Below are 57671 nucleotides of genomic sequence, written 5' to 3'. Positions count from 1 at the left end.
GCGTAACCAGAAAATCGCTGACGAGTTGTGTATCGCGATGAGAACGGTAGAAGTACACCGAGCGAGTTTAATGAAGAAATTTTCTGCAAAAACGGTTGCTGAGTTGGCATATATTTATGGGCAGTTAACTTAATCATATAGCCACCACGATACGAAATGACAGTGATAGGTGCCATATCGTGGTCGCTTTTAAGGTGACTTTGCTGGAAGGTTATCTTCATAAGCAAACTAATATTGAAGTAAGATCACACCATTTATGGAGTGCATACTGAGATGTATCAGGAATCTGTTTAACGCTATGTATTCCTGAGATACTAAGTTCATTTTAGGGTGAAACGTTTTAACTACTGCGCTTTTCCCTGTAATTTAGAAACATTCACTATGGTTAGGTACTCCTCTGGATTGGGTCTTGTATCAACCGAGTTAGGTTAAAAAACTTTATGAGTACAATGGGAATCGGAATTGGTGCGACGGCTCTTTCGTTAATACTTGTGGCCGTTTGGCTGATCTCTCTATCGCTAAGAAAACAGCGCTTGGAACAGGAACGTAAAGCGCGTGCAGTCGCTTACCGAAAAGCGATTGAAAAAGCGCGTATACAAGAGCAAAAAGAGCGCCACTTCAAAGCTGAAACCGGGCATGTTCCGTCGATTCTGTATTTGGCGAAAGAGGCCGAACGTAACAATATCAAGGAAGCTCTGTATTGGTACGATAAAGCGGCGCATTTAGATAATGTCAACGGTATGTACGGTATTGTACGCCTTAGTATGAAGCGTAAAGAAGACCTAATTTTAAAAGAAAAAGCCAATTTTTGGCAACTTGCTATATCTGCATTAGACAATGATCTGGCTGCGAAATTTGAGATGGGTAAAGCGCTCGTCTTTGGCCGTGGAACGGATAAAAACATCCCCAAGGGCTACACCTGTATCGAAGAGTCAGCAGCTGGTGGCAATAGCGAAGCAATGCTGTTTATGGGGGACTGGTGTCTAGACAAAGAAAATCCGGACTATTCAGCCGAGAATGCAGTCGAGTGGTATCACAAAGCGGCGGACAAGAATAGTTTAGAAGGTAAGATTAAGCTTGGTTCGTGTTATTTGAATGGTATTGGCGTTGAATCCAATCATGGTGAGGCCATATATTGGTTTGAGACTGCGGCGGAAAAAAACAGTGCCGAAGCGATGTTTAGAGCCGGTGAGGCTTGGATCGATCATGGTGAAAACGGTAACGCTATTGCTTATATTTGGCTCTTCTTATCGGCTCATTTCGGATATTCCGATGCGAAACATTTGAGAGACAAAGTGGGTGGTGAGCTTGGTGTGGATGCAGTGGTGGGCTTACAAGCTCTGACTAAGCCAATAATGACTAAGTTAACTCAAGAAGCGATAACCAAGCACTCAATCATCAAAGCGCTCAATAAGCTCTACAAACGTAATATACCTATCCCAAAGAAAGTGAAAGAAGTGCTTGATGAAGAAGATACCGATTTAAGTGTCGATGGTAGTCATATAAAGACTAAAGAGCTTAGTGAATCAATTTCTAACGTTGATTACAGCCAACAGCAGATGAATACAGGTCAAGTATTAACAGATAAACAAGCTAATCAGAATAGCGACCCTCTGGACTTCAGTCAGCCAGTTGTTGAGTCTAACTGGAACAGAAATCAATAGTCGTGTTCAGTAGCTTTATACGGTGCTTCTGTGAAGCAGTTTTCTTTGGTTATCAGTTAACTGTAGTTCTCACCCTAATCAAGAAAACTAGGCAACAAAAAAGGGAAGCCGATGCTTCCCTTTTTATTTGTGTGTGATTTGCTTTTAGAGCTTAGAGCTTAGAGCTTAGAGCTTAGAGCTTAGAGCTTAGAGCTTAGAGCTTAGAGCTTATTGAGCTTTGTTTTGCTCAGCTTTACATACAGCAGCAGTGAACACTACGTCAGTTGAGCTGTTAAGCGCCGTTTCAGCAGAATCTTGAATCACACCGATAATGAAACCTACTGCAACAACCTGCATCGCTACATCGTTAGAAATACCGAATAGGCCACATGCTAGTGGGATAAGCAGTAGTGAACCGCCAGCAACACCAGAAGCGCCACATGCAGATACCGCAGCCACAAGGCTTAGTAGAATCGCAGTGAAGATATCAATTTCAATACCCATTGTGTGTACCGCTGCAAGCGTTAACACAGTGATGGTAATTGCAGCACCCGCCATGTTGATTGTTGCGCCTAGAGGGATAGATACAGAGTAAGTATCTTCGTCTAGGTTTAGCTTCTTACAAAGGTTCATGTTTACTGGGATGTTTGCAGCACTTGAACGAGTGAAGAATGCTGTTACGCCAGATTCACGAATACATTGCAGTACGAGTGGGTATGGGTTCTGTTTTGTTTTCACAAATACAAGCAGTGGGTTAACCACAAGTGCGATGATCAGCATTGAGCTTAGTAGAACCGCTAGTAGTTGACCGTAGCTTGCCAGTGCATCGAAGCCCGTTGTTGCGAACGTAGTCGAAACAAGACCGAAGATACCGAAGGGTGCAAGACGAATAATGAAGCGAACAATGTGTGAAACACTGTGGCTTAAATCTTCGAAAACCGCTTTAGTTGTTGCAGATGCGTGGTGCAGTGCAAGGCCAAGGCCGATTGCCCAAGCAAGAATACCGATGTAGTTCGCGTTCATTAGCGCACTAACTGGGTTATCTACAAGTTTGAATAGAAGCGTATGAAGAACTTCAGCAATACCTTGAGGAGGGTTGGCACCTTCAGCGCCCGCAACCAGTGTCAAAGTGGTTGGGAACATGAAGCTCAACACTACAGCTGTAAGTGCAGCAGAGAACGTACCAATCAGGTATAGAACAATGATTGGACGCATATGGGTATGCTGACCTTTCTTTTGGTTTGCGATAGAAGCTGCGACAAGAATGAAAACTAAAATGGGGGCAACTGCTTTCAAAGCACCAACAAACAGACTACCGAGTAGACCTGCATCTTGAGCTGCTGAAGGAGAAACCATGGCGAGAACGACACCGAAAACAATACCTGCAAGGATCTGTAGGACAAGGTTCCCACGAGCGATGCGGGCGAGTATGTTGCTATTTTGCATAAAATACCTGCAATTGTTAAATTATTATAGTGATGTATCTTTTTATAAAGTTGTACCAATTCCAACTATACACTAGTGGAATGGGCGCTAATATTAGCGAGATCTAAGAGGGTGTCTAGGAATAGTTTACTTTTAGGGTGATTGTTTGCGCTACGTGGTGTTTTTGGGTTGAAATGTTAAATAAATGTACATATGTTGAGTTATAAGCCTGCATGCTGATGTTTATCAAGCCCAATATTCTGTGAGTATAAGAATGTAAACAGCTTTTGATAAGATCATCGCTTGCAGCAATAGCAATATAGATAGCAAATTGAAATAAATAAGCCCTATGTGATGAACACAAAGGGCTTGTCTTCTCAATTATTTTTGATAGTTTGTAAGCCTTCTTCCAGGCTGCTTACCACTTTCAATCGCTTTGCGTAGTCGCACGCCGGTTCTGATTCATGGTTACAATGAGAAAAACGATAGTACGTGGCTAAACTTTCCACATCGGAAAATGTTTCACGCACGCCTAGTGCGCAACCGACGAATATTCTGCATCCTATGCTGAGCAATTAGTGATGATCGTGGTTCATCTTTTTCATGCCGCTCATTACTTTCTTAACCGGCGCATCGAAGGTCTGCGTTTCACCGTTGGCGAAGGTCAGTGTCATCTCGATTTGCTCACCTTCTTTTAGGCTGCTTGCTAGGTCGAACAACATGATGTGTAGGCTACCTGGTTTAAGTACGGCTTCACCGTTCGCAGGGATGATGATCTCTTGAACTTGGCGCATTTTCATAACATCGCCATCCATGATTACATCATGAAGTTCTACTTTACCTGCTGCCGGTGTTGTTGCAGAAACAATAGCGCGTTCTTTATCGCTGTGGTTCATCAGAGTCGTGAACACCGCGCTGTTCACTGCTGAAGGCGGGGTTGCACGAGCGTACGCATCATGAACCATAATATCGCTACTAGCCTGAGCAAAAGGGGTGAGCAATAAGCCTGCTAGAGCAAGTGCTTTTAACTTCATGTTGTTGTCCTTAATTTTTATGTTTTTGGTCTGGGACCTGACTTTTTGTTCGAACTTTATTAGTTAAGTTCTCTATTTTTTACACGTCGTTCCTAGTCGTTGATGACTTGATACGCTAGCGTGTTAACGTGTTGATGGCCTCAACAATTGGCGCTGGCGTCAACGTGTGCGGTACTTTGGTAATCAAAGTACCGTCGGGCTTTAAAAAATAAAAATATGAGCTGTGGTCTAGGGTGTATTCCAACTCTGACCCTTCAAGTTTGGTCTTTCTGAAAATAACACCGTAGTTATGCGCAAGCGTCGTTGTCACATCTAATGGGCCACTTAATCCTTCCATCATTGGGTGGAAGTATTGTGCGTACTCATAAGAAGCTTCTGCAGCATCGCGCTCTGGGTCAAGAGAGACAAACATCGGGCGAATCTTCGCTTTTGCTCCATCTGACACTTGGTTAAGCGCTCCAGCTAACATCGCCAGAGAAGTAGGGCAGACATCTGGGCAACGTGTGAAACCAAAGTAGACGATACGAATTCTGTCATCGGTTTGGTCAAAGATTTCCGTTGGTTGGTTATCTTTACCGAAAAGAGTCGTTGCGGAAAACTTTTGCTTTGCTGCATGTTGTTCTTGAGATTTATTTTGTCCGTCAAGATAGCTTTTGACACCAAAGCCAAGTACAAAAGCAACAACCAATGCTAACGACCAATTTCTACTCATCTTGTCATCCTTATTGCAGGGTTTACAGTCTCGACACCATCAGTGAGCTCACCGATCCATGTCATCTTATCTAAAGTACATACAGGTAAAATCACATCACCTTCATAAGTATTATTGCCAATGCTCTTTAGTTGAAAACGCGCTGAGCCCATTTCCATTTCTAAGCCGGTGAGTGACAACATTAGTGTCTCAGATGCGGCACCTTCCCAAACAACCTTTATTTTCGTGGGTAGAAGAGGTTGTGCGGTTTCACGGTCAAGCGACATTGAAATCGATTCTTGCTCACACGATGTTGTTGAAAGCATACAGTAGTCATCTAAGTTGACTTCGGCCGTTGAATGTTCAATGACCGACTTGAGTTTTTGAAATACGGGTGGCCCATAAAAGCCTGCCACGAGAGCGATTCCAAGAGCAGCCACTTTTAATGCTGGGTGCATGTCGTGTTCTCATCTAATTTTATAAGAGCGGCGATGTTATCATACCCCTCAATACGTGCTTGTATCAAAAAGCAATTTTGTGCGTATGGTAGAACTAAAAAAGCGAAGCCATTGGCTTCGCTTTTGTCTGCTTAATAGAGAGGTGAGCTTAGTATTTCTAAGTTCTATCCGTTCTGAACATGTTCCAGAAGTACGCTGAATGATTAGTCAACGTTACGCTCTGCAAATTTCTCTAGCCCTAGAACTAAGGCAATAGCTACAAGCATCATCACAATTGCCAACACGAGCTGAGAAGGTTGCGAGGTCACAGCTTCAAAGTCGAACGGTGATAGGTTCTCTTGAACCAGAGGAACTTGCTCACCTTTCGAGTTGATGCGCCAACTGATGGTTTCTTTCCACGGCCATATCTTAGGTAGCGTACCGATCATCAAACCGGTTAAGCATACCAATGTAAAATCGCGGAATGAGCGTAATAGCCAAGAGAGCACGTGTGAGAAAGTCAGTAGACCGATCACACAACCACCTAAAAATAGGGCAAGCACATCGATTTGAAACTCTTTAACGGCACCAAGAATCGGGCCATACATGCCAATCAGTAGCAGAATAAAGCTGCCTGAGATACCCGGTAAAATCATCGCACAGATCGCAATCGCACCCGCAATCAAGATGTTGATGCTGGTTGGTTCCATTTGTAGTGGTTTAAGAACCGTAATGCTATAAGCGAAGGCTACACCAAGTAATAGAAAGACGAATCGAATCATATCGCGCTTTTCTACTTGCTTAAGAATATGGAATACCGACACCAAGATCAGCCCAAAGAAGAAAGACCACAGTGGAACAGGGTGCGTGACCAATAACCAAGAAATCAGCTTTGCGAATGTCGCAATACTCGTGAACACGCCTGCGAACAGTGAAATCAGGAAGAAACCATTGATGTGGTTAAACGCGGCTTTGAAGCCTTCGCGCTTCCATAAGCCAAGTACGCTAGGGTTAATTCTACGAATGCTTTCTAGCAGCGTATCGTAAATACCAGTGATGAATGCGATGGTTCCGCCTGAAACGCCAGGGACAACGTCGGCTGCGCCCATTGCCATGCCTTTAAAAAAAGTACTTAAATAGTTCATTGATTCATAGAGTTGAGAGTGATTTTGTGCAGTATACAAACTTTAAGGTAAAAAAAGTATGAATATGCCTTTGGCGAGGTGTTTTAACTATCTTCTTAATTGCAACGCAATAAGTTGAAGTGAACATCTGCATAATATTTAAAATACAAGCACTTAGTGATCTATCATTAGTGCTCTATGATGAAACTGATCTCTTATCAATATTGCATTTTTATCGCATTATGCAAATGCACTTTGCAACTAGTATGTTGAATTAGAGGCTTTTATGAGATTTAGAGCTTATAAAACGCTGAATTAAAGTTGGCACGCTAACTGCATTAATAAATTTGACCCTTCTTAAGCCGAGGGTCACCTAGCCAACTGACGTTGTTAGTGAACTTTTGATTTGTTCACAAATATATAGAGCCAATCGCGATTATTGCGGTTGGCTATTTTTTTGTCTGTCGTTTGGCTATCTCTAGTTTTTTATCGGTTATCCCTCATTCTCCAAGCGAAAAAAAAGCCAGCCACCTGGGTGACCAGCTTATGCTTTTTTCGAATTTCGAATCCGTTTTAATATCCCATCAACTGCAACAAATTTTCTGCTGTGCTAATGGCTTCTTTACGGTTGGCAATGTTTAGTTTTTGGTAAAGGTTACGGATGTGAGTTTTGATAGTCGTGCCTGCAACGTCAAGTTCTTGAGCGATCTGTTCATTACTGAACCCCGAGTAGATAAGACCAAGTACCTGCCATTCACGTTGTGTAAGTGGGCTGGTGCGTACCAGTTCTGGAATATTCGGGTGATTAACCAGATTCTCCACAAAGTCTTCGTCAAAGTGAACCGAACGGCTGCGTTGAGTCGTCGAGATATCTTTCATGATCTGTTGGGCTCGGTGACGTTCTAAATCACCCAAGCCAGGTTTGTTACTCAGCTTGTCCAAGATATGCCCGATAGTGCCACCATCGACTAAGAAGTTACCGACCATACCGGTTTGGTTGGTCATGTGTAGGGCTTCTTCTAGTAGCACACGAGCACTGTCTTCATCGTTGATCTGTGTGCGTAACACGGCTTCGACGATCAAATTTCTGTTGGTGTCCGTAATCAGGTGTGAACGTTGGGCTTCGCTTTTCAAGAAGGTTAGCGCTTGTTCCGCTTCTTCATACTGCTCAAGGATGATATGAGCACGCACGATGTTTCGCCATTGAAGTTGACAAAAGTGGTTGCTTGCTGATTCAGGGCGAACAGCAACGCTCAACCAGTCACGGATGGCGTCTTTATTGCCTTTTACTTGCCAGAACAAGATCAGAGACAGTGAAGCGTTCGCTGTCCAATCTACGTGGTAAGTTGATTGGCGCAACAAGTGCTGAATCTGGTCAATAAACTTAGACGCTTTATCAATTTCTCCCCGACTCAATGAGATTCGAGCCAGCATTGAGTAGCTATGTAAGTGCTTACTTGGTGCATGATGGCCAAGAATATCTAAGCCCTTATAACAACATTCTTCTGCTTCATCTAATCGATTCCAACACCAAAAAATCTGAGCTCTAACTCGCAGTAAAAATTCATGCAGTGGCACGTATTGCAGTTGGTGTTCTTCAATCAATTTAAATGCACTGTCTTGCAGCTCAAATGCAGCCTGAACATAACCTTGAGCAATTAATATTTCACTCTGTTGCAGAATTGCCCACAGCGCCTGATGGTAAACTTGATACTGACGTGCGAGTTTTTCTGTTTGCTGCATCATCGGTAGCGCTCGGCTAAGGTTGCCCATAACATGGTTCACTTCACCAACAACAGAGGTCGCTACTATACGGCTACGGTATACCGTTGTATTTAGTTGACTTAATGAAAGTTCGGCTAATTCTAGCGCTTTTTCAGGTTCATTACTGTTGATGGCTACTTGTGCACGCAGGGAGTTGTACTGCCCTTGTTGTTGAGTATCAAGCTCAATATTTCGAGCTTGATATTGCGCTTCGGCTTCTTCCAGCAAGGTTCCTACTTGATCATATCGATGCTGACTTTGTGCCAGCCATGCGCGCAACATTGACAGTTTAGGTTCACTGTAAAGTTGATCAGGTGTCAGTTGCTTGATCGCCATCTCTAATGAAGAGAGCTCACCTTGGTTGAACATCTGCCATCCGTGATCACTCAAGATCTGAACAATCAATTGTGGATCGTCAGCACGCTGTGCATGTCGAAGAGCTTGATGAGGCGTTTTCTGTTTGATCCAAGCTTTAGCCGCACTTCGATGCAATTCAGCTTCTTGTTGCGGAATTCGAGCTTGGCGTTCGTGCGCGAGAAATTCACCAAATAGGTTATGGAAGCGGTACCAGTTTTTCTCACCTTCAAGAGGATAGATGAACAGGCCAAATCGATTGAGTGACTCGATCATACCGAGCGCGTCTTCACGTTGAGTGAGTGCACATACTAGCTCGTCGTTGAAGTGATCAAGCACAGAGCACTGCATTAAGAATTGTCGAGTTTCTTTGTCTAACAGGTCGAACACTTCTTCCACCAAATAGTCCCAAAGATGAGCATGGTTAAAGTGCGAGAACGACTCCGCTGATTGCGCTAGAGTACGTTTTTGATGTTGGGCTTGCAGCGCAATAAGTTGCAAGGCAGAAGGCCAGCCCTCTACATAAGTACAAATGCTGTCTGCTGTGATGTCATCAATGCCATCGGCTACGCGTTGGTTGAAAAAGCGCGTGGTCTCTTCAGTATCAAAAGCCAATGAATCGTTACCTAGCTCTATCATTAAGTCACGTACGCGAAGGTTAGCGGTACCGAGTGGTGGTGTTCCTCGGCTGGTTACAACGAGTGTCAGGTTGTCGGGCATATGTTTGAGGAAAAAGCGCATTGCTTCATGAATGTCATCATTGTTGACCAAGTGGTAGTCGTCCAACACAAGGAAACATTCATGATGGAACTCAGACATTTCTGCGAAAACTTCACTTAATAATGAATGCAGGGATGAAAACTGTCTTTTCTCTGCCAGCTTTTGAGCATTAGGACAGATATTTTGAGTCGCTTTATTGAGTGATTGCAGTAGATAGTTAATAAAGCGAAATGGATCGTTGTCACTATCATCAATGCTGTACCAACCCACATTAGGCTTATCTACTAGCCATTGCGCGGCCATTGTGGTTTTGCCATACCCTGCTGGGGAGCGAAATAGCACCAGCTTGTAACAATCTGCGTTCTGAAGCAGATCGAGAACCCTAGGTCGTAGAATCGCATTGTGTAAGCGGCCGGGACGGGTCAGTTTTGAAGGGATCCACATATCGAAGTTTTTCACCTATTTCGTGGCTTATGTTCTGGATTATCCCAATCTATTGTTGAGTGCTTGTCCAATGACATTAGCCTAATTACTTAAGTCTTCGTTTATGGTACGTGAAGCGAAACGATACCGACTATGATCCTCCACAGAAACCTTGCACTCCTGCATGTTTTTGATGTTCTACGCCCTTTATTTGTGATTTAAGTCACCTTAGGTGCGGTTTGTGAATGTGACTTCTCCTTCTCTTACACCGGTTTCTGTGTGATGAGAGGCTAAAAAAATTTTCGTGATCTGAATATCAGATTTAACAATGACTTTAAGAGACGTAAATAAAAGTTACATCAATTGAAGTTAAGTTATCCAACGGGAGCTTGTGATCTTGGTCACTCCAAGATTTTGTTCTAACTCAGAACATGAGAGTCAGATCACTAACCAAATCTCGGTACGCCCCCTACGCCCTCTAATCTACTCCTAGTTAGTTGTAAGGACGGGAGGATGTTTAGTTTATGGTGACCATGCACGATATGTCATAGATGAATTAGAACTATTAAAAGCGAGATTTCTGAAATGAAACCAACTCAGCAAAAAACTTTCGATAAAGTGTCGTTCCAAGAGAGCGTTAAGAAGCATTTGTCTGCGACCTACGCAACTACAATTGAAAACGCAGATAGCCGTGCATGGTACCTAGCAATGGGCCGCGCGTTAGCAGAATTAACAACCTTTGACCTGCTAGCAACTGAAAATGACGAAAAAATTAAGAACGCAAAGAGCGTTAACTACCTTTCATTAGAGTTTTTGATTGGTCGTCTGACAGGCAACAATTTAATCAGCATGGGTTTATATGAACAGATTACTCATGCGATGGAAGAGCTAGGTCAAAACTTAACTGACCTTCTAGAAGAAGAACGCGACCCATCACTAGGTAATGGTGGTCTTGGTCGACTAGCTGCTTGTTTCATGGATTCTTGTGCCGCTCAAGAATACCCAACAGTAGGCTACGGTCTTCACTATGAATACGGTCTATTCAAACAGTCTTTCCAAAATGGTCGCCAACAAGAAACACCAGACGCGTGGCGTGGTGTTGAAGGTTACCCTTGGGAAGTGGCTCGTCCAGAACTAGCCCAACACATTGGTTTTTACGGTCATGTAGAAGTTGAATACATCGACGGCAAAGAAGTACGTACTTGGGTTCCAGGTATGGAAGTAAAAGCAATGCCTTGGGATCTACCAATCGTAGGTTACGAGTCAAACACGGTTTACCCGCTGCGTCTTTGGGAATGTCAGGCAATCGCACCATTCTCACTAGCAAGCTTTAACAACGGTGATTACTTCGAAGCGCAACACTCGCTAATCGATGCAGGTAACATCACTAAGGTTCTTTACCCTAACGACAACCACGAGAAAGGTAAGACTCTGCGTCTAATGCAGCAGTACTTCCACTCAGCAGCATCGGTTCGCGACATTTTACGCCGTCACGAAGCAGCAGGTTTCTCTCTAGAAGATCTTCCTAAGCAAGAAACGATTCAGCTTAACGATACGCACCCAACGATTGCTATCCCTGAATTGATGCGCATCCTGATTGATGAGAAAGGTTTAACTTGGGATCAAGCATGGGAAATCAGTGCTCATACGTTCGCTTACACGAACCACACACTACTTCCAGAAGCGTTAGAGACTTGGTCTGAATCTTTGATCAATCGTCTTCTCCCTCGTCACATGGAAATCATCTTTGAAATCAACCATCGCTTCATGCAAGAAGTTCGCAAGATGTGGCCTGGTGACGGTGAGAAGCAAGCGAAGCTTTCTATCATCCAAGAAGGTTTCCACCGCATGGTTCGCATGGCAAATCTATGTGTAATTGGTTCTTACAAAGTAAACGGTGTAGCAGCACTTCATTCACAATTGGTTAAGAAAGACTTGTTCCCAGAGTTCAACGAAATCTTCCCAGGCAAACTGACTAACGTAACGAACGGCATCACGCCACGTCGTTGGCTGAAGTTCTGTAACCCAGGCTTATCTAAGCTAATTACTGGCAAGATCGGTACTGAATGGCCAGCAAAACTTGAGCAGCTAGAAGGCATCGCTAAGTTTGCAACAGACGCGAAATTCCAGAAAGAATTCATGGCGATTAAGAAAGAAAACAAACAGCGTCTTGCTGATTGGGTTCAAGAGAACATGGGTATCGAGCTAGATACTAACGCTATCTTTGACGTTCAAATTAAACGTCTGCACGAATACAAGCGCCAGCACCTAGATTTACTACACATTCTATCTCTGTACCACCGTATTCTTAACGAACCTGGTTTCGAGTGTGAGCCACGCGTATGTTTCTTTGCCGCGAAAGCAGCACCGGGTTACCACCTAGCGAAAGAGATCATCTTCGCGGTTAACAAGATTGCAGAGAAGATCAACAACGACCCTCGCATTGGCAACAAGCTGAAAGTGGTATTCATCCCTGATTACCGTGTAAGCATGGCTGAAATCATCATCCCTGCAGCAGACGTTTCTCAGCAAATCTCACTGGCTGGTAAAGAAGCATCGGGTACGGGCAACATGAAGATGGCTCTAAACGGCGCGCTAACTATCGGTACGATGGATGGTGCAAACGTTGAGATTCGTGAAGAAGTGGGTGATGAAAACATCTACATCTTCGGCCTAGACGTTGACGGTGTTGTGGCATTGAAAGCTCAGGGTTACAACCCATACGACTACTACAATGCAGATCCACTACTGAAAGCATCTCTAGACTTATTGACTGGCGATGAGTTCACTCCGGGCCAGCCAGGCCTTCTATGTGCAACGTTTGATAGCCTGCTAGACGGTGGTGACCCTTACCTATGTCTTGCTGACTTCGCATCTTATGTGAAAGCGCACGAAGACATGAGCACGCAATATAAAGACCAAGCAGGTTGGGCTAAGAAAGCGATTCTTAACACAGCATTGGTTGGTAAGTTCACATCAGACCGCTCTATCCGCGACTACGTGAACAACATCTGGAAACTTGAAGCGGTTAACCGTTAATACTTCTAAAGTAGCCAAGGCAGTTTCTGCCGTGGCTTAATTAGCTTGTGGGCAAATAGGTGGTTGAGGCATTTTTTGGTTTATAAACTGGTCGCTTACAAACTGATTGTCACAAGCTAATTGATCAGTAACAAATTAAATAAACAACCCTACAAAAATTGAAAGCGTTAAGGCGTTTTCGGAGAGAGCGATGAAAGAACAAAACGTATTAAAACAAATCGCAGAAATGGCAAATATTGCCGATAGTTACGTTAGTGCGTGGGGCGATGAAGCACAAGTATCAGACGATACTATTACGTCTCTATTGGCTTCATTGGGCTACGATACAAGCAGCGATGATGCACTATTAAAGTCAGCAGAAAGAAAACACAAAAAAGATGTACTAGACCCAGTTCTTGTATTGCGTGACGGTGAGCCAGTAGAAGTGGCGCTGAATTTAGGTGTTAGTGCTCGCGAGAGCGAGTTCAACTGGCGTCTAGAAACCGAGCAAGGAGAGGTACTCGAAGGCTATCTTCAATCTCAAGTCGTTCGTGATGAGCGTGCAGAAGGTGGCCCTTTAGTGTTTGAATTGCCAAGTGATTTGGCATGGGGGTACCACAAGTTAATTGTAAGCCGTAAGCGCCGTAAGAAGCCTTATGAGATGACACTGATTATTACGCCAAAAGCGTGTTTCAAGCAGTCACCAATCGAGCAAGGCAAAAAGCTGTGGGGCCCAAGCGTTCAACTTTACACACTCAGAACTCAGCACAACTGGGGTATTGGTGATTTCGGTGACCTAAAACAGCTTGTTGCGGATATCGCTTCTCGCGGTGGTGATTTCGTTGGTCTAAACCCAATTCACTCATTGTTCCCTGCAAACCCTGAAGGTGCGAGCCCATATAGCCCGTCTTCTCGTCGCTGGTTGAACATCCTATACATTGATGTGAGTTCAGTACCTGAATTCGCACTAAGTGCAGAAGCACAACAGACTGTAGGCAGCGCAGAGTTCCAACAATGCCTACAAAAAGTGCGTGAAGCGCATTGGGTGAATTACACCGAGGTGTCTGAACTGAAGATGAGCATCTTGCCTCTGTTATTCGCAGAATTTAAGACTCGTCATCTAGACAAGAACAGTGACCGTGCTCAAGCCTTCCTAGCTTTTGTGGAAGAGGGCGGCGATAGCTTAATGCATCAGGCGGCGTTTGATGCTCTGCATGGGGAATTGCATGCTGAAGACTCTGGCATGTGGGGATGGCCGGTATTTCCTGAGAAGTACCGTACATTCGACAGCCCAGCGACACAGAAGTACATCAAAGATAACTTAGATCAGGTACATCTTTACATGTACCTGCAATGGTTAGCAGATTGTCAAATCAACGATGTTCAATCGCTTGCTGAAGAGAAAGGCATGGCCGTTGGCTTATACCGAGATCTTGCGGTAGGCGTTGCGGATTCAGGCAGCGAGACTTGGGCTGATCAAGGCAATCTAGTGATGGATGCAAGCATTGGTGCTCCACCAGATATTCTTGGTCCTTTAGGCCAAAACTGGGGATTACCACCACTGAACCCTGAAGTGCTTCAAGAGACAAGCTACGATGCATACATTAAGTTGCTTCGTGCAAACATGAAACACTGTGGTGCGCTGCGTATTGACCACGTGTTAGGTTTATTGCGTTTGTGGTGGATTCCAAAAGGTGAAAACGCAACGAAAGGTGCGTACATCTACTACCCAGTGCAAGATATGCTGTCGATTCTGGCGCTTGAATCCCACCGTTATCAATGTAGCGTTATCGGTGAAGATTTAGGTACAGTGCCGGATGAGATCGTCGACATCCTAGCAGATGCTGGTGTGCACTCTTACAAAGTATTTTTCTTCGAAACATCAGAAGAAGATGGTGGTTTCATTTCACCAAAACATTACGCATCACAATCAATGGCGGCACTGTGTACGCACGATATGCCAACACTACGTGGCTTCTGGCACTGTGATGACTTGAAGATGGGTCAAGATATTGGTCTATACCCAGATGCAGCACAGCTAGAAACTCTGTTCGATGACCGTCTAGAGTGCAAACAAGGGATCTTAGATTCGGTGGCATGGCATGGTTTTTTACCTGAAGGTGTTGGCCGTGATGCAAGCCTAGTACCTATGGACTCGTACCTTGCTGAAGCACTTCAACTGCACGTTGCTGCTGGTGGTTCAACATTGCTAAGTGTTCAACTAGAAGACTGGTTAGAGATGGACAAGCCAGTCAACATTCCTGGCACTGTAGATGAGTACCCTAACTGGCGTCGTAAATTATCAATGAACTTGGACGAAATCTTTGCTCACGAAGGGGTAAATCGTATTGCTTCTAAGCTGACAGATGTTCGAGAGAAAGCAGCGAAGTAATGATATTGAGTGACTTGAATATACGTGGTTTTTTGCTTACGCCGTACGAAACTATAACCTCGGTCACTCAATGATCAATGCTCATCTGGTAGAATAAATAGTCGTTATATTTCCCGCACTAATAGCGGGCATTTTTGTATTATATTTTTTTGGATGTTTGGTTAGGGAGAAGCGTTTTGGAACTAAGTTCTATTTCAAAGCAAAAACAAATATATGCCCAACTATCACAGGCTTGCTTCACAGACCCATTTGCATTTTTAGGGCCATACTTACCTTCTAATCAAGGAGCATTACGTGTATGGATTCCTGGGGCAGATAAAGTCGAGTTGATTGTTGGAAAGGAACCTCGTATAGAGTTAGCGCGAGAGGGTGAAAGTGGTTTCATTCTTAAGCAGAAAAGAGACTTACGCTTTACTCACTATAAGCTTGCAGTTGATTGGGCTGGAGTCGAGCAGATCATCGATGATCCGTACCAGTACCATGATCTGTACGCAAGTTATGAAGATCTTCATACACCGAAAGATATGTATCATCACATGGGGGCTCAGTTTATTACGCTAGAGCGTGATGGACAGACGATTTCAGGTACGCGTTTCTTGGTGTACGCTCCGCATGCTACAGCAGCAAGCTTGGTGGGAAACTTCAACGCTTGGGATGGTCGTCGTCACCCAATGCAACGTCTGGACTACGGTATGTGGGGCCTATTCATTCCTGAACTGGAAGAGGGCGCTCAATACAAATTTGAATTAAAAGGACCAAATGGCGAAGGCTTACCACACAAAGCTGACCCATGGGGTTTCTACTCCGAACAATACCCATCGTTCTCATCTGTGACTTATGATCACGCTCGTTACGAGTGGCAAGATACTCAATGGCAGAATCGCCCAGTCACGCAAAAGCGTAAAGAAGCGCTTTCATTCTATGAATTACATGCTGGTTCTTGGAAGCGGAACGCTGACGGTGAATTCTTAAATTACCGTGAGCTAGCTGCAGAGCTGATTCCATACCTAACGGATCTTGGTTACACGCACGTTGAATTGATGCCAGTTTCAGAGCACCCATTTTATGGCTCTTGGGGCTATCAGCCAGTAGGTCTATTTGCACCAACGAGCCGTTTTGGCTCACCAGATGACTTTAAATACTTCGTAGACCAATGTCACCAAGCAGGTCTTGGTGTGGTACTTGATTGGGTTCCAGCTCACTTCCCAAGTGATGATCATGGCTTAGCAAACTTCGATGGTACGCCGTTGTTCCATGACCCGGATCCTCGCCGCGGCTGGCACCAAGATTGGAACTCGTACATCTATGATTTAGGTCGTGAACATGTACGTCGCTTCTTAGTTTCTAATGCTCTCTACTGGTTCGAGCAATTCCACATTGATGGCATTCGTGTTGATGCCGTCGCTTCAATGCTGTACCTCGATTACTCGCGCAGCCATGATCAATGGATTCCGAACGCAGACGGCGGCAACGAAAACTATGACGCCATCGCAACCCTTAAGTGGATGAACGAAGAAGTTTACAAACACTTCCCAAATGCGATGACGATAGCTGAGGAATCAACAGCTTTCCCTGGTGTTTCAGCCCCAACTTTTATGGGCGGCTTAGGCTTCGGCTTTAAGTGGAATATGGGTTGGATGCACGATAGTTTGTCTTACATCCAAGAAGATCCAATCAACCGTAAATACCACCACAATACAATTACGTTCCCATTGGTTTACGCACATAGTGAGAACTACGTATTGCCTCTGTCTCACGATGAGGTGGTTTACGGTAAAGGCTCTATCCATAACAAGATGCCTGGTGATGAATGGCAGCAAACGGCTAACTTACGCGCTTACATGGGCTACATGTACGCACAGCCGGGTAAGAAATTGAATTTCATGGGAACTGAATTTGGCCAGACGGCGGAATGGAACCATGATGACCAGCTGCAATGGTTTTTGCTAGATTATGATCGCCATCAAGGTGTTCAGCGCTTGACCAAAGATTTGAACAACTTATACCGCTCTGAAGCCGCTATGCACGACCTTGATTTTGACCCGAAAGGATTTGAGTGGCGTCTTCAAGACTCTGCCGAAGCAAGTGTCTTAGCTCATGAACGTATTAGTGAGTCTGGTGAGCGTGTCTTGGTGGTATCTAACTTTACCCCTGTTCCTCATGAGCACTTCCGTTTAGGTGTTCCAGCACAAGGCAAGTACTCACTATTGTTGAATACGGACTCGACTGATTACGCTGGTAGTGGTTTTGAAGTGAAGCAGACTGCTGAAATTGAATCCGTAGAAAGCGAAGGCTTAGACACATCGATCGAGCTACGCCTACCACCGTTATCGACGATTTTCTACAAGCTCAATTAGCCTATAAGTGAAATTAACCAGCGGTTAAAATAAAGAATGGGAGCACTAGTCTCCCATTTTTATTGCTTAAAAACTCTTTCTTACGGTGCTCTAAGGTTCGTTAGTTGTAGAAGGGATCTACCTAAAACGATCTCAATGATTTGTTGAGTATCTTCACCAAAACTTTCCATCATTTTGTGACGAAATACGCCATTAACCTGTAGGTTAAGCTCTTCAGAAGCTGGGTTCTGTGAGGCATGGAAAAACATAAGCTTGATAGCGTTTTTGAATGGCTTGTCATTCAACGCTGCTTTCCAAGAGTCATAGAATGCAGACTTCGTAGAGAAATCTAAAGGTGCCATCATAATAGACAAAACATGTTCGTGTAGAACAGCTCTTATTGCACGTGTTGAAGGGAAATATCCCTGTAAAGTTGTGAGGCTAACGCCCGTTTCTTGAGCAATCCTTGCATAGGTGAGCGCTTCGTGTCCTTCAGATAGAAACAGCTGTAATACAATATTGTTGTATTTCTTTTGGTTTTCTATTTTCTGTAGTTGAGTTATTCGAGCCATTACAAACCTATATTAGGTGTGACATTCTGTATAGAAATTACGGAAAATGGATGTTAACAAAATCTCGAACCATAGACCTTAAAAAAACAAAAAATCGCGTATAAAAAAATATAATTAATACATGTTTTAGACTAATTTATTGTTTATTTAAAAAAGACCGCTTTATCAAACGGCCTTTAGGGAGGCATTAATATTTTATATTGTTGTACGAGCCTAGAAAGGGTACCAAAACAGTTGCTCTTCGAGCACTCGCTTTGTGATAGCGACTACCACTACTAATGTAATGACAGCGAGACAAATGAAGTCAACACGCTGCAAAGGTGCGTAGCTATACCAAGTTCGATCTTTGTGTCTGCCAAAGCCTCGTAACGTCATCGCATTTGAAATTTCGTCTGCGCGGTCCAAGCTAGAGAAAATAAGCGGGCCTAGAACCTTAGCAACATTTTTGATTCGAGTAATTAGGGGAGCCTTCTTTGAAAGCTCTACACCACGAGCCTGTTGAGCATGCATGATATTGATGAAGTCTTTTTTAACTTCTGGCAAGTAACGCAGTGTTAAGCTCACCGCGTAGGCGATCTTGCAGGGAACACCGATACGGTTGAGGCTAGCTGCAAACTCAGTCGGATGCGTTGTGAAGACAAAAATCAACGCTATCGGGAACATGCTCATGTATTTGAGCGTTACCGTGACTAAGTAAAACAGGGTCTCTTGGCTCAATGAGTAATTGCCAGGAAGCGTCAGTAATAGCGTTTCACTGCCGATAAGTTCAGTACCCTGCTGCGGCGCAAGCAGGTACATGAACAAAGCATTTAGGCTTAATACACTCGCCGTACCCACTAACAAAGGCTTATATACGCGCATTGGCACATTGGTGAGCTTTAATAGATATAAGCCCGTCAGGATCAAAACAACGATGAGTCTGAGATCGAACGTTGTAAGTACAACGGTTACCCAAGCTAAAAACAACGCAAACTTGGTGATGCCATTTAGATCGTGTAGCGGAGATTTGGTATCAATGTAATTGATGCCGAATTTTACTTTTGATGCATTCATTGAGCGCTTCTCTCGTAGTCGATGAAGTACTGCATAAATGCATTAGTGTCGTCGATTTTCATCATAGTCGCGAGTTCATAAATGCTAGTGGTACATAGGTTTGCGCGTTCTAACAGTGATGGCTGACTGAATACTTCCGTCATCGCGGCATTGGCAATCAGCTTGCTGTCGGCAATCACGATTGAGCGTGTGGTGTACTCTAGAACGAGATGCATATCGTGTGAAATGATCACAACGGTGATTCCTAAGTCGCGGTTGAGTTTTTGAATAAACGCCAGCATCGATGTGTAGTTACGGTAGTCTTGACCTGCTGTCGGTTCATCCAAGATAAGAAGCTCAGGTTCCAGCACTAAAATAGAAGCGATGGTTACACGTTTTTTCTGGCCGTAGCTCAGTGCTTCGATCGGCCAGTGGCGGAACTTGCTCAGCCCACACAACTCAAGAACATGTTCTACTTTTTCTGTGATCAGCTCTTCTGCAATGTTGCGGTTACGAAGACCAAAAGCAATCTCGTCGAAAATCATATGATGCGAGATCATATGATTTGGGTTCTGCATCACGACACCGACTTTCTGGCTTCTTTCAAAGATAGAAAGTTCAGATAATTCTTCGCCGTTCAGATACGAAGAGCCAGAATCCGCGTCAATCACACCCATGATAATCTTGGTAATGGTCGATTTACCGGAGCCGTTTTTACCCAGTATTGAAACAAACTCACCCTTGCCAATCTTAAAGCTGACATCTTCGAGTGCGTTTTTATCACCGTCATAAGAGTAAGTTAGTCCATGAACTTCGAGTAAGGGAGTGTATTGCTTCTCTGCTATCGGGGCAGGGCGCTTTGCAAACCAAGCTTGAACCGCAGGACGGAACCTTTTGTAATCCAAAGCTTTTAGGTTGGACAGCTTGTCTTCGCTTGTTAAAGGTGCTTTGGCTGCTTTAAGTGCTGATAGGTAAAGCGGCTCACGAATACCGTGTGTCTCAAGCAGTTCAGAAGCCAAGATTTCATCGGGTGTCATGTCGGCAACGATTTCGCCGCGTTCCATTAAGATCACACGATCAATATCGCGATGCAGAACATCCTCAAGGCGGTGTTCGATAATCACAATAGTCTTGTTGGTTTCTTTATGAAGTTGGTCGATGATCTCAATCGTTGCCTTGCCTGTTTTAGGGTCAAGGCTTGCTAAAGGCTCATCAAACAGTAAGATATCGACATCATCAACTAAGATACCCGCTAACGATACTCGTTGTTTTTGACCACCAGAAAGGTCATGTGGAGAACGATCAAGCATATCCGCCAAGTCGACCATTTTTGCTGTCGACTTAACCAACGGATACATATCTATATTCGACATCAGCTGGTTTTCCAATGCGAATGCGATGTCTTCGCCGATACTTAAACCCACAAATTGGCTGTCCGTATCTTGCAATACCGTGCCGATTTGCTCGGTATAGTCGTGCATTGAAAATTCAGAGATGTTCTTGCCGTTAATCTCTAAAGAACCGGTGACCTCACCTTTAATAGCATGAGGTATCAAACCATTCAGACACTGGCCTAGGGTAGATTTACCACTACCACTTGGTCCAATAATGACGATTTTCTCTCCTTTCTCTATCCTTAGATTGATATTTTTTAGCGTCGGTTTATCCAGCGACTCATATCTAAAAGAGAAGTTCGAAAATGCTATAGTCATTATCGCCTATGCCTCAGTCAGGTTACGGCTTTGTTTGTTACGCTTAGCGACTGATTTTAGGATCAGGAAGCCAACAACTGCGATCAGAACGGTATTACCCGCTGCGATGATAGACAGTTGAGTAAAGACTTTGGTAAACGGTTCTGCGTATAGAATGGTATCTAGGAATGCGGAACAGCCGTAGCCGACAACGTTACCTGCGAGAGCAAGCACGACAAATAGCGCGAAATCTTTCATTGGTAGTTCGCCTTTTTGAAGACGGTTTTTAGTCATCATAGGGAATAGACCAATAACCAACCCTACGATACCTGAACCTAATACCCACGTTAGCCATACGCCCCAACCTGCGAATAAGTCTGTTACCCAGTGACCGATAAAACCAACCAGGAAGCCAACAATCGGGCCGAACAAAACAGAAAACAGTGCTAGGACTGCCATTGCTGGTTTCAATGTCGTGTTAGCAAACACTGGGACACCAAACATAGGTAGACCACCAATGCCGTACAGTGCCGCGCCAATGGCGATAACGACGACTGTTTTCGCTGAAAAGTTCATAGATAACCTCGAATACTGAAAGATAAAGCATGATAAAGAACGAATATTCGCCATTATTAATATGCGTCTCAATGAGAACGTTTTTTAGGCAAATATGAAAAATAAGGCGCGCATTATACAGTAGAATCCTTCCATAAGGGAAGGTAAGTGTCTAGATGTCTAAAATTCCATCTGAACGCCCAAATATCATAAAAAATGCGTGATTTTACGGTTAATTGAGCAACAAAAAAGCCAGAACAGGTCCGGCTTTTTTACTTAGATTAACAATATGTTAGGTCCACTTGAGGGCTAAGTGCCGTTAATTTAGTGACCTAGAGAGCAGTGACTTAGTGATCTAGGTATAAGTAATTCTGCCAGCTCTTCATGCGAATAAGGACCTTACGCATGATAGATACGTGAGTGAAGCTGTCTGAATAAACAGCAACCTCAACCGCGGTACCCATAGGCAAGTGGTATTCCGACAGATCGTCCGTTATGGATAACTTAACAAATACACGGCCGTTAGTGCGTAGGGCGTCAGTACCTAATAGTGCGCCTCTGGCTTGGAATTGACTCTCTCCAATTGCTGGAATTACTTCGTCAATACGTCCTTTAAAGACTTTCCCTGGTAGCGCTCTGAATAAAAATTCAGCTTCGTAGCCAGGCTTTAGACGTTGTAATGAATTTTGTCTGAATGCTGCGGTATAGAATTTATCTTCGGTATGAACAAAAGTCATAACTGGAGCGAGAGGCAGCGGGACTGACATTACGCCAGGGCGGAGAGCTAATTGAGTCACGTAACCATCGGTTGGTGCTCTAACTACGGTTTGCTCAAGGTCGAACTTAGCTTTGCGCAATTCAGCTAACAAGCTTAAAACGGCTGTGTTCTCGCCACCTATTTCAGAATCTAAGGCTATTTTTGTTTGTTCTAGGCTAGCGTTGGCCACTTTTACCGCAGCTTCTGATGCTTTGTACGCTTGCCTGCGAGTGTCGAGTTGTTGCTCGGTAAAGGCCCCGCTGTCATAACCACGCTTATAACGAGAGAATTCACGCTGGGCTTTATCTCTATCTGCTATCGCTTTGATTCTTGCGGCCTCTGCTTCGGCTACTTCTGATTCCATCCCAAGAGCACCTTGGCTTGCTTCTTTTACTTTAGCCTCTAATCTTGCGACTTCAGCTTCGAATGGAACAGGATCGATTTTGAAAAGGATATCCCCTTGTTTAAGAGGCTTGTTTGCCTTTACAGGCACTTCGATAACTTTGCCCCTAACGCCTGAAACGACTGGCGTTGTTGAGTAAACTTGGTTACCTATTTGCGTGAAAGGGTGGTTGTAGTTCATCAGCAGGATCAAAGTTCCTATGATGATAACACCACCAAGAACAGCCGTTGGTACAGTCCACTTGTTTAGCGGGATCTTAAATACTTTGAATATGGTGATGCAAAGTGCCGCATAGGTCATTATCAGCAGTAAATCCATTATTTAGCCTCCTGATCTTGAACGTTATTTGTCTCTTTCTCTGGACTGCTTTGCTCAGTACTCGCTTGCTTGAGTTGTACGATTTCTTCCTGAAGGGTACTCACTTGATCGATGAGAATATCGACGCGATGATGAATGTCGTGTTGCTCTTCTTCTAATTTAGCGAAGCCCCAACCGCGATCTTTGCGCCATAACGTGGCCCAAATCCAGAGAAACGGCCATATTGCGTGTAAGGTGAATAGGCTAACCCAGCCTGAGACGTGAATAGCATCTTGATGAGGGTGGTTACGTTCTTTTGCTATTTCATAGGGAATATCGTGAATAACGATGATGCCGTAAAAGATTACTAATGCTACGAATACAAGTAAACCTAGTGCAAAGTAGTCTAAAAACATAACAAATCCTTCCAATGATAGATATTCGTTATAAATATATTACGCTATGATCCAAGTAATTGTTATAGAAATGATTTACCAAGTTGAAAATAAATGTGTTTGCTTTTAACACGAGTACTACCCTTGTTAAATCTTATAAAACCCTATTCACGTTTAGCTAGGAAGCTTCTGTTATCTTGGTTGGAGTTGTCAGAGCGGAATTTTGTCGTAAGCCTATTCACTCGTAATTGTTAACAACCAAAAATTGAAGTGATGAAGATTACTATTTTTAGTGAAACGCATAACTACTGAGGATAAACACGGATGTATATAGGGGAATTAGCGGCCATAGGTGCTGCGATTGTGTGGGCCTGCGCGACATGGATTTATGGGCAATTCGGACATCGCTTTTCAGCTATGCAGCTTAATATTGTTAAGGGTATTGTGGCTTCAGGCATGATGCTGCTTGTGATGCCTTTTATCCCAATGCCTGAATTTGAACTCAGTGCCAACCATTTTTGGATATTGGCTATTTCGGGGGTTATTGGCATCGCTATTGGCGATAGTGCTTATTTCTCGGCATTGAAAAGAATCGGTGCCAATAAGACCTTGTTACTTGAGTCTTTAGCTCCTCCTCTTTCTGGCGTACTGGCGTTAATGTTCCTTGGTGCCGCGTTGACGTTACAAAGCTGGTTTGCTGTCGTAATAACGACGGTAGCGGTGACGTTTGTCGTCTTTCAACCGTCTGGGCTAGCGGGTGGTGACTCTCTTTATAATGACAAAGTACAATGGAAAGGTATTGGATTTGGGCTTGTGGCGAGTGTGTGTCAGGCTTCAGGCGTAGTCATTTCTCATTACGCTCTTGTGGCGGGCGATCTTCCCCCATTGCTAGGGGCATTGATTCGCCTGACAGTCGGTGTACTTGCTGTGATGTTCATTATTCCTTTTGTTGAGAGTAAGCCTTACTCATCTATAAAAAGAGATTTATGGGAAATGACGAAGCTCGACAAACTTTGGCTATCAGGGGCGATATTTGTTGGAACGTTTTTGGCGTTGTGGCTTCAACAAGTTGCGTTGAAAAATGCTAACCCTGCTGTCGCACAAACGTTGATAGCGACTAGCCCAGTCTTTATTTTGGTGATTTATGCCTTACAAGGGGAAAGAGTCTCAAAACAGAGTGTTATTGGGACAATTGCTGCTTTAGGTGGAATCTCTCTTTTTTTCTATCAATAGTTCTTTTTCTATTCTATCAATGGTTCTATTTTTCTATAAGTAGCGGCATGCCGGTCCATTGTGACCTTAGAGGGAGTGAAGGTACAGACCGTTATTTACATAGTAAAAATACTACTCTGTACATACTTGATTTCGGCCATTAGCTTTGGCTCGGTACAGAGCTTTGTCTGCTCGGTAGAAGGTGCGCTGAGTATTTTCTCCCTCGCGATGCATAGTGATACCAATACTGACGGTTAAGCCTCGCTCTCCCAATATCTCATGCCAGCCGAATTGGAAAATGCGTTCTCGATAATTTTCAGAGTGCATTTCTGCTTTTTCAAGATTGGTGTTCTCAAGAATGACCAAAAACTCTTCACCACCAAACCTGACGCATGACGCGCCTTTAAACTTAAAGTAAGAGTGTAATTCTTGAGAAACACTGACAATCGCTTTATCACCGACTAAATGGCTAAGCTCGTCGTTAATCGATTTGAAGTGATCAATATCGACAACCATCAACGCGAAAGGTGTTTCGTGCAACAGCATATCTTTAAGCTTTACATCTAACCATCGTCTGTTATGTAGGCCTGTTAGTGGATCGGTGAATACATCTTGTTGTAGTTGAGCAACTGCATTTTTATGTTGTTCAGTGGTTTCTTTCAACTCACGATTTTCTTGCTCAGACAGAATTAGCTTTAGTTGTAGCTCAAAACGCGAAAGACGGCGCAGTTGGCTCGATCCGAGTTCGCTGATCGGGATCTGTTTCATGAGATCCGTTTCAATCCGGTAGCCCTTTTTCTCATAGTTCAGTGCTTCTTGAAAGCGACCTTGATTCATACACACATCGCTCAAGGAGTCGTAGAAACGCTTTGCAAGAACGGGGGATGAGTATTCATTCACACGTTTGCCTGTATTCGAAAGAATCATGCTGGCGTATTCTTGTTTGCCATTCGCGCTGAAGCAATGCGCGAGTTCTAGACGCGTCATGATAGAAAGCCAACTCGCTTGGGTGTTGTTAGCAGAATAGTGAACTTTAGATAGGCAGCGTAGTGCATCGTGATATTTTTTCTTGGCGCGGAGCACTTTTGCTTGATAAAGCAGTATCTGAGCGGTGAGTAGCTTGTCACTTACCAAAATACTCAGTTCTTCACATTCGTTCAGTAAATCATTGGCCGCTGTAATACGGTTGAGCAACAAGAGGCTAGCCACCATATGCAGTTTGAATTTGAGTCGCAGTGAACGACTACTTATCGCATGGTCAATGCTATTTATTTTTTGGTAATAACGTAAAGCTCGGTTGTGATCACCATAGGCATCACACAGGTTGCCCATACCTAAAATGGCCATCACGTACTCATCGATGTAGCCGTATTCAACAGCGATGGACGAAGAACTTACGAATTCATTCAGTGCAGAGGTGTAATTACCTATTTCAACTAAGCGATCACTTAGGCTAGTCTTGACCGTAAGAATGTCTTCTATATCAGTGGGTAAATGCAGTAAGTCGAGAGCAAGTTTCAATTCTTCTATACTGGTTTGATTTTGTTGCAACTCAGCTCGATATTCAGAGCTGATAATATAACAGTGTGCTTGTTCTGTTTTTGTTGTTGAAACGTGCTGACGAATATGATTCCAGAATATGATCGCCTCTTCACCAGAAACTGATGATGGGTCTAAACCAGCATCCGTGATCTTGCTTAATAGGATTTCCATCATAATCTTACCTTTGCATCGTCTTCTTCAAGTTGTTCAAGAGTAAACGGGAACGTCAATATGTCGTTGAGACTAACGGTAGGTTTCGAACCTTTTAGCCCTTTTCTGTGCCATGGGTATATATCAAGCATGGTGGTAAGGGTTTGAAAAGTTTCCTCTGCGGCCTCTCCTTTTTCGGAAAGCATAAGAGCAACACGTTCTGAACTTAACCTGGAAATGAAATCGTTTTGGTTACATAAAGTGTGAGCAATTTCGGTGCAGACATCTAAGTAATCGGTATCGATGTGCTGAAACATAATAATGCTGTGGTTTGAACGTTTGAGCTCTGTTTTAAAGAGAACCAGTTGCTCCCACCAAAAGGTTTCAGAAACGACATGAGAAAGGTGTTTTTCGGGGTCATACTCATGTTGACCACGAATACGATTAATCAGCTTTCGAGCTCTCTGCTCTAATTGACGCTTTGAACTGCGTGCTTTATCTAAACCGACTCGGGTAGTTTGCTCTCGAAGCATATCGATAGAATACTGGCGATACTTTTTAAAAGCGATTAACGCCACTTTAAACTCTTGGTTTTCTTCTGCAACTAGGGACTGTTGGTAACAAATTTGACTAAGTAACTCACCGTTATCGAATTCGTTCGCAGATTGTTCGGCGAGCCTGAGTAGTTCTGCCGCTTGCTCTGGCCTTTTTCTTAGGAGCTCTAATCGAGCTCGGCTGATGTAGGAGTGTGCCTTCATCCATACTAGATTGTGTTTTACTGCCAAATTATGTGCTTTGGCTGTCGCGCGTTCTGCGTCATCTATACGTTCAAGGCCAAGTAGTGCTAGACCTCTGAAATCCCATACCTCTGCATGCCAAGTATTGTCTTTATGATCTTTTAATGCTTCTTCTGCACCGTCGAGTACTGACAGCATTTCAACATAGTTGTTGAGCAGATAGTAATCCCAAGCGAGCAGTATCCTGGCTTTGCCCTCTAACCAACCAATACGTCTGTTGTTAGCGACTTTCACGGCGAGCTGGTGGGTAGAGCGTGCTAGTTTATACTCGTGGGTAATTCGCCAAATGTTACCTAGGCCAATGAGACATTCAATTTGTATCTCCACTTCATCAACTAGCGCTGATTGTTCTAATGCATTGATCCAGAATTGTTGGGCGGAGTAGTACTTGGCTTGCCCCCAAAATTGGAGAGCGTGTAAATGGAGTATTTCAGGGAGAAAAAGATCAGTATCTAATCGGCTTTGTCGTTTGAGGGCTTCTTTGATGTACTTTAAACCTTTTTGGTAGTCCATTAGGTTCCAGGAGCATCTGGCCATTAACATCAGTGACTGGATCGCGCCCTCTTCAAACAGAACTTGCTCTGACCTAACGAGGCATTGCTGTGCAATCTCTAAGATCACCAATGGTTCAGAGTCGACGCGATTTTTGAGTTGTTCTAGTTCTGTTTCAAGAAGGTACTGATTTTTGTCCAAGAGTTAGATCCATAATTATCGAACATATTGATAACACAATCATTATAAGAGTGTGATTTGAGATAAGCACCAATTATCTTTCTTAGGGCCTTAAAGGAACATGTATCTTTTCCAATTATGGGTGTTACCTCATGTTGTTGCTTTAAAATCAATGAGTTCCCGAATAATTATCTAGAGGTCTGTTTCTATGAAAGTAGTTGCTTTAGGGTCAATGGCTGCTCTGCTACACCTAAGCGCTGCGCTGCCGTGAGCCCTTGCTTATCTTGGTAGCACAGATTGTGCCAAGCTCTAAATATGTCGAGCAATGGAAGAATGCCCCCAGGACGAAGCTTACGTCTGGGCTCATTAATGAAGCTATCAAATAACAGCTGGAAGCGTTGTTGATAGAACTTGGTTTGCTGAATTGAGGCAGTGTTAAACCACTGTTTTGGTTCTGGATTGTTACCCGTTAGGTAGCAAATGCCTTTCTGATTATCACCTTGATTTGCGATAGCCCAACGATCGCGCCACCAACTCATGTGAACGATGTCGATCTTTTCAAAACTTTGATCGTCTTGCCAGCCAGGATCTTCCTCCACATACATAAGGTCAATATTTTGACTCTGGATGCGCGGCAAACATACGCTTAGGGCGGCAGACCTTAGTAATGGGTCTTGTGGCATATAGATAGCGACATGTTTATTCTCATCACACATATCAAGTACATGTAGAAAGTGAGCATAGGAGGTGTAGGGTGGTCGAACTAATGCCCCTTTCGAAGGGTAGCTAAACGTGGTGAGGTTGCCCATAGGATCTTCAACGTTTCCTCTGGCAAGAATGACTTGGTATTGCTGTTCAATACGCTCTTTCAGTTTGTCTGAGGACTGAGGTATTTCTAGGTTAGCTTCTGAAGAGTGTTCTTTGGATACAAAGCGCGCAACATCATCATAAGGGTTATGATCAACATTCCCTGACGGTTCTTCATTTTGAGAGTAATTAACGTGTTGGCAAAGGATATAGCCGGAATGGGCCTCGCCAGTCGCGATCCAAACGACGCCATTATTACTTTGTGGCTGCAAGCGCTGATAATGGGAAGCGAATTGATAGTCTTGAGCATGGTTAACCCATCGTGCATCTATCATCGCTAACTTGCGACGACAACGGCTCGCGATATGGTCAACATGATCGTAGAAAGTCTTGGGGTTGATATCAAGCTTTCTACAGATTTCACGTACGGAATAGCCCATGAACAATAAGCCCATAAGGTTTTCTTGAAACTGAAGTTTTTTATTGGAACCAGACCACTTGTCAACGAAGGTGGATTGACAGTCTTTGCATCGATATCTTTGTTTGTCGCCACTATAGCCAAAGGCATGATAAAGGTGCTTGTGGGTATGGACCGATAAGCCGAAATTATCGCAATCATCATTGCGACAAGCAGGAAGGCCATCGCTGTGAAGTTGTCGTAGGCGATGAAGTTCGCTTAACACTTCACGATTGTTAAGTAAGGGGGGGAAAGCTCCACACTCACGACAAACCATCGCTGGACGCTTAGGATTCGCATGTTGCAAAACATATCGTTTTGCATCGCTCAAGCCAAAGTTGTCACACGCCAATGTTTTACAAAAGTTGAGTTGTAATCCATCTGCATCTTTTGGCAGTTTGTCGTTGGACACAATCGCCCCCTCGGGGTTATTTAGGCAGCCAAGCGAACTTGGCTGCGTGGTATTGCGTTTCAAACTATCTATTAGCAAAAATACAGTTAGTGTTAGAAATGCATCTATTGTCTAATGATTAGATGTTGATTGCAGTCTCTAGAGCGACTTTCATCATGTCGTTGAACGACTTTTGACGCTCTTCTGAGCTTAGTTTCTCGCCACGAATAATATGGTCAGAAACTGTCAGAATAGTCAGTGCTTTAGCACCTAAATCCGCAGCAACACCGTAAATACCAGCCGCTTCCATATCAACACCAAGAATGCCTAGTTTTTCCATTTTTTCGAAAAGGTCAGCTTCTGGAGTGTAGAAAAGGTCTGCAGAAAATACGTTACCTACTTTTACTGGAACTTCCTGTGCTCGTGCTTGATTTACCGCTTCTTCTAGAAGATCGAAATCAGCGATAGCTGCGAAGTCGTGGTTGTTGAAACGAATTCGGTTAACTTTTGAATCGGTAGATGCACCCATGCCAATAACAACGTCCATTAGTTTAACGTCGTCACGTACTGCGCCACAGCTACCAACACGAATAACATTTTTGACGCCGTACTCAGCAATAAGCTCGTGTACGTAGATGCAACATGATGGAATACCCATACCGTGACCCATTACAGAAACTTTTTTACCTTTGTAAGTGCCTGTGTAACCAAACATGTTACGAACGTCACAAACTTGCTTCACATCATCAAGGAATGTTTCAGCAATGTATTTTGCGCGAAGCGGATCGCCCGGCATAAGTACTGTTTCTGCGAAATCACCAGCTTGCGCGTTAATATGAGGTGTAGCCATGGTCGTTCTCCAAAGTTTAAACGGTAATGATAGGAACTAGATTTAGTAAATTACCGATTCTGTTGAATTGAATTCATTTTGTTGAGGCAATATTAGCGAGTTAAAACGAGGATCCATGAGATGTTTGTCACAAAATAGTTCTGCACTTACAGTTTTATTGTTATAGATAACTAAATATGTTGAAATCGTAAAGGCAATCGATTTTGTGTGGTTAAATCGCTTGGGATTAGAAGAAAAGCACGCATATTAAGAACAAGATGGGTATGCATTTACGTCAACTAACCATTGTAGAGACGTTTTATCAGCGATAATCTAAACTTTGATAAAAGACAAACCAAGGAATTGTATGTCCTATTGCGCTAACTTGACGCCATTGCTCTCTATGAATACACAACTATGTAAGATCGCGCATTTTGCCGTGAAAACGACTTTGCTTGCTGTGAGAGCTATTTTTCTTCCTCTGGTAACAACTTTGATTGTAGGAGTGACGACGGCTTCGTCGTGGGTGTCAGCGGCGACTTTTGAGTTACCTTCTGCTGAAAGTCGCATAGTAGGCAGAATACAGCAACATGAAGTCGTTGAGGGTGAAACGTTAGCGATTATTGCCAAGCAGTACGATATTGGCTTTCTTTCGTTGATGGCAGCAAACAAAGGTGTGGACCCTTTTCTCCCAAAGGTAGGTTATGTATTAAGTATTCCTAGCCGTTTTATTTTACCGGACACTCCAAGGGAAGGGATTGTCATTAACCTTGCAGAGCTAAGGTTGTATTACTTTGAGCCTACTAAAAATCTGGTCCATGTCTTCCCAGTCGGAATCGGGCGGGTGGGGCGTGATACTCCAGAAATGATCACCAAGATAAGCCAGAAAAGACCAAACCCGACTTGGACCCCTCCCAACTCAATTCGTAAAGAGTATCTAGAGAAGGGAATTGAGTTACCACGAGTGGTTCCCGCAGGGCCGGAGAATCCGCTTGGTGAATATGCATTGAGACTTGCATATGGTATCGGGGATTATTTGATACACGGCACCAACAAAGATTTTGGAATAGGCTTGCGAGTCAGTTCTGGGTGTATCCGTATGGAACCTAAAGATATTGAGTGGCTCTTTGAGCAGGTTAGCCGTGGTGAGCAAGTCACAATAATTGATGAGCCGATTAAAGTATCACTCGAACCTGACAGAAGTGTGTTCGTTGAAGCACACGAACCATTGACTAGAAGTGACGGTTCTAAGAAATCTCTACAAATCCCGGTCGAATTGAAATGGTGGCTTGAAGATGCAGAGCTGCCTAACTCAAAAGCGAAAGCTGTTATCTTTGCTCAAAACGGTGTGCCTGTTGAGATAGCACCACCTGTGATTGAGTTTTAATTCGATGACTCCTGTGGAAAGCGAAACGGCTTCTCTCTCTCCTTGACCTTCATTTTTCTTATTTCAAATAAAAGCACCACTTCCGTCAAGAGGTGGTGCTATCTAATTACTGCTTTTTATTTTTACGACTTATTTGATTTAAAGCGCAATAGCGCTTGTATCTCAATTACTTCGTGTAAGACTCTGCAATGTTGTCGATACGGTCGTTAGCACGATCCGCTTCTTCTTTTGCTGCCATAGCGGCTGCAGATGCTTCTTGAGCCTTCATTTCAGCGGCAGCTTTGTCACTCTTAAGCGCTTCAACTTCGTTGCTTAGTTCAGCAACTTGGTTAGTCAATTGATCCATTTCTGACATTGCAGCCTCTTCTGGCTCAGAAGAACAACCAGCTAGAATGAACACTGAGGCTGCAGCTGCGATTAATGTCTTATTCATAAGAACTCCTTGCTTATTTATCATCAAAAGATGCGCTATACATTTTTTATCATATAGTCGCTTCATTAATGATTGTAGCGACTAATTTTTTAAGCGCAAAATCAATAACTAAAGAAATTGTTAAATTTTTGAGGTAATTAGCTAGCTATCACAGTCTGTTTCATTTTTGAGATGGCGGTATTGGAATCAATTTTTGTCTCATTTAGTAGAGCTATCCCTTTGTTAGCAATGTATACAATGCTCTAGTGAACTTATAGATAACGGGATAAATTTACTGTGATCTCTATCCTTAGAAAGTACTTTCGCGGTATCATGTCACGTTAAAATAATTTTATTCAATACCATCATGACTGGAGAGTCCTTTGCACTTTAAAGATTTAGGCTTAGATAATCGCTTACTGAAGAACTTAAAACATTATGACTTTAAGAAAGCGACAGAGATCCAATCGAAAGCGATCCCTGTTGTTATTGCCGGTAAGGATCTATTGGCTTCATCAAAAACGGGATCAGGCAAAACATTGGCGTTTGTGTTGCCGATGATACACAAAGCATTAAAAACCAAAGCGTTTTCTGCTCGTGATCCTCGTGGTGTAATTTTGGCTCCTACTCGTGAATTAGCGAAGCAAGTCTACGGCGAATTACGTAGCATGCTTGGTGGCTTGTCTTATGAAGCGGCACTGATCTTAGGTGGTGAAAACTTCAACGACCAAGTTAAAGCATTGCGTAAATACCCTCGCTTTATCGTGGCGACTCCAGGCCGTCTTGCTGATCACCTAGAACATCGCTCATTGTTCCTCGATGGCGTTGAAACGTTAATCCTTGATGAAGCTGACCGTATGCTTGATCTCGGTTTCGCACCAGAGCTGCGTCGCATTGCCAATGCCGCTAAACATCGTCGTCGTCAGACACTAATGTTCTCTGCAACGTTAGATCACGCCGAAGTAAACGGCATTGCGAATGAAATGCTAGACGCACCTAAGCGAATCTCTGTAGGTGTTTCTAACGAGCAGCACCTTGATATTACTCAGAAGTTTTACCTGTGTGATCACCTCGACCACAAAGAAGCTATTTTAGATCGTGTATTAGAAGAAGCTGAGTACCGTCAGGTGATGATCTTTACAGCAACTCGTGCAGATACTGATCGTCTAACAGAAAAATTGAACGAGAAGAAGCTTAAAGCGGTGGCCCTGAGTGGTAATCTAAACCAAACACAACGAAATGCCATCATGAGCCAGTTCGAGCGTGCGGTTTATAAGATCTTAGTAACAACAGACGTTGCTTCACGTGGTATTGATATTCCAAATGTAAGCCACGTTATCAACTTTGATATGCCTAAGCACACGGAAGAGTATGTTCACCGTGTTGGCCGTACTGGTCGTGCTGGCAATAAAGGTGACGCGATTTCTCTGGTTGGCCCAAAAGATTGGGATAGCTTTAAGCGTGTTGAACTATATTTGCAACAAGACCTGACTTTCTCTGTGCTAGAAGGCCTAAAAGGCAAATTCAAAGGCATTAAACCACGTAAACCTGCTTTTGCTAAAGGTGCTCCAGCGAAGAAGAAAGCGAACACTCAAGCTAAGAAAACACCTAAGAAACCGGTTAAGCGCGATAAGAGCTTCCACCAGAATGTGGCTGTGGGTGATACTGTCTTTATCCCTAAGAAGAAAGTCGCACCAAAATTGGACGACGAGTAACCAATCAGTGTGAGCTAAACTGACGTAAATAAAAACCGCCGATAATGGCGGTTTTTTGTATCTGAAGCTTATTTGTATCGACTTTCGCTATTGAAGGTACCCCCAATTGAAAAAGTGAACTAAAACAGTAGAACCTTTCATTTATGTCTGACGGTCATTTCAATGATTAGAAATCGAACGTCGAGAATGAATACGCCAATATATGATCTGCGATGTATTTGTGCGTTGCTGTCGTTGGGTGTGTAACTCCCCAAAATACATAACTGTCAGAACCATATGTAGCACAATCGTTTGTTAGGTTATGGCTTTGCAAGTAGTCGGTTGATGAGCTTCTGCGAATATCCAGGCAAGCGTCACTCGCGTTTCGAAATCCATGCTGCTCTGGGTTATCAGTAATACTTGCGAAGAGTGCATTTGCGTCAAACAGTACCACGTTTTTTCCCATGCTTTGGTAATACTCGGCTTGGGTTTTGATAAATTTATTGAACTCCAAAATCTTGCCACGAACTTTGATAATTTCTTGCTCTGTCGAGTATTTGAATTGTGGAGCCTCTGTGGCATCTGGCAATGTGAACAGCAAGATGTTGTTCGCACCAGATTCTGTTAAGCGGATCAAAGCGCTGCTGAAATCGGCTTTGACATCAGCGACTTCTCGGCTGTAGTTCATGAAATCATTGAGGCCAAATTCAAGAGTAAACAGTGAATTCTCAGGACGATAGTTTTTCGCTAATTTCATATAGGTTAAGTACGACGTTACCTGGTCATAAACGCCAGTCAGCGCAACGTATTGATTAGTCCCAGCCGCTCCACCGACAGCCCAATTATACAACGGGACATCTTTGGCTTTTGCTAAATACTCAGTCCAGACGAGCCCGTTTGAAAAATGACCTAAAAACCATGAGTTAGCATTGGGGAAAATCCATTGAGAGCCATTAAATAGGTTCCCTGTATCTGAAAGGCTATCACCAAAAGTGACAATGCGATTAATGGCATTGGATTGAACAGCGTTATCGTTGGTCCAGATGGAGTGGTTGTAAGAGAAGCGATTGTCTGCCGCAAAGTAGGTGATATCTGCGACATCATGTTGGATGTCGAGAGTTTGTTCACAACGCTCTTTGATTTCGGATTGAGGTACATCGCTGTAGAACATGTTTTTGAAGGAAACAGAAGACCACCAATATCCGTTAATCGTGTAATCATCGCCATTTTCTTTTTTTGCCCATTGCCAATCTGTACCTGGAGAGTCGTGCGATGCATCGGTTCGGTACCAACATCGAACATACGAATAGGTTTCTGAACCCTGTGTGCTGAGAACCTGCGCAGATGTGATGGATTGCGGTGTTGGCACCGAATCTTCAGTTGCATAAGCACCAAAAGGTATAGTTAACGCGAGTATTAAAGCGGTATTTTTCATCACTGGATCTCTTGTTGTATTTAGGTAAGCCAAACAAAGACGTTGTTGCTTGTTTATAATTGAACATCTGTGTAACTGGTACGACCTATACCTAAAATCAATAACTTACGTCAATGCATTCGGGCTTGTTTCGATTCATAACTGGCATAAACATCAAATTTTCAACGAGTTTTCAGTTGTGCAATCACCAAGGTAAGAGACGGAATGTGCCAATTTATCTTTTGTCTTACGAGTAACAATTATCGATGTTAATTGCAGCTGTTTAATTTAAGTTAGAAATCACAAATATCGATCCCTTATTTTTTATTTTACAAAATTATAACCTAAGGTTCTTTTACTCATCAGAGGTCTAATCTGTTTAAGGGAAGAACATTGAAAAAGATATTCATTTGGGCAATTACCTACCTATTTTGCTTTAGTGCCTATGCTGGTACGAGTGCTTCGGCATTGGAAGCAAGCGGTTACACTGAAACGAAATATCCTATTGTGTTAGTACATGGGTTATTTGGTTTCGATACATTGGCTGGTGTTGATTACTTTTATGGCATACCAGAATCTCTAGCGAAAGATGGCGCGAGCGTATACGTCGCTCAGGTATCGGCGACCAATAGCTCTGAAGTTCGAGGAGAGCAGTTACTTGCTCAAGTTGAAACGCTTATAGCAGCGACGGGGGCGAGTAAGGTTAATTTGATAGGGCATAGTCATGGAGGACCGACAGCCCGTTATGTGGCGTCGGTTCGCCCTGATCTCGTTTCGTCTGTTACGAGTATCGGTGGTGTCCATAAAGGCTCAAAAGTGGCCGACCTAGTACGTGGAACTGTCGCAGAAGGCTCACCAACAGAAGATATTGCCGTTAAGCTAGCTGGTGGGTTAACGACACTTATTAACTTGTTGTCTGGTGGTTCAGACCTAGACCAAGACGGGCTTGCTTCCCTAGAAGCCCTAACGACAGAGGGCTCATTGGCGTTTAATCAGTTTTACCCTGAGGGGGTTCCTACCTCTGAATGTGGTGATGGTGAGTGGCAGGCGAGTAATGGCGTTTATTACTATTCGTGGACAGGGTCATCCACTTTTACCAACCTTCTTGATCCTACCGACGGAGCGATGACAATCCTTGGCTTAGCCTTCAATGAACCGAATGACGGACTAGTGGGAGCATGCAGCGCGCATTTAGGCAAAGTGATAGGGGATGACTACAAAATGAATCACCTCGATGAGATCAATGGAATGCTGGGTATTCATCACCTGTTTGAAACCGATCCGGTGACTTTATATCGTCAACACGCTAATCGATTGAAGTTAAGTGGCCTGTAGTTCGCAGTGTCATTGATTAAGATAACAAGGAAACCATGATGACAAAGACCGCCATTTTTTCGATAACTACGATAGCCCTGATGAGTATAGCGGCGGTCTTTTTATATGTAGAAAAAGACGATTTGAAATCAAACAATAATAGGGAACAAGAGGGCTCTTCATTGAAAATAGCTTCGCAGCAAGATACCGATATTGATACAGCTTCAACCAAAGACATGATGGAATATTTCGTATCAGGTAATACAAAGTTAACCCTTGAAGATATTCGGACTAACGTTGAGAAACACTACGCGCAATCACAAGTTGCAGTTGTTGATGAAGCACTATTTTCAAAATATATTGCGTATAAGTCGGCACTGGCTTCACTGGATGTGGGGGTTAACATTGTCTCAGTTTCTGTTGAGGATTTACGTCTGCTTAATCAAGCGCTGCTCGACCTTCAAGCTCAGTTTTTTAATGAGGGCGAGATAAGTATCCTGTTTACGCATGATAATCGAATGAGGGAGATCGCTCTTGAAAAGTTGTTACTTAAACAAGAGGGGTTGCAAGGGGAGGAGTACCAGCAGCGGCTTGAGTTATATATGTTAGATCAGCCTGATTATGTGCAGTCGAGTTTTACAAACCAGAGATTACTGCAACAGCTATCAAATTCCGAGGCCATGGATCAGCAGGACAAATATTTGCTGAGAAGTGAACTCGTGGGTGAAAAGGCTGCTCTGAGGCTTGAAGCACTTGATAAGCAAAGAGCGAACTTTGAAGGAACCCTAGAAATATATCTTACAGAACGAAATGAGATTTTGGATGATTCAGTACTCTCGGCACTTGAACAACAAGAGAGGATTACTCAGCTTAGGAATACACATTTTCTGCCACAGGAGTTTAGAAGAGTAGAAGCGATTGAAAGAATCAGATCAGCAGAGCTTAGCCAATAAAATTTTCCCAGAATCAAATAGCCACTATTTTTCCTAAATGTTAGCTAATTAATTGATTATAAAAGGAGTAACCTCCTAACCACGTAGACTCATTAACCCCCCAATATTTCAGTTCATTGCAAGCTCAACCGATCGTTAATTGACACACTCTCTGTGATTTCTGTCACACAATCATGCAAATGATAATTGATCTCATTATCGTTTGAGTGCAGTATACGCGAAATTTATTAAATTAGCGTGTGGATTTGTTGTATTTATGAAAGCGTTTGTGTTGTTAGTTTTTGTTCTCGCACTCTCGGGAACGGTTAGCGCTTCTGATGAGTTCTCTTGGCTTAAGGATGATTCACGTAGCGCTAGCAAAGTCCTCGATTATCTCTATAAGCAAAATGATAGGACTCATCTGTATCAAAAAAAAATTCGATCTCTGAGTGAATCTCTACAACAAGATTGGCAAGACAAGCGTCCGGTACGTGCCGATAAACCATGGCAGGAAATCAGTTGGTATGAGTATGCGATCCTAAACCGGAATGGTAAAAGAACCTTACTGTCTCGATTAGTTGGGAGTGAAGATTCAACCGAGTTGCTTAACATTGATGCTCGAGCTGCTGATCTCGACTATTACCAGCTCGGTGCTTGGGCATTAGACCCAACCAGAACAAAGCTTGCAATAGCAGAGGATGTAAGCGGTGCAGAACAGTACCGAGTGAGTGTTGTCGATCTTGAAACTCATCAAGTGACACCCATTGCTCAAAATGCAGACAGCTCACTGGCGTGGTCGAAAGGCGGTCAGTTTCTGTATTTGATTGAACTTGATAAGCAAACGTCTAGACCTTATGCGTTAACAAAATACTCCTTAAACAAGTCAAAGCCAATTCGCCTAATTGAAGAGGCAAATTCCGCATGGTTGCTTTCGTATTACCTTTCCAGTGATAAGCAATTTGCTGTGGTTCAGGCAAACAGTGAAAACTCCAGCGAGCAACGCTTATTAAATCTTGATAACGGTGAGGTCTCTGAACCAATTTTACCACGCAAAGCAGGAGTGGAATACTACGTTGATGTTGCGGGTTCTATGTTGTTTGCCAACAGCAATCACGAGCGCAATGATTTTGCTTTTTACTCTGCACCACTTACTCAGGCTACACATATCAACTTTTGGCGAACGGTTTTTGAACCAACGGACGAATCTAGAATCAGTAACTTTTACTTGTTTGAGTCTGGTACCGTGATTATTAGTCAAAGTGGAGCAATTCAGTCTCTACACTTTTTCGATACGGATAACCGCCATCGAGCAAGTCAGCTTTTAGCAAAGCCGGGTCAAGTTGCTTGGGTAAGCCAAGTGGGTGACTATCAAAGTAATAAATTGCACATTCGTAGTATGTCGCTGATTCAGCCAGCAAAGTGGGAACGGTTGAACACTGACACTCTAAAACGAGAAGTCTTCTCTCAGGATCGTTATCCAGAATACCAAAAATCCAAGTATCACACAGAGCAAGCTATGGTGAATTCTGATGGGGTAATGATCCCGGTCACTTTGGCTTATCGTAAAGATAAACTTACCGATACCACGCCAGTGTTTTTATACGGATACGGGGCTTATGGCATGACGATGAAGCCCTACTTTATGCCTCAAATCATTAGCCTACTTGATGAAGGTGTAATTTATGCGATTGCACATGTTCGAGGTGGTGGCTTCTATGGTGACGCTTGGTATCAAGCTGGGAAAGGAATAAACAAAAAGAATGCCATTTCGGATTTCGTTGCCACTGCGCGAGATTTGAAAATGTATCACCAAGGTCAGCGAGCTATTTACGCGATGGGGGGAAGTGCTGGAGGCACTCTGGTTGCTGCTGCATTAAATGAGGCTCCTGACTTGTTTGATGGTGCGGTCCTGAAAGTGCCATTTGTTGATGTTGTGAATAGCATGTCTGATTCGTCATTACCTTTAACTGCTCAGCAGTACGGTGAATGGGGAAATCCACACATTACTGACGAATTGAAAGTGATGCAGCAATACGATCCTTATTTAAACCTTCGTGAAAAAAACTACCCACCGATATTGATTCAAGTTGGCCTTAACGACCGCCGCGTTCCCTATTGGGAAGGGGCTAAATATTACGCAAGATTAAGCGAGCTAACGACTGGAAGTGGGCCTTATCTATTGTCGACAAACTTTACTCAAGGGCATTCGACAGACAGACGAAAGTCCTTAGCACAACAAGCGTTTGAATACGCATTCCTTTTATCACTTACCCTGAAAGACATTAAAGCGGAGCAGTAAATGAAGCTTTCCCCCCTATCAGCGGCAGTACTGAGCGTACTTGCTGCCAACGTCGTGCACGCCGAATCTGAGGTTTACCACTTTGAAGAAGTACTCGTAACGGCGAACAAAATAGAGCAACCGTTATCTGAAGTGGCAGGTTCCGTAGCCGTGATCCCGGGTGAAGATCTAGAGAAAAAAGGCGCAACAGAGCTCTACGACGCAATAAAGAATGAACCTGGAGTCAGTGTTTCTGGGGGGGCTGGACGACCTCAAAACATTACGATCCGTGGGATGACAGGCAACCGGATTTTGATTGTGAAAGACGGAATAAAATCTGCTGATGGTTTTGGGGCAAATGACATCAATGACAAAATAGGGCGCAACTCGTTCGATATGTCGAACCTCGAAAGTATTGAAGTCATCAAAGGTGCGAGCTCTTCTGTATATGGTTCAGGCGCTATTGGTGGTGTTGTGGTGGTTAGGACGAAAAAGCCGGGAGATTACCTCGGAGATAAAGACTTCTACAGCGACGTCTCTGCAACCTATACCGGTATCAGTAATAAATACAAAGGCGCGACAAACCTTGCCTTCCGTTCGGGAAAATTCGAAAGCTTGGTCAATCTTTCTTATTGGGAAGGTGAAGAAACCCGTAATTTTGATGAAGACCGATATAACCGAAGTATCGATGGCGTCGGTAGTGGCTACACCCTGAATTACTGGTCAACTGATGCCTTGATGCTCAAAGGCAATGTTGAGTACTACAAAGATAATCTAAGTCGAAAAGAAGGATCCTCTAAGATCCAAAAAGACGGAAAATGGGACACTGAAGATTTTGATCAACAGTCTTATACCGAGACGTTTTCTGCGTATGCGGGATTTGAGTACCTACCTGCCAATACTTGGTTTGAGGAATTAGATGCCAAGATCTATTGGCGTGATATGACTAATGAAGATACCACTAATCGTTTGATGTCTCGAACCAACAACAACGTTTCCGAGTTACGTAGAACGATTGATGTTCGTGGTTTTACGGATCAGCTTCTTGGTGCAAACGCCGATTTTATTAGCGCATTTCAACATCAAAACATGAACCATACCTTGTCTTATGGTGTGAATATGGAAACCAACCTCCATGAGCGTCCAAGTCAATCGTCTGTTTTAGACTGGAACGGAGTGTCACTTAACGCGGATGTCCCTTTTGCTCCAGCTCGCTCTTACAATTTTGCTGCTTTTATTCGTGACGCGATTGAAATTGACCATTGGACTGTGACGGCAGGAGCCCGTTTTGATTTACACCAGTTGAAACCTGAGTCACAGAGCACAATCAATGGCTACGAAGTGAAGGAACAAAATTCGAGTGAGTTTTCTCCTAGCTTATCGGTTGGCTATCAGCTAACGGAATCATTAAATACCTACCTTTCGTACGACCACGGGTTTAGAGCTCCAGGCTATGACAAAATTTATGGTTATCAGAACCATGATTTTGTCCCAATTACCCCATTTGTCATTGTGCCAAATATGGATTTAGAGGCCGAAACCAGTGATTCATTTGAATTAGGCAGTAAGTTTGACAATGGACAGACGCAATTATACGCCGCCGTTTTTTATCAGAAGTTCGATAATTTTATCGACGTGAAGCAGGTTACATTTGTCCCAGACTCAAATACGGGTAACTACTACAAGCAATACCAAAATGTAAATGGAGTCGAGACATATGGCATTGAGGCTTCTATCGCGCACCGCTTAAGCGAGTTTTGGAGTGTGGGGACCAAAGCCGGCTATGTTGATGGGGAAGATGAGGATGGCGAAAAAGTTCGCACACTAACGCCTTGGGAAGGCAATGCCAGCGTTACTTATGATGACAACGCATTATCAGCGTATGCACAAGTTAATTGGGCGCAAGCGATGAGCAGCGTGCCTCAATGTGAAAATGATTTAGGTATCGTTACTGACTGTGCGACTACTTCTGGTTGGGCGAGTGTTGACCTTGGCGTAAGTTACTCTTGGAACTCTGGCTTGGATATCAGCGCCAATGTGATGAACTTATTCGACAAAGAATATATTCGTTACCAAGACGTTGCGGGTATTGCGAACAGCAATAAAACCTACTCCACAGAACCTGGTCGTTACTTCACCGTTAACGCCAAGTATGCGTTTTAAGGAGGGCATATGAAAAAGAGTCCTCTATACCTCGCTTTGTTCTTGGTTTCAGCAACAAGCAGTGCGGCCGAGTGGGATTACCCAATTGGTAGCACCGTTGTGACAACGCAACAAGAAGCTAAGACTTATCTAGAAGAAGCTTATCCTGAGGTTGGTACGTTAAGGTTTCGCTATGAAACACAGTCTAAGTTGGGGCACCACTATAACTTCGATGTCTTGATCGAAGGTGAGTATCAACAACAAAAGTCCATGGTCCTTTCCACCAATACTGACGAACAGGTATCACGTGTTTTCAGAAGCTTAGAAAATACCGTGTTACTCAACGGAAATCCGACAACGGCTGCTGAGCTGGAAGTTCCTCGTTTATTAGAAGCAGAGCGAGCGCCGAGCTTAAGCAGTGGGCAAGTTGTTGCTACTCATGTGAACGTGTTCAGTCCAGATTTGAGAACCATGGACAGAGCTGCACCACCAGAGACGCTGTTAACAGATGTCAATCAGTATCCAAACTCCCCACATTACGTGCAAGAGGATGTGGAGGTATTGAACCACAGCGATGGTATCTACCTTACCAATGCTCGTGTATCTCAGGTTGATGCAACAGCCTTGTATTCACTTGACCCAGACTCAGGTGCGACAACGAACCGTGACTCTTCAAATTTTCTCGCAGCTGAAGGTCTCACAAAGTTTGCCGATCTGAACGAGCTGCAAAATGTGGATTGGCAAGATGTGCGATTCCCACAATTGATGGTATTTGCTCATCTAGATCAGTCCTTAAGCTATATCAGCAGCTTGGGCTTTGATTTGTTTGATGCCCCGCTTGAGTTCGATGGCAGAGGCTTATCTGCAGATAACTCGACCTACTATTATGGCCCCAAAGCGGCTTTGTTTGGTATCGGTGGTGACTCTCCAGATGCATTAGATGGTGACGTAATTCTGCATGAGCTTGGACATGGAATTCATTATCACATAGTAAAAGATTGGGCTTACGGTCATACAGGTGCCATCGGTGAAGGGTTTGGAGACTACTGGGCGGGCAGCTTTAGTTTTCGTACTCAATATGAAAATGCACAGACTCGCGGGCAAGAGTTCGAGATAGATACTGTCTTTAACTGGGATGGTTACTTTGGCGTCAGGAATACTACTCGTAGCCTATGGAACCAAAGAGCACGTTACTTTAGACAAGCGGAATATCGCCCTCATGAAAGTGTTGCTGGCGAACTAGGTGATGAGCTTTGGTCAACGCCTTTATTCCAGGCCCTGAAAGCCTCGGTTGAGCAGCATGGTGAGATCGCTTTTAAAGAGTTTGATTCAATCATACTCGAATCTATGTACGGGTTAGGTCGTGGATTGAAAATGCACGACCTAGCTGAGAGCACACTGTTTGTGGCTCAAAAGCTGTATCCGAGTCGAGATTATGCAGAAATATTGAAGCAAAAGTTCGATGTGCATGGATTGATCATCGAGCCATTTAAAGTAGAGACTCTTGACCGTTATGTTGATCCAAAGAAGCCGTTGATGATTGAGTTGTACCCGACATTAAGACAGGCTCAAGTGGATGGCCAAATCAATATTTCAGAATTAGTGAAGTCGTTCGTTAGCGAGCCTGTTGATCAATTGTCGATAGAGGCGACACTTCCAACAGGCGAGATGTGTGGTTCTTCAGTCACCATGAATACGAGTGTTGACTATCGATACAGCGACGAACTGAAATTACAAAACTGGCAACGTGATTTGTCACTTGTTTATGGCTTACCTGTATTCGAATCCGATATTAAAGAAGTAAACAGCTACCTTCCCGATAGCCGGTTTAGCTCAACCAATCAGCCGATCGTTGGCTTTAAAACATTCAATTTCATTCTAAATGGAATGGGTCAGATCGCAGACGAGAATTTCGGTCTGTATTTAGATATCGACCACCCTCGGTTGAGCGATTTAGTGGTGACCCTTATTTCCCCGAAGGGAACACGAGTTGATTTACTTAACCATAAATCGACGCGATTTTCTGGCTTTGATGGTTATTTCACACTTAAGCATGACTCGGTTCTTGATTCGTTTAAGGGGGAGCCTATTAACGGGTCTTGGCGTTTAGAGATCGCCGATTATGTGAATGGTGAAACTGGGAACCTAAAGCGTTGGGGACTCGGCACTATTTCGAAATACGAATGCGGCGAAACGACGGTTCCACCTCAAGAACCAACAGTTACCAGTGGCTCTTCTGGTGGTTCAGCTTCACCCATATTGATTCTATTCATGTCCTTGCTCTCGTTCGGCAGGTCATTTGGTACGCGTTACTTGTCTTTAATGGCAAGGCTCTTTAAAAACAAAACAAGAAGATAACTCTATGAAACCTCAATTGACAATTTTGGCCATCTCTTTGGCTCTTGCTGGCTGCGGTGGTTCAGGCGGTTCCGATACCTCTGGATCAGCTGCACCAACTTATACCGTGTCAGGTACAGTGACAGCACAGAATGTAGATTTACAAAGTAAGGTCTGTGCAGACATAAATCAAAACTACATGTGTGACAGCGGAGAACCAAGTTCGACGGCTAACGCGAATGGCGAATTTAGTATTACTAGTACTAAGAAGTCGATTTTATCGGTTCCTTTGTTAGCTCAGGTGGATACGGGGATTGCAGCCAATAGCACGAGCGGTTCTGCATCGTCTTACGCTTATATTGCCGCTCCCGGTCTTCAAAAAAATACGGGGAATGAGATTAATGGTATCAGTTCACTATTGGCGGGTTATGTCGCGGACGGATTGACGGTAGCTGAAGCTAACAAAAAATTAAAAGCGCAGTTGGCGAAAAGTGGCATCACTATATCTGGCGATATTCAAGACGATTTATCTGCATCTGAACTCGCGAGTCTGGAACAAAATATCGTATCAACAATTAAGGCGTTTAAGCACTCTAATCGTGCGTTCATGCTGGCTCAATTGAGTGCGAAATTTGATAAGAGTGCGGCCGATTATGTAGGTGGAGTACTCACTAATGACCAAGTTACTGCTTTTGCAAATTTCCTCGAAGGAGAGCTAAAAGCTGCGACAGCATTGAATGATACGGGTGTTTTACGCTATTTCTCAGATATCGATGACACACAAAATGTCGTTGAACCACAGAGTTCATTCCCAGGTCAAGATGCAGAATACGGCTTTGATAAAACAGAACTGAATGACAATACCGGCAATGGTTTCCAGTTCGCAAAGTTAGATTCAAGTGGTCAGGTGCTTGCTGATGATGCTGCGGAGTGGTCTTGTGTTTTGGATCAACGCAGTGGCTTGATTTGGGAATCGAAAACGGATGACGAAAGCTCTATTCAATATAAAGATCGCATATTAGCGCTTGAGCTACCCGGACTAGTAACGCCTTACGATCAAGATGTTGATTTAGCGACGTGTAAAACGAAAGGCGATGCGATATGTACCACTCAAGATTACGTTGAACATATCAATGCAATGAACTTATGCGGCAAGTCAGATTGGCGCTTGCCAACATTCAATGAATTCTACAACGTGCTCGACTTCGGTGAGACAGAAACCAACTCGGATGGTGAAGTTTATGGTTTAACTTACAAGTACTTCCCACATCAAACCCTTGGTATTGACTATACAATTTACACTGGCTCGGTATGGACTCAATCCATAACTTATAGCCAATACACAAATGGCGCTGTAAAAGGTGGTTTCTATTATAACGAGATTGGAACCCAGGGTTCAGACAGAGGGGTTGTTGGTTCTATAGAGATCTATTCAGGTGATGTTGATTCTTCGGATAATTATGACTCGTTCCAATTCCCAATTCGTTTAGTTTCACTACAAGGTCAATAGATATGAAAAATTTACTCTCCATTACTTTAATGGCTCTGTTTTCTGCGGGTGCAATGGCACAAGAGTGCAGTTTAGATATGGAAAAATCGGCTCCGAGCACGCGTTATGTTGCGAATGATAATGGTACGTTTAGCGATGAACTGACAGGGTTAACTTGGATGCGTTGCCAACTGGGTAAAACTTGGGATGCAAAGTCTTTATCCTGTGAAGGAACTGCCGAAACGTATCATTGGCAGAGTGCTCTCGTGATGGTCGAATCTATTAATGATAAGAGCGGTCATCATGCTTTGCATCAGTTTGCTGGGCAGAAAGAGTGGCGTATGCCAAATATTAAAGAGTTGGTATCTTTAAAAGAAGTGGCTTGCCATTCTCCTGCAATGAGTACCAAAGTGTTCGGTGATACGTTCAATTTTGAAACAGGTAACCTAGCCGCTTATTTATGGAGTTCGACTCCTGCGGGTGATGGACAAAACATAGTGACGCTTGATTCAATTAATGGTGAGGTTTACCAGTACAACGCTGCACAATATAAATTTAGCGTCTTGTTAGTTGCAGAATGATTTAGCTCTTAATGCATAAACAAAAGGGCCGTGGTTTTCCACGGCCTTTTAGGTTTTGGTCTTTAGGTCTTAACTTAAACCTTAAACCCTAGACCTTAAAGTAGTCCAACTGCTGTTTCTGTTGTTCAGCTAGGTTAGATAGCTCGTGGCTTGCTGCAGCGGCTTGAGTAATGCCGGTTACGTTTTGGCTTACTAAGCTGTAGATATTTGAGATATTACGGTTGATGTCTGAGGTTACTTGGCTTTGCTCTTCAGCGGCAGAGGCTACCTGAGTGTTAATCTCCGTCATGTCTGTTACCGAGTTAGCAATGCCTGAAAGGGCTGTGCTTACTTCCGCTGCCAGTGTTTGGTTGTGCTCTAGCATTGCCAGTGAGCTGCTCATGCTCTCGTTAGCGTTGCCAGATTGAACCTGCAAACCTTCAATAATGGTTTGGATCTCTTTGGTTGAATCTTGAGTACGTGCCGCTAGCATTCGAACTTCATCAGCAACCACTGCGAAACCACGACCGCTTTCACCTGCACGAGCGGCTTCAATTGCTGCGTTAAGCGCCAGCAGGTTAGTTTGTTCAGAGATACTTTGAATCACCTCAATCACTTTACCAATCTGTTCAGAGTGCTCTTTTAGCGTGCCCACAACATTTGCAGCTTCGCTTAGCTGAATCGCCATCTGTTCGTTAGCTTTGTTGCTTTCATTAAACAAGCTCATGCTGTGTGTCGCCATTTCGTCAGCTTGCTTAGACGCTGAGTCGGCTTGTACTGCGTTCTCATTAACGTGTGCTGCCGTGCTTTCTAATTGGTTTACAGCAGAAGCAACTTGTTCTACTTCTTGCTTCTCTTGGTCTGAATTAACGCTCGATTGTGTCATTACTGCTGCTAACTCTGTCGACGCAGAAGCCACTTCGATACTGATTCGAGACAGCGAGCTTACAGTGTCACGCAGCTGTTCAACAGACTGGTTTACGTCTTGCGCTAGGCGTGAGATTTCGTTGTCGCCATACTCTTCTGCTTTAACTAACAAGTTACCTTTTGCGACTTCGCGCATGGTTGCTTGAATATTGCTGATCGGCTTAACAATGATGCCAGCCAGCGTCCAACTGATAATTAGAGCTACAGATAGGATCACTAGAAGCGCAATGGTTGCGGTATTGAGTGTGCTGGTGTGTTGCTGACCATTGATGTCGACTTCTTGAGTCGCAAGCAGATTCAACTTTTTAGAAAGCGTGTTGATCGCTTGCACCATGTCATTACCCGCGTGACGGTATTGGTCGATTGCAATCTGGTAGCGGTTTTCAAAATCTGAAGAGAGTGATGCATCGCCGTGCTTCGCTCTTAATAGAGGAAGCATCGTATTACGTGAGAAATCAACGTAATGTTCCATGGCCTTACGCATGCCCGCGACTTCGTTTTGCATTCCTGGTACGGTGTCCAATGAATCCAATAGGCGAGTATTCTGATCACGCTTTTGGTTAAGCGTTTCTACTAGAGTTTTTACATCATCGGCGTTAAATAAACTGTAAATTGCTTTAATGCGCATACCGTAGCTGTTGTCGACGATTTCGCTAAGCTCTTCTTTATGTAGGATGAGTTGGTCCGTTGCTGTTGATACATCTTTAAATGCGCTTTCCAGCTTATCACCACCGATAATGACGCCCGCTAAAAGTACTACAACGGAAAATAGCACTGGAATAAGAATCTGTATTTTTATAGATAAGCCACTGAGTAGTTGGCGCATGTATTGTCCCTCTTTGAATAAACGAATAAATGAGAATTGTTCTTATTAGAATTGATTGGCGATTTTAACTAATAAGATTGATAATTCAATCAGTAATGGCTTCTGCTTTGATAAATGCGATAGATATTTGATATGTATTATTATTTCTCGTTTTAAATGGCAGTTTGGTAAATCTTTCCATCATTCATGGCTGTTTAGTAAGAAATAGTGGCAGCGTTCGAGATAAGTCAAGCCGTTACTTGAAGTTGAGCGCTTAGATTTTTTGTGAGGAGTGGATGGAATAAGTGAATCAATGGCTATGACTATCAAGTGGTGGAGTAGGGGAGAAATTAGTCATTCATCTGTAGTTGTCATATAGGCTTCAATTTAGTGAAACACAACTGTCACATTCAGATTCTAAAGTGGGCACCGTTCAAGCAAAACATAACATTACGGCAATAACGCCACTAAAGGAAATTTGTGATGAAAAAGACAGTTATCGGTGCAATCGCCCTTCTAGGTGCACTAACAGTGACTCCAGCTTCAGCTAAAGAAACTATTTCAGCAGTTGGTTCAAGCAGCGTGACTCCACTGATGGAAGTTTTCTCTGAAACATACATGAAAACGAATTCAAATGTATTTATTGAAGTGCAAGGCCCTGGTTCTTCCGCTGGTGTTAAAGCGGCTAAGAACGGCAGTGCAGATTTAGGCATGTCTTCTCGTAACCTTAAAGACAGCGAGAAAGAATCAACTTTAGTTGAAGAAGTGGTTGCTCGTGATGGTATCGCAGTCGTCGTTAACCCTAAGAATAGCCTTCCGGGTCTAACCGCTGAGCAAGTTACAGCTATCTACAAAGGCGAAGTAACAAACTGGAAAGACGTTGGTGGTGCAGACAAGCCAATCGTAGCAATCACTCGTGACACAGCATCTGGTACTCGCGGTGCATTCGAAGACATCATGTCTCTTAAAATGAAGATTTCTGGTAAGAAAGTGTCAGCAATCTCTCAACGTGCTCAAGTTGCTAACGGTAACGGTGCACTAAAAACAATGGTTGCATCTAACCCTTATGCAATCGGCTACATCTCTCTAGGTACAGTAGATAACTCAGTAAACGCGCTTGCAATTGACGGTACTGAAGCATCTGTGGACAACGTTAAGAACGGCTCTTACAAAGTAGCTCGCCCTTTCTTAGTTCTCTATAAAGAAGGCCAACCTTCTTCTGAAACTCAAAAGTTCCTAGATTGGATGCTAACAGACGAAGCTCAGTCTTTAGTTGAGAGCAATGGCTACATCTCAATTAACTAATCTAAACCTAAATTAATAATATTGCTCAGCCTACCTTTTCAGGCTGAGCCTTTTCTATCCCACTTCGAGTTAACCCGGTACGCTCATGTTACGTGCTAGGGATTATCGATATGTGAGACTTGTTATGACCATCGCAACGAATAGTGAACAGCTTATGAATAGCGAAGCGACTCAACTGAAACGCAGCTTACGTCAAAAGAAGCGTGTAGATTGGAAAGAGCGTATTTTTCACGGCTTATTTCTTACAAGTGCAATTATCGGCATCGTATCTCTTGCTGTTATTGCTTACTTCATCGTTAAAGAAAGTATCCCCGCATTCCAAGAAGCGGGCCTATCAGGTATCGTTTTAGGGCAAAACTGGTTACCACCTGCACTTTACGGCGTTGCTACCATGATTGTAGCTTCTGTTGTGTCGACATTAGGTGCGGTCGTTGTTGGTGTCCCTATTGGTGTACTAACGGCAATATTTATTGCGGAAATTGCACCAAAGCGTCTCGCGGACATCATTCGCCCTGCTGTTGAATTGTTAGCGGGTATACCATCGGTAGTTTACGGCTTCTTCGGCCTAGTCATTATTGTCCCTTTGATTCAAAACGTCTTTCAAGTCCCTGCGGGCAACACCATCTTGGCGGGAATCATTGTACTCGGCGTGATGATCCTTCCGACGGTAATCACGGTGTCAGAAACGTCCATTCGTGCAGTGCCAAGAACATATAAAGAAGGATCTTTAGCGTTAGGTGCTTCAAAGATCTTTACCATCTTTAAGTTGCTCGTTCCTGCTGCTCGTTCAGGCATTATGACTGGTGTTATTTTGGGTATCGGTCGTGCGCTAGGTGAAACGATGGCAATCATCATGGTGATGGGTAATGCGCCAGCTATGCCGGAAGGTATTTTGGATTCTGCTCGTACACTTACCGCGAATATTGCGATTGAAATGTCTTACGCAAGTGGTGTTCACGCAAGTGCGCTATACGCAACGGGTGTTGTTCTTCTTATTTTCATCATGTCTCTAAATGCGATTCTCCTTTACTTGAACCGTGAGAAGGCGAGGTAAACATTATGTCTTTAGAAAATAACGTAACACCTCAAGCTAAAACAATAATGTCACAAGGTAGCAAGATGGATAGAGTCGCATTGAAGAAAGCACGTGTACGTACAGATGTCGTTCTAAGTGGCTTTATTTGGGCGGCAGCCGCTTTAACAGTTGGCTTCCTGTTCTGGATTATGTGGTACATCCTTTCTAACGGTTTACAACACGTAGATTGGAAGTTCATTACTGATGACTACACTCGTACTGGCGATGAGCACGGTATTTTCCCGATGATAATCTCTACGATTTATATGGTTATCGCTTCGATTGCTGTTGCCGCTCCACTTGGCATTATGACGGCAATTTATCTAACGGAGTATGCAAAAGTTGGCAGTCGTTTGGTTAAGATCATTCGTTTTTGCACAGAATCGTTAGCGGGTATCCCGTCGATCATTTTCGGTTTGTTTGGTATGACATTCTTCGTAGCTATTTTAGGTTTAGGCTTCTCTATCCTATCGGGTGCGTTGACCTTGAGTATCCTGATTCTCCCGGTGATTATTCGAACCACAGAAGAAGCGTTGATGGCTGTTTCTCAAACTTACCGTGAAGGTTCGTATGGTTTGGGAGCTTCTAAAATATATACAATCTGGCGTTTGATTCTTCCAAGCGCAATGCCAGGTATCTTAACTTCGGTCATTCTTAGTATTGGTCGTGTAATTGGTGAATCTGCGCCAGTATTTTTGACCGCAGGTATGGTTGCTCGTATCCCAGATTCATTATTGGATTCTGGTCGTACACTAACGGTTCACTTATATAAATTAACGACCGAACTGTTTACCATTGAAGAATGGAATCAAGCATACGGCACAGCAACAGTACTGATTGTTCTTGTACTGCTGATCAACACACTCACTAAGTTGATCGCAAGACGTTTTAATACTGCAACTTACTAAGCAGGTTTTTCTAGAGCTAAATGAGCTCATAAAACAAACACAGTACAGACTTTGACGAATTACGAGATTACGAACATGAACAAATTTAATATTAAAGACCTAGACCTTTTTTATGGTGACAACCAAGCACTTAAGTCAATCAATTTACCCGTACCTGAGCGTCAAGTTACCGCGCTTATTGGCCCGTCTGGTTGTGGAAAATCAACGCTATTACGCTGTCTTAACCGCATGAATGACCTAATTGAAGGTGTTAAGATTACAGGCCTTCTTGAGATGGACGGTACCAATATCTACGGTAACATCGATGTTGCAGACTTACGCATTAAAGTGGGCATGGTATTCCAAAAGCCAAACCCATTCCCAATGAGCATTTATGAAAATGTAGCTTACGGGTTACGTGCTCAAGGCATTAAAGATAAAAAGCACATTGATGAAGTTGTTGAAAGCTCACTTCGCGGTGCAGCATTGTGGGATGAAGTAAAGGACCGACTGAAGTCGCACGCTTTCGGTCTATCTGGTGGTCAGCAACAGCGTCTATGTATCGCTCGTACCATTGCAATGGAACCGGATGTAATCCTGATGGATGAACCAACATCGGCTTTAGACCCAATCGCGACACACAAGATTGAAGAATTGATGGAAGACCTGAAGAAAGATTTCACTATCGTAATCGTAACGCACTCAATGCAGCAAGCGCGTCGTATTTCAGACCGTACAGCTTTCTTCCTAATGGGAGAGCTTGTAGAGCACAACGAAACAAGTGTTATCTTCAGCGAACCCAAAGATGATCGTACCAAAGGTTACGTAAACGGTGACTTTGGTTAATTGAGTATTTAAGTGTTGTATTTGACCTTTTGTTTCCGCTGTCAAATACCCAAGCACGCTAACTGAAACGCAGGCTAGATAATCGAATAGATCGACAGAATTATCACTATAACTATAAGCGATGGAAGTTTTGCCCCACTTTGGTTGGGGCTTTTTTGTGCTTCTAAAAAAGCACCAATGTCGATGTAACTTTGGGCAAGAAATCCCATTTTTGTAGTGCTTCTCATGTCTGTAATAATGTTAAAAGTGAAATTGCGATCCGCTTAACATCTCATTTTTAGTTATATTGATTGCATATTAAGGCTTCGGTATTTTTGCTTCATTCTTAATAGCCAATGGACGATCGCTGTGTCTGTAAAAGCCTTTGCAAAGCAAATATCTGCTATTCGTGATCATCGTTTATTGGCTGAATCTCTTTTTGAGTACCTTGTTGAAGTGCTTATTCCCAAAGGGATTGGAATATTTTCTGAGCCGAAACCGGAAAGTGAATCGTTGCTGCTATTTTCTTGCGGTAACCTAACTCCATTGTCGAGCTACCCCGCGCCATTTTGGTCATGGATTTCACAATTTGATACTGCTGATGGAATGTTGCCTATGGCCGCTAATCCATGTCAATGGGAGCATGTGGACGTATTGAGTTGTGAGTCATTCATCATGGTACTCGACAATGCTCCTGATTGTAGAACTTATTTAATGGTTCAGAATTGCAATACTGAAACACTCAATCAGGCTTTTGAGCAGAAGTTTGATATTCTTCAGTTAGCTGCAGCCCGTTGGCAGTGTATTCGCGCAGAAAAAAATACGGCGATTGAGATGAAGCACAGAGATATTCGTGAAGCTCAATACCTTGATGAGATCAAGCTACGTGATCTATTTGTCGATAACATGAAGTTAGTCCATCAGGTGGCGTTAGAGCTTTCTAACCCTGAGTCATTGGATGCGTTGTACAAGGCTTCAGTTGAAGCGGTTCGCGACCGATTAGGCTTTGATCGTGCCATTTTCATGCTACTCGATATGAAGAAGCGTTGTTTCAGTGGTACTTATGGCACTGACGAATCTGGTAAAACAAACAGCGAACACCATACTCAGTACGATTTACATCAATTAGAAGCTGAATACATCGAGGCGTTGTCAGATAATCACACTAATCTGGTTGTCATCGAACAGGCCCCCTTATATACAGAAGGAAACGTGGTCGGGCAGGGGTGGAACGGTATGCTTATATTGCGTGAAGGGGACAAACCTGTCGGCTGGATCGCCATGGATAACTACATTCACCGCTCGCCAATTACTAACTATCAAAAGCAGATGCTCGAGTCATTTGGCTCGCTGCTCTCTCAGATCTACATTCGTAAACGCCAAGAGCAGAACATACGCATGCTGCACTCGAGCATGGTTGAGCTGTCTCGTTGCGACAGCGTCAGTGAAGTGTGTAAATCAGCCGTCAGTTTTGCGATTCAGCACTTAGGCATTGACCGATTAGCGGTTTTTCTCACGGATAAAAACTGTAGCTATATGCAAGGCACGTGGGGCACCGACATTAAGGGCGATATTGTCGATGAATCCTATTATCGTTCAGAACTGGTGGAGCGTGACATCGTAGCTGCGGCTCGTGCTTGTCCGAATCAAGTCGCGTTCGAAGAGTCTGTGCCTATTTATCACGATTTCAATATTGTCGGAGTCGGTTGGACGGCAATGACCATGCTCACCACAAACACCGGTGAGCCGATTGCGTTTATTGCCGCCGATAACTTGTTAACACGTAGCCCTTTAACTTCTCAACTACGCGAAGTGATTCGTATCTTTGCCTCTAGCCTAGCAGAGGTGTTGCAAAGAACTATGGCGCAAGAAGAGCTCAAAAAGCTCAATGAAACGCTAGAGCAAGAAGTCAGTAAGCGAACTCAAGAGCTGGAATTAGCCAATGAGCAACTGGATGTGATTTCTAAGCTTGATCCGCTGACTCGCCTTGGCAACCGCCGAATGTTGGCTCAGGTTCTAGATGATTTAAATTGCGACGATCAAGGCGCATTCGCCACGCAATGCGAAGTCACATTTGGATTAGTTTTAGTCGACCTCGATCACTTTGGTTTGTACAACAGCGTATATGGTCATACTGAAGGGGACGCAGCTCTGCGCACCATTGGCAAGATACTTAATGCTCATGTTCATAGTGACAAGGAAACCTTCTGTCGTATTGGCGGAGAGGAGTTTATGTTGTTAATGATTGGCACCCATCACTCTGAAACTAAACAGCGTGCAGAGTCGATCAGAAAATGCATTGAAGAGGCGAAGATCCTCCATTGTGAAAGCAGTACCAGCCAGTATTTAACTGCGTCTGTCGGGTATGCCTCGATAACTTCTGATCAGCACCAGTTTGACTTCGACTTACTGTATGGCAAGGCGGATAAAGCTTTGTATCAAGCCAAAGACTCAGGGCGAAATCGGATCGTTTCTGCGTTGAAACGTAAAAAGGTCGCAGTTTCAATTTCTTAGTGCGGTATTTGTTTCTTCCTAGCGTAAAAACAAATGAAGCCGTGATGGTCACAAGGTGGTTATCACGGCTTCGTTCATTTTTGTTTACTTAGATTTTCTGCTTACTTAGATTGCTGGTTAACTAAAGCGTTTCTAGTGAGCTTTTACGCGTTTTGCTTGTGACTCGCTTTGGTTTTTTAACTGCTTTGAGCACCTCAGAAGGGTCCCATGACTGAATTGGTGAACCAGCTTCACCATAGAGGCTCTGATTGAGCTTCGTTAGCTCAGTTTCAATCACTTCTATTGTCTCGTCACTCAAGTCTGGATTTTCTGCTTTCCATTGATCAAACAAGGTTCTGGTCATCACACCATTTTTCGCCTTCAGCGCTTCAATAAGAGCGTCTGCCGTATCTGATTGATGCTGAACTGGGCGCTTTGGTTTTACTGCTGCGCCGCGGCGTGACCAGAAGTAGAAAGCAACCGCAGAGCTGATTACCCACAAGACTGCAAATAGCGCGGTTAGGTAAGGCCATATCCCAGGGCTATCCACAGTAACAACCGTCGGGCTTACTTGTTGGGCGGGCGTAGCAGTAACTGGTGGAGTGCTTGACGCTGTGCGATCACTTGCTTTGACAGCTAACTCTAGCCCCTGCGCTTTGCTGGTTTGTTCTGATTGCGAATCGGTGTTAAACCAAGCTTGAGACACATCAGGGAGCGAGGTAGTTCCTGCCTCTTTCGGAATCAATACTTGCTTGTAAACAACGACAGCATCACCTGACTGAGTTGTGCCAAATTGCGGCTTCTCTTCATAAACACGTACCGAATTAGGGTACGTGATATTCAGTTTTGGCAGCTGGTGTTGCGTTAAATTGCTAGCGGTCATGGTGATGGTTCGAGTTAACGAATCACCGGCTTCCATTTCAATGGTTGGGTTACCGCCTTCTAAACCATTACTATTTCCCAGTTGATTGCCTTGGCTATCGGACCATTGTTGAATCAGTTTAAAGTTTGATGTTGGTAACCACTCACCTTGGTAGCCTTTTGGCACCTCTTTGACGGTTACGTTTAAGGTTTCAACAGGTGTATCGAGCTGGAACAGACGCGTTGTACTGGAGTTGTTGGTTGAGTAAACAACGGCTCCAGTCAGCTTGGGTCCGTTTAGCTTAAAGTGTCCGGCCTTTTGTGAAGAGATACGGAACGACTGCTGAACAACTGTGACTTCTTGTCCATTGAGAACATCTTGAAATTGCTTCGATTCACCAATAGGTTCCACATCTAAGCCCGGCGAGCTCGGTGGCGCAATTTTAGGATCTTGCAGCCTTCTTGGGTCTGCTTTGATGATGAGTTTTACATCAAGCTCAGCCACTTCTTGTGGGTACAGCGAGTTCTTGCTGAGATTAAGCTGGAACTCTGCCATGTCATGTTGAGTGGGTGCAGCTTTATTAACGGCAACATTGATGGTGATTGGCTTAGTTTTCGCCCCTTCAATATCGAAGCTAGGAATTTGTATCTTGCCCAAACGCAGTGGAGCAAGGCTGATGTTCCATTCACTTGACACCGAACGGCTGCCATTGACGATCCGCATCGACGACCCAAAGTTTGGTGTGCCGACATAAAAATCCTGCTGGAGCGCCGTTAGATCTAACGCGTCAGAAGAGACCTTTTCATCGGTTGCTACTCTAAGAAGGAATACTTCATCTTTGGTGACACTGTTATGTGAAACACTCGCCACGGCGTTTGCAGCCAATGCTGAGAAGGACGAGAAAGGTCCCAACAACAATGTTAGGAGTACGGATAAAAATGGCTTGTTTAGAAATCGCATGGTTACCACTTTTTGTTCTGGTTGTTAGGAGCACTTTTTTGTCGTGCTTGTAAAATCATTTGCGCTTTAAGCAGTTGGCTTGGGTCACGGGCGCTTTCTACTTGCTCAAGCTTTCGCATATCTGGGTCACTCGATAGCGGTTGCCCTGAAGCTTGTGCTACAGCTTGTTTAGCATCGTCTTCACCTTTTTCGCTTGAAGCTTGCTGTGCGCTCGCACTTTGAGGTTGTGATTCATCTTGCTCTTGATCTTCTGACTGCTCGGCTTTATTTGGCTGTTTAGACTGAACTGTTTGCTCGCCTTCTTGTTCACCTGCATTTGCATCCGGTCGGTCTTTAGTTTGTCCTTGGTTTGCACTTTCAGCTTGGTCGCCTGTTGGGTTCTGCGAGTTTTCATTTTTTGCAGAACTTTGCTGTTGATCCGACGAGTCTTGAGAAGAATCATTTTGCTGACCTTGCTGACCTTGCTGACCTTGCTGACCTTGCTGACCTTGCTGACCTTGCTGACCTTGCTGACCTTGCTGACCTTGCTGACCTTGCTGACCTTGCTGACCTTGCTGACCTTGCTGACCTTGCTGACCTTGCTGACCTTGCTGACCTTGCTGACCTTGCTGACCTTGCTGACCTTGCTGACCTTGCTGACCTTGCTGACCTTGCTGACCTTGCTGACCTTGCTGACCTTGCTGACCTTGCTGACCTTGCTGACCTTGCTGACCTTGCTGACCTTGCTGACCTTGCTGACCTTGCTGACCTTGCTGACCTTGCTGACCTTGCTGACCTTGCTGACCTTGCTGACCTTGCTGACCTTGCTGACCTTGCTGACCTTGCTGACCTTGCTGACCTTGCTGACCTTGCTGACCTTGCTGACCTTGCTGACCTTGCTGACCTTGCTGATTCTGCTGGTCTTGGTCTTGGTCTTGGTCTTGGTCTTTTTGATTTTTGGATTCAGAATCGCCTTGCTGTTGCTGTTGCTGTTGCTGTTGCTGTTGCTTCCGAGCCTGTTCGACAATCTCTAAATTCTTCTTCGCGTAAGCATGTTCTGGGTTGCTTTCGAGAATACGTTGATACTCTTTTATCGCTTGGTCGAACTTGCCTTGTTTGGCTTGGGCGTTAGCAAGGTTGTAGCGAGCATCTTCGCCAGAAAGGCCTTGTAGCGTCTGTTCGGCCGCTTCGAAATCACCGGCTTTGTATTGCGCAATGCCTTTCCACTCTTGCTGCTCGAACTGTTCTGCAGCTTGTTGAAAGTCCTCATCTTGATACAACTGATAACCCACTTGGTCATCGGTTTTCCAAGGGTTTGCAAACGCAGTATTCGGTTGGCTGAACGAGACAAGTACAGCTAGACCACACCAAATAACCCCTTTTCGGAATAGCCCAAGAGCAGGAAGTAACAGAAACGGCAATAACCAGAAACCGTTGTTCACTCTGGTGTTGAGTGAGTTATTGGTCTTGGTCACTTCAGAGGTTGTTGCAACACGGTCGAGATAACTCGCGATGTGTTCAACATCTGAGTTATCAAATTGAACCTCAGTGAACGTGCCACCATAACTGCGAGTCAGGTCGCGCATGTTCTCTAAGTGAGTTCTCGCGACCACGGTTTGCCCTGAGTCAGTTTGAAGCATCGAACCTGTTGGTAACGAGATGGGCGCGCCACTT

Annotated in this window: 41 protein-coding genes (2 of these 41 only partly in view); 20 read left to right on the top strand and 21 right to left on the bottom strand. The window is 43.8% G+C overall.

The features are described 5' to 3' along the window. A protein-coding gene (locus WR49_RS04435) for a response regulator transcription factor (RefSeq protein WP_046223207.1) crosses the window boundary here: on the top strand, window positions 1-133 show its 3' portion. It extends 470 nt beyond the left edge of the window; 133 of the gene's 603 nt are visible here — the last part of the coding sequence; the start codon falls outside the window, past its left edge; its stop codon occupies window positions 131-133. Between the two features lie 316 nt (window positions 134-449). Further along, window positions 450-1664, top strand: a complete 1215-nt coding sequence (locus WR49_RS04430) for a tetratricopeptide repeat protein (RefSeq protein WP_046223206.1) — start codon at window positions 450-452, stop codon at window positions 1662-1664. Window positions 1665-1871: 207 nt separating this feature from the next. On the opposite strand, the gene sstT is transcribed toward WR49_RS04430, so the two are convergent. From sstT to malT, 6 genes are all read right to left on the bottom strand, one after another. Further along, a complete protein-coding gene (gene sstT / locus WR49_RS04425) occupies window positions 1872-3089 on the bottom strand; it encodes a serine/threonine transporter SstT (RefSeq protein ID WP_017057866.1) in 1218 nt (405 codons plus the stop codon). Between the two features lie 554 nt (window positions 3090-3643). After that, window positions 3644-4102 carry a copper chaperone PCu(A)C gene (locus WR49_RS04420; protein WP_046223205.1) on the bottom strand — a complete coding sequence of 153 codons (459 nt, stop codon included), beginning with the start codon at window positions 4100-4102 and terminating at the stop codon, window positions 3644-3646. Between the two features lie 115 nt (window positions 4103-4217). Beyond that, the gene (locus tag WR49_RS04415; protein ID WP_046223204.1) at window positions 4218-4814 is read right to left on the bottom strand and encodes an SCO family protein; all 597 of its coding nucleotides are present in this window, start codon (window positions 4812-4814) and stop codon (window positions 4218-4220) included. After that, entirely contained in the window at window positions 4811-5251 is a 441-nt protein-coding gene (locus WR49_RS04410) for a hypothetical protein (protein ID WP_017057869.1), read from the bottom strand. Before WR49_RS04410 ends, WR49_RS04415 begins: the two co-directional genes overlap by 4 nt. A gap of 203 nt (window positions 5252-5454) precedes the next feature. Further along, the gene (locus tag WR49_RS04405) at window positions 5455-6375 is read right to left on the bottom strand and encodes a DUF368 domain-containing protein (RefSeq protein ID WP_046223203.1); all 921 of its coding nucleotides are present in this window, start codon (window positions 6373-6375) and stop codon (window positions 5455-5457) included. A gap of 552 nt (window positions 6376-6927) precedes the next feature. Further along, window positions 6928-9636, bottom strand: coding sequence for an HTH-type transcriptional regulator MalT (malT, locus tag WR49_RS04400; RefSeq protein ID WP_046223202.1), 2709 nt, complete (start codon window positions 9634-9636; stop codon window positions 6928-6930). A gap of 564 nt (window positions 9637-10200) precedes the next feature. Here malT and WR49_RS04395 point away from each other — a divergent pair. The 3 genes from WR49_RS04395 (at window position 10201) to glgB (ending at window position 17382) form a co-directional block, all read left to right on the top strand. Then, on the top strand, window positions 10201-12654 hold the full coding sequence (locus WR49_RS04395) for a glycogen/starch/alpha-glucan phosphorylase (protein WP_046223201.1): 2454 nt from the start codon (window positions 10201-10203) through the stop codon (window positions 12652-12654). Between the two features lie 190 nt (window positions 12655-12844). Then, the gene (malQ, locus tag WR49_RS04390; RefSeq protein ID WP_046223200.1) at window positions 12845-15025 is read left to right on the top strand and encodes a 4-alpha-glucanotransferase; all 2181 of its coding nucleotides are present in this window, start codon (window positions 12845-12847) and stop codon (window positions 15023-15025) included. Between the two features lie 176 nt (window positions 15026-15201). After that, a complete protein-coding gene (gene glgB, locus WR49_RS04385) occupies window positions 15202-17382 on the top strand; it encodes a 1,4-alpha-glucan branching protein GlgB (protein ID WP_046223199.1) in 2181 nt (726 codons plus the stop codon). A gap of 80 nt (window positions 17383-17462) precedes the next feature. On the opposite strand, the gene WR49_RS04380 is transcribed toward glgB, so the two are convergent. The 6 genes from WR49_RS04380 to WR49_RS04355 all read right to left on the bottom strand — a co-directional run bounded on the left by WR49_RS04380 (window position 17463) and on the right by WR49_RS04355 (window position 23084). After that, the gene (locus WR49_RS04380) at window positions 17463-17933 is read right to left on the bottom strand and encodes a TetR/AcrR family transcriptional regulator (RefSeq protein WP_046223198.1); all 471 of its coding nucleotides are present in this window, start codon (window positions 17931-17933) and stop codon (window positions 17463-17465) included. Between the two features lie 213 nt (window positions 17934-18146). Beyond that, window positions 18147-18986, bottom strand: a complete 840-nt coding sequence (locus WR49_RS04375) for an energy-coupling factor transporter transmembrane component T family protein (RefSeq protein ID WP_046223197.1) — start codon at window positions 18984-18986, stop codon at window positions 18147-18149. Further along, window positions 18983-20677, bottom strand: a complete 1695-nt coding sequence (locus WR49_RS04370) for an ABC transporter ATP-binding protein (RefSeq protein ID WP_046223196.1) — start codon at window positions 20675-20677, stop codon at window positions 18983-18985. Before WR49_RS04370 ends, WR49_RS04375 begins: the two co-directional genes overlap by 4 nt. A gap of 6 nt (window positions 20678-20683) precedes the next feature. Continuing rightward, window positions 20684-21232 carry an ECF-type riboflavin transporter substrate-binding protein gene (locus tag WR49_RS04365; RefSeq protein ID WP_046223195.1) on the bottom strand — a complete coding sequence of 183 codons (549 nt, stop codon included), beginning with the start codon at window positions 21230-21232 and terminating at the stop codon, window positions 20684-20686. A gap of 326 nt (window positions 21233-21558) precedes the next feature. Continuing rightward, on the bottom strand, window positions 21559-22689 hold the full coding sequence (locus WR49_RS04360; protein WP_046223194.1) for an HlyD family secretion protein: 1131 nt from the start codon (window positions 22687-22689) through the stop codon (window positions 21559-21561). Beyond that, the gene (locus WR49_RS04355; protein ID WP_046223193.1) at window positions 22689-23084 is read right to left on the bottom strand and encodes a DUF3302 domain-containing protein; all 396 of its coding nucleotides are present in this window, start codon (window positions 23082-23084) and stop codon (window positions 22689-22691) included. Before WR49_RS04355 ends, WR49_RS04360 begins: the two co-directional genes overlap by 1 nt. A gap of 303 nt (window positions 23085-23387) precedes the next feature. Here WR49_RS04355 and WR49_RS04350 point away from each other — a divergent pair, with 303 nt between their 5' ends. Continuing rightward, window positions 23388-24296: a DMT family transporter gene (locus WR49_RS04350; RefSeq protein WP_046223192.1), complete on the top strand. Its 909-nt coding sequence runs from the start codon at window positions 23388-23390 to the stop codon at window positions 24294-24296. Window positions 24297-24407: 111 nt separating this feature from the next. On the opposite strand, the gene WR49_RS04345 is transcribed toward WR49_RS04350, so the two are convergent. The 4 genes from WR49_RS04345 to deoD all read right to left on the bottom strand — a co-directional run bounded on the left by WR49_RS04345 (window position 24408) and on the right by deoD (window position 29941). Then, entirely contained in the window at window positions 24408-25988 is a 1581-nt protein-coding gene (locus WR49_RS04345) for a GGDEF domain-containing protein (RefSeq protein WP_046223265.1), read from the bottom strand. Continuing rightward, a complete protein-coding gene (locus tag WR49_RS04340) occupies window positions 25988-27457 on the bottom strand; it encodes a hypothetical protein (protein ID WP_046223191.1) in 1470 nt (489 codons plus the stop codon). Before WR49_RS04340 ends, WR49_RS04345 begins: the two co-directional genes overlap by 1 nt. Before the next feature lie 185 nt (window positions 27458-27642). After that, complete coding sequence (locus tag WR49_RS04335) at window positions 27643-29112, bottom strand: lactate dehydrogenase (RefSeq protein ID WP_046223190.1); 1470 nt, start codon at window positions 29110-29112, stop codon at window positions 27643-27645. Window positions 29113-29230: 118 nt separating this feature from the next. Beyond that, a complete protein-coding gene (gene deoD, locus WR49_RS04330; RefSeq protein WP_017057885.1) occupies window positions 29231-29941 on the bottom strand; it encodes a purine-nucleoside phosphorylase in 711 nt (236 codons plus the stop codon). Window positions 29942-30287: 346 nt separating this feature from the next. Between deoD and WR49_RS04325 the strand changes: the two genes are divergently transcribed. Continuing rightward, on the top strand, window positions 30288-31307 hold the full coding sequence (locus WR49_RS04325) for a L,D-transpeptidase family protein (RefSeq protein ID WP_046223189.1): 1020 nt from the start codon (window positions 30288-30290) through the stop codon (window positions 31305-31307). 166 nt (window positions 31308-31473) lie between these two features. Here WR49_RS04325 and WR49_RS04320 read toward each other — a convergent pair whose 3' ends face one another. Then, the gene (locus tag WR49_RS04320) at window positions 31474-31740 is read right to left on the bottom strand and encodes an Lpp/OprI family alanine-zipper lipoprotein (protein ID WP_017057887.1); all 267 of its coding nucleotides are present in this window, start codon (window positions 31738-31740) and stop codon (window positions 31474-31476) included. 362 nt (window positions 31741-32102) lie between these two features. On the opposite strand from WR49_RS04320, the gene WR49_RS04315 reads away from it, so the two are divergent. After that, the gene (locus WR49_RS04315; protein WP_017057888.1) at window positions 32103-33434 is read left to right on the top strand and encodes a DEAD/DEAH box helicase; all 1332 of its coding nucleotides are present in this window, start codon (window positions 32103-32105) and stop codon (window positions 33432-33434) included. A gap of 166 nt (window positions 33435-33600) precedes the next feature. On the opposite strand, the gene WR49_RS04310 is transcribed toward WR49_RS04315, so the two are convergent. Next, complete coding sequence (locus WR49_RS04310; RefSeq protein ID WP_046223188.1) at window positions 33601-34848, bottom strand: SGNH/GDSL hydrolase family protein; 1248 nt, start codon at window positions 34846-34848, stop codon at window positions 33601-33603. Between the two features lie 372 nt (window positions 34849-35220). Between WR49_RS04310 and WR49_RS04305 the strand changes: the two genes are divergently transcribed. From WR49_RS04305 to WR49_RS04275, 7 genes are all read left to right on the top strand, one after another. Then, on the top strand, window positions 35221-36162 hold the full coding sequence (locus tag WR49_RS04305) for an esterase/lipase family protein (protein WP_046223187.1): 942 nt from the start codon (window positions 35221-35223) through the stop codon (window positions 36160-36162). A 38-nt stretch (window positions 36163-36200) separates the two neighbouring features. Then, window positions 36201-37094 carry a lipase secretion chaperone gene (locus tag WR49_RS04300; protein WP_046223186.1) on the top strand — a complete coding sequence of 298 codons (894 nt, stop codon included), beginning with the start codon at window positions 36201-36203 and terminating at the stop codon, window positions 37092-37094. Window positions 37095-37350: 256 nt separating this feature from the next. Then, window positions 37351-39372 (top strand): prolyl oligopeptidase family serine peptidase, encoded by a 2022-nt coding sequence (locus WR49_RS04295; RefSeq protein ID WP_046223185.1) that lies wholly within the window; start codon window positions 37351-37353, stop codon window positions 39370-39372. Beyond that, window positions 39373-41514, top strand: coding sequence for a TonB-dependent hemoglobin/transferrin/lactoferrin family receptor (locus tag WR49_RS04290; RefSeq protein ID WP_046223184.1), 2142 nt, complete (start codon window positions 39373-39375; stop codon window positions 41512-41514). A gap of 9 nt (window positions 41515-41523) precedes the next feature. Next, window positions 41524-43851, top strand: a complete 2328-nt coding sequence (locus tag WR49_RS04285) for a proprotein convertase P-domain-containing protein (RefSeq protein WP_046223183.1) — start codon at window positions 41524-41526, stop codon at window positions 43849-43851. A 4-nt stretch (window positions 43852-43855) separates the two neighbouring features. Continuing rightward, the gene (locus WR49_RS04280; RefSeq protein ID WP_046223182.1) at window positions 43856-45340 is read left to right on the top strand and encodes an Lcl domain-containing protein; all 1485 of its coding nucleotides are present in this window, start codon (window positions 43856-43858) and stop codon (window positions 45338-45340) included. Window positions 45341-45342: 2 nt separating this feature from the next. After that, on the top strand, window positions 45343-45900 hold the full coding sequence (locus tag WR49_RS04275; protein WP_046223181.1) for an Lcl C-terminal domain-containing protein: 558 nt from the start codon (window positions 45343-45345) through the stop codon (window positions 45898-45900). Between the two features lie 88 nt (window positions 45901-45988). Here the strand turns inward: WR49_RS04275 and WR49_RS04270 are convergent, their stop codons facing one another. Beyond that, entirely contained in the window at window positions 45989-47632 is a 1644-nt protein-coding gene (locus WR49_RS04270) for a methyl-accepting chemotaxis protein (protein WP_046223180.1), read from the bottom strand. 462 nt (window positions 47633-48094) lie between these two features. On the opposite strand from WR49_RS04270, the gene WR49_RS04265 reads away from it, so the two are divergent. The 5 genes from WR49_RS04265 to WR49_RS04245 all read left to right on the top strand — a co-directional run bounded on the left by WR49_RS04265 (window position 48095) and on the right by WR49_RS04245 (window position 54217). Next, window positions 48095-48916 (top strand): phosphate ABC transporter substrate-binding protein, encoded by an 822-nt coding sequence (locus WR49_RS04265; RefSeq protein WP_046223179.1) that lies wholly within the window; start codon window positions 48095-48097, stop codon window positions 48914-48916. Between the two features lie 124 nt (window positions 48917-49040). Beyond that, window positions 49041-49970 (top strand): phosphate ABC transporter permease subunit PstC, encoded by a 930-nt coding sequence (pstC, locus tag WR49_RS04260; protein ID WP_017057899.1) that lies wholly within the window; start codon window positions 49041-49043, stop codon window positions 49968-49970. Between the two features lie 65 nt (window positions 49971-50035). Further along, window positions 50036-50899 (top strand): phosphate ABC transporter permease PstA, encoded by an 864-nt coding sequence (gene pstA, locus WR49_RS04255; RefSeq protein WP_029627204.1) that lies wholly within the window; start codon window positions 50036-50038, stop codon window positions 50897-50899. A 75-nt stretch (window positions 50900-50974) separates the two neighbouring features. After that, window positions 50975-51724 (top strand): phosphate ABC transporter ATP-binding protein PstB, encoded by a 750-nt coding sequence (gene pstB / locus WR49_RS04250; protein ID WP_017057901.1) that lies wholly within the window; start codon window positions 50975-50977, stop codon window positions 51722-51724. 348 nt (window positions 51725-52072) lie between these two features. Then, window positions 52073-54217: a GGDEF domain-containing protein gene (locus WR49_RS04245; RefSeq protein ID WP_046223178.1), complete on the top strand. Its 2145-nt coding sequence runs from the start codon at window positions 52073-52075 to the stop codon at window positions 54215-54217. Window positions 54218-54338: 121 nt separating this feature from the next. Here the strand turns inward: WR49_RS04245 and WR49_RS04240 are convergent, their stop codons facing one another. Further along, complete coding sequence (locus WR49_RS04240; RefSeq protein WP_046223177.1) at window positions 54339-56018, bottom strand: BatD family protein; 1680 nt, start codon at window positions 56016-56018, stop codon at window positions 54339-54341. Window positions 56019-56020: 2 nt separating this feature from the next. After that, on the bottom strand, window positions 56021-57671 hold the 3' portion of the coding sequence (locus WR49_RS21430; protein WP_197078519.1) for a VWA domain-containing protein. Its footprint extends 665 nt past the window's final position; the window shows 1651 of its 2316 coding nt (coding positions 666-2316); its start codon lies beyond the right edge, outside the window; it ends in the stop codon at window positions 56021-56023.

The organism is Vibrio sp. ECSMB14106, assembly GCF_000972265.1.
Classification (GTDB): domain Bacteria; phylum Pseudomonadota; class Gammaproteobacteria; order Enterobacterales; family Vibrionaceae; genus Vibrio; species Vibrio kanaloae.
Note: the sequence above shows the minus strand (reverse complement) of the source record. Positions and strands in the feature narration are given on the sequence as shown.

What these genes read in the sequence shown, in the direction of transcription:
- WR49_RS04430 (WP_046223206.1), top strand. Translation starts at nt 450, where the DNA reads ATGGGAATCGGAATTGGTGCGACGGCTCTTTCGTTAATACTTGTGGCC.
- sstT (WP_017057866.1), bottom strand. Translation starts at nt 3,089, where the DNA reads ATGCAAAATAGCAACATACTCGCCCGCATCGCTCGTGGGAACCTTGTC.
- WR49_RS04420 (WP_046223205.1), bottom strand. Translation starts at nt 4,102, where the DNA reads ATGAAGTTAAAAGCACTTGCTCTAGCAGGCTTATTGCTCACCCCTTTT.
- WR49_RS04415 (WP_046223204.1), bottom strand. Translation starts at nt 4,814, where the DNA reads ATGAGTAGAAATTGGTCGTTAGCATTGGTTGTTGCTTTTGTACTTGGC.
- WR49_RS04410 (WP_017057869.1), bottom strand. Translation starts at nt 5,251, where the DNA reads ATGCACCCAGCATTAAAAGTGGCTGCTCTTGGAATCGCTCTCGTGGCA.
- WR49_RS04405 (WP_046223203.1), bottom strand. Translation starts at nt 6,375, where the DNA reads ATGAACTATTTAAGTACTTTTTTTAAAGGCATGGCAATGGGCGCAGCC.
- malT (WP_046223202.1), bottom strand. Translation starts at nt 9,636, where the DNA reads ATGTGGATCCCTTCAAAACTGACCCGTCCCGGCCGCTTACACAATGCG.
- WR49_RS04395 (WP_046223201.1), top strand. Translation starts at nt 10,201, where the DNA reads ATGAAACCAACTCAGCAAAAAACTTTCGATAAAGTGTCGTTCCAAGAG.
- malQ (WP_046223200.1), top strand. Translation starts at nt 12,845, where the DNA reads ATGAAAGAACAAAACGTATTAAAACAAATCGCAGAAATGGCAAATATT.
- WR49_RS04380 (WP_046223198.1), bottom strand. Translation starts at nt 17,933, where the DNA reads ATGGCTCGAATAACTCAACTACAGAAAATAGAAAACCAAAAGAAATAC.
- WR49_RS04375 (WP_046223197.1), bottom strand. Translation starts at nt 18,986, where the DNA reads ATGAATGCATCAAAAGTAAAATTCGGCATCAATTACATTGATACCAAA.
- WR49_RS04370 (WP_046223196.1), bottom strand. Translation starts at nt 20,677, where the DNA reads ATGACTATAGCATTTTCGAACTTCTCTTTTAGATATGAGTCGCTGGAT.
- WR49_RS04365 (WP_046223195.1), bottom strand. Translation starts at nt 21,232, where the DNA reads ATGAACTTTTCAGCGAAAACAGTCGTCGTTATCGCCATTGGCGCGGCA.
- WR49_RS04360 (WP_046223194.1), bottom strand. Translation starts at nt 22,689, where the DNA reads ATGGATTTACTGCTGATAATGACCTATGCGGCACTTTGCATCACCATA.
- WR49_RS04355 (WP_046223193.1), bottom strand. Translation starts at nt 23,084, where the DNA reads ATGTTTTTAGACTACTTTGCACTAGGTTTACTTGTATTCGTAGCATTA.
- WR49_RS04350 (WP_046223192.1), top strand. Translation starts at nt 23,388, where the DNA reads ATGTATATAGGGGAATTAGCGGCCATAGGTGCTGCGATTGTGTGGGCC.
- WR49_RS04345 (WP_046223265.1), bottom strand. Translation starts at nt 25,988, where the DNA reads ATGGAAATCCTATTAAGCAAGATCACGGATGCTGGTTTAGACCCATCA.
- deoD (WP_017057885.1), bottom strand. Translation starts at nt 29,941, where the DNA reads ATGGCTACACCTCATATTAACGCGCAAGCTGGTGATTTCGCAGAAACA.
- WR49_RS04325 (WP_046223189.1), top strand. Translation starts at nt 30,288, where the DNA reads ATGTCCTATTGCGCTAACTTGACGCCATTGCTCTCTATGAATACACAA.
- WR49_RS04320 (WP_017057887.1), bottom strand. Translation starts at nt 31,740, where the DNA reads ATGAATAAGACATTAATCGCAGCTGCAGCCTCAGTGTTCATTCTAGCT.
- WR49_RS04310 (WP_046223188.1), bottom strand. Translation starts at nt 34,848, where the DNA reads ATGAAAAATACCGCTTTAATACTCGCGTTAACTATACCTTTTGGTGCT.
- WR49_RS04300 (WP_046223186.1), top strand. Translation starts at nt 36,201, where the DNA reads ATGACAAAGACCGCCATTTTTTCGATAACTACGATAGCCCTGATGAGT.
- WR49_RS04295 (WP_046223185.1), top strand. Translation starts at nt 37,351, where the DNA reads ATGAAAGCGTTTGTGTTGTTAGTTTTTGTTCTCGCACTCTCGGGAACG.
- WR49_RS04290 (WP_046223184.1), top strand. Translation starts at nt 39,373, where the DNA reads ATGAAGCTTTCCCCCCTATCAGCGGCAGTACTGAGCGTACTTGCTGCC.
- WR49_RS04285 (WP_046223183.1), top strand. Translation starts at nt 41,524, where the DNA reads ATGAAAAAGAGTCCTCTATACCTCGCTTTGTTCTTGGTTTCAGCAACA.
- WR49_RS04280 (WP_046223182.1), top strand. Translation starts at nt 43,856, where the DNA reads ATGAAACCTCAATTGACAATTTTGGCCATCTCTTTGGCTCTTGCTGGC.
- WR49_RS04275 (WP_046223181.1), top strand. Translation starts at nt 45,343, where the DNA reads ATGAAAAATTTACTCTCCATTACTTTAATGGCTCTGTTTTCTGCGGGT.
- WR49_RS04270 (WP_046223180.1), bottom strand. Translation starts at nt 47,632, where the DNA reads ATGCGCCAACTACTCAGTGGCTTATCTATAAAAATACAGATTCTTATT.
- WR49_RS04265 (WP_046223179.1), top strand. Translation starts at nt 48,095, where the DNA reads ATGAAAAAGACAGTTATCGGTGCAATCGCCCTTCTAGGTGCACTAACA.
- pstC (WP_017057899.1), top strand. Translation starts at nt 49,041, where the DNA reads ATGACCATCGCAACGAATAGTGAACAGCTTATGAATAGCGAAGCGACT.
- pstA (WP_029627204.1), top strand. Translation starts at nt 50,036, where the DNA reads ATGGATAGAGTCGCATTGAAGAAAGCACGTGTACGTACAGATGTCGTT.
- pstB (WP_017057901.1), top strand. Translation starts at nt 50,975, where the DNA reads ATGAACAAATTTAATATTAAAGACCTAGACCTTTTTTATGGTGACAAC.
- WR49_RS04240 (WP_046223177.1), bottom strand. Translation starts at nt 56,018, where the DNA reads ATGCGATTTCTAAACAAGCCATTTTTATCCGTACTCCTAACATTGTTG.